Annotated in this window: 55 protein-coding genes, 2 tRNA genes and 1 pseudogene (2 of these 58 running past the window's edge); 33 read left to right on the top strand and 25 right to left on the bottom strand. The window is 59.0% G+C overall.

Going from position 1 to position 56,913, the window contains the following annotated elements; all coding sequences use genetic code 11:
- Positions 1-469: the 3' portion of a formimidoylglutamate deiminase gene (locus ACA052_RS01645; RefSeq protein WP_497648111.1), read on the top strand. It extends 896 nt beyond the left edge of the window; 469 of the gene's 1,365 nt are visible here — the last part of the coding sequence; the start codon falls outside the window, past its left edge; the stop codon is at positions 467-469.
- A 92-nt stretch (positions 470-561) separates the two neighbouring features.
- Here the strand turns inward: ACA052_RS01645 and ACA052_RS01640 are convergent, their stop codons facing one another.
- Complete coding sequence (locus ACA052_RS01640) at positions 562-1,131, bottom strand: lipocalin family protein (RefSeq protein WP_497648110.1); 570 nt, start codon at positions 1,129-1,131, stop codon at positions 562-564.
- 31 nt (positions 1,132-1,162) lie between these two features.
- Entirely contained in the window at positions 1,163-1,417 is a 255-nt protein-coding gene (locus ACA052_RS01635; RefSeq protein ID WP_128872236.1) for a hypothetical protein, read from the bottom strand.
- A 29-nt stretch (positions 1,418-1,446) separates the two neighbouring features.
- On the opposite strand from ACA052_RS01635, the gene ACA052_RS01630 reads away from it, so the two are divergent.
- The 5 genes and pseudogenes from ACA052_RS01630 to ACA052_RS01610 all read left to right on the top strand — a co-directional run bounded on the left by ACA052_RS01630 (position 1,447) and on the right by ACA052_RS01610 (position 4,366).
- Entirely contained in the window at positions 1,447-1,599 is a 153-nt protein-coding gene (locus ACA052_RS01630) for a hypothetical protein (protein ID WP_497648109.1), read from the top strand.
- 77 nt (positions 1,600-1,676) lie between these two features.
- A pseudogene (locus ACA052_RS01625) lies at positions 1,677-2,711 on the top strand (HAMP domain-containing protein); the annotation flags it as partial.
- 93 nt (positions 2,712-2,804) lie between these two features.
- A complete protein-coding gene (locus ACA052_RS01620) occupies positions 2,805-3,569 on the top strand; it encodes a methyl-accepting chemotaxis protein (protein WP_497650252.1) in 765 nt (254 codons plus the stop codon).
- A 195-nt stretch (positions 3,570-3,764) separates the two neighbouring features.
- The gene (locus ACA052_RS01615) at positions 3,765-4,037 is read left to right on the top strand and encodes a type II toxin-antitoxin system Phd/YefM family antitoxin (RefSeq protein ID WP_497648108.1); all 273 of its coding nucleotides are present in this window, start codon (positions 3,765-3,767) and stop codon (positions 4,035-4,037) included.
- On the top strand, positions 4,034-4,366 hold the full coding sequence (locus tag ACA052_RS01610; RefSeq protein ID WP_497648107.1) for a type II toxin-antitoxin system RelE/ParE family toxin: 333 nt from the start codon (positions 4,034-4,036) through the stop codon (positions 4,364-4,366). The genes ACA052_RS01615 and ACA052_RS01610 overlap by 4 nt, the downstream gene beginning before the upstream one ends.
- A 13-nt stretch (positions 4,367-4,379) precedes the next feature.
- On the opposite strand, the gene ACA052_RS01605 is transcribed toward ACA052_RS01610, so the two are convergent.
- The 5 genes from ACA052_RS01605 to ACA052_RS01585 form a co-directional block, all read right to left on the bottom strand.
- A complete protein-coding gene (locus tag ACA052_RS01605; RefSeq protein ID WP_497648106.1) occupies positions 4,380-4,982 on the bottom strand; it encodes a DUF924 family protein in 603 nt (200 codons plus the stop codon).
- A 3-nt stretch (positions 4,983-4,985) separates the two neighbouring features.
- Positions 4,986-5,996: a class 1 fructose-bisphosphatase gene (locus ACA052_RS01600; protein ID WP_497648105.1), complete on the bottom strand. Its 1,011-nt coding sequence runs from the start codon at positions 5,994-5,996 to the stop codon at positions 4,986-4,988.
- Between the two features lie 274 nt (positions 5,997-6,270).
- Positions 6,271-7,644, bottom strand: coding sequence for a DUF3999 domain-containing protein (locus tag ACA052_RS01595; protein WP_497648104.1), 1,374 nt, complete (start codon positions 7,642-7,644; stop codon positions 6,271-6,273).
- Positions 7,641-11,225, bottom strand: a complete 3,585-nt coding sequence (locus ACA052_RS01590; RefSeq protein WP_497648103.1) for a DUF2339 domain-containing protein — start codon at positions 11,223-11,225, stop codon at positions 7,641-7,643. Before ACA052_RS01590 ends, ACA052_RS01595 begins: the two co-directional genes overlap by 4 nt.
- Before the next feature lie 186 nt (positions 11,226-11,411).
- Positions 11,412-13,862, bottom strand: a complete 2,451-nt coding sequence (locus ACA052_RS01585) for a glycogen/starch/alpha-glucan phosphorylase (RefSeq protein WP_497648102.1) — start codon at positions 13,860-13,862, stop codon at positions 11,412-11,414.
- Positions 13,863-14,110: 248 nt separating this feature from the next.
- Between ACA052_RS01585 and ACA052_RS01580 the strand changes: the two genes are divergently transcribed.
- Positions 14,111-14,551 carry a YkgJ family cysteine cluster protein gene (locus ACA052_RS01580; RefSeq protein WP_497650251.1) on the top strand — a complete coding sequence of 147 codons (441 nt, stop codon included), beginning with the start codon at positions 14,111-14,113 and terminating at the stop codon, positions 14,549-14,551.
- Between the two features lie 207 nt (positions 14,552-14,758).
- On the opposite strand, the gene typA is transcribed toward ACA052_RS01580, so the two are convergent.
- A complete protein-coding gene (gene typA / locus ACA052_RS01575) occupies positions 14,759-16,579 on the bottom strand; it encodes a translational GTPase TypA (protein ID WP_461982375.1) in 1,821 nt (606 codons plus the stop codon).
- Positions 16,580-16,718: 139 nt separating this feature from the next.
- The gene (gene thiI, locus ACA052_RS01570) at positions 16,719-18,173 is read right to left on the bottom strand and encodes a tRNA uracil 4-sulfurtransferase ThiI (protein WP_497648101.1); all 1,455 of its coding nucleotides are present in this window, start codon (positions 18,171-18,173) and stop codon (positions 16,719-16,721) included.
- A 330-nt stretch (positions 18,174-18,503) separates the two neighbouring features.
- Here thiI and glnA point away from each other — a divergent pair, with 330 nt between their 5' ends.
- The 5 genes from glnA (at position 18,504) to ntrC (ending at position 24,030) form a co-directional block, all read left to right on the top strand.
- Positions 18,504-19,910, top strand: coding sequence for a glutamate--ammonia ligase (gene glnA / locus ACA052_RS01565; protein ID WP_140668136.1), 1,407 nt, complete (start codon positions 18,504-18,506; stop codon positions 19,908-19,910).
- 244 nt (positions 19,911-20,154) lie between these two features.
- Positions 20,155-20,664, top strand: a complete 510-nt coding sequence (locus ACA052_RS01560; RefSeq protein ID WP_497648100.1) for a DUF4124 domain-containing protein — start codon at positions 20,155-20,157, stop codon at positions 20,662-20,664.
- A complete protein-coding gene (locus ACA052_RS01555; RefSeq protein ID WP_497648099.1) occupies positions 20,661-21,281 on the top strand; it encodes a DUF4124 domain-containing protein in 621 nt (206 codons plus the stop codon). Before ACA052_RS01560 ends, ACA052_RS01555 begins: the two co-directional genes overlap by 4 nt.
- A 230-nt stretch (positions 21,282-21,511) precedes the next feature.
- The gene (glnL, locus tag ACA052_RS01550) at positions 21,512-22,597 is read left to right on the top strand and encodes a nitrogen regulation protein NR(II) (RefSeq protein WP_497648098.1); all 1,086 of its coding nucleotides are present in this window, start codon (positions 21,512-21,514) and stop codon (positions 22,595-22,597) included.
- Positions 22,594-24,030, top strand: a complete 1,437-nt coding sequence (gene ntrC / locus ACA052_RS01545; RefSeq protein WP_497648097.1) for a nitrogen regulation protein NR(I) — start codon at positions 22,594-22,596, stop codon at positions 24,028-24,030. Before glnL ends, ntrC begins: the two co-directional genes overlap by 4 nt.
- 544 nt (positions 24,031-24,574) lie before the next feature.
- Here ntrC and ACA052_RS01540 read toward each other — a convergent pair.
- Positions 24,575-25,015, bottom strand: coding sequence for a hypothetical protein (locus tag ACA052_RS01540; RefSeq protein ID WP_497648096.1), 441 nt, complete (start codon positions 25,013-25,015; stop codon positions 24,575-24,577).
- On the opposite strand from ACA052_RS01540, the gene ACA052_RS01535 reads away from it, so the two are divergent.
- Complete coding sequence (locus ACA052_RS01535; RefSeq protein ID WP_497648095.1) at positions 25,014-25,469, top strand: tRNA (cytidine(34)-2'-O)-methyltransferase; 456 nt, start codon at positions 25,014-25,016, stop codon at positions 25,467-25,469. The two genes, ACA052_RS01540 and ACA052_RS01535, sit on opposite strands and share 2 nt — an antisense overlap.
- A 162-nt stretch (positions 25,470-25,631) precedes the next feature.
- Here the strand turns inward: ACA052_RS01535 and secB are convergent, their stop codons facing one another.
- The 3 genes from secB to ACA052_RS01520 are packed head-to-tail and all read right to left on the bottom strand — an operon-like array spanning position 25,632 to position 26,834.
- A complete protein-coding gene (gene secB, locus ACA052_RS01530) occupies positions 25,632-26,123 on the bottom strand; it encodes a protein-export chaperone SecB (protein ID WP_201115337.1) in 492 nt (163 codons plus the stop codon).
- A gap of 41 nt (positions 26,124-26,164) precedes the next feature.
- Positions 26,165-26,419, bottom strand: a complete 255-nt coding sequence (grxC, locus tag ACA052_RS01525; protein WP_008149430.1) for a glutaredoxin 3 — start codon at positions 26,417-26,419, stop codon at positions 26,165-26,167.
- A 1-nt stretch (position 26,420) separates the two neighbouring features.
- On the bottom strand, positions 26,421-26,834 hold the full coding sequence (locus ACA052_RS01520; protein WP_497648094.1) for a rhodanese-like domain-containing protein: 414 nt from the start codon (positions 26,832-26,834) through the stop codon (positions 26,421-26,423).
- Positions 26,835-26,986: 152 nt separating this feature from the next.
- Between ACA052_RS01520 and gpmI the strand changes: the two genes are divergently transcribed.
- The 4 genes from gpmI (at position 26,987) to ACA052_RS01500 (ending at position 32,180) form a co-directional block, all read left to right on the top strand.
- Positions 26,987-28,516 (top strand): 2,3-bisphosphoglycerate-independent phosphoglycerate mutase, encoded by a 1,530-nt coding sequence (gene gpmI / locus ACA052_RS01515; protein WP_497648093.1) that lies wholly within the window; start codon positions 26,987-26,989, stop codon positions 28,514-28,516.
- Positions 28,517-28,764: 248 nt separating this feature from the next.
- Positions 28,765-30,057 carry a murein hydrolase activator EnvC family protein gene (locus ACA052_RS01510; RefSeq protein WP_497648092.1) on the top strand — a complete coding sequence of 431 codons (1,293 nt, stop codon included), beginning with the start codon at positions 28,765-28,767 and terminating at the stop codon, positions 30,055-30,057.
- Between the two features lie 34 nt (positions 30,058-30,091).
- Entirely contained in the window at positions 30,092-31,411 is a 1,320-nt protein-coding gene (locus tag ACA052_RS01505; RefSeq protein ID WP_497648091.1) for a S41 family peptidase, read from the top strand.
- 1 nt (position 31,412) lies between these two features.
- Positions 31,413-32,180 (top strand): divergent polysaccharide deacetylase family protein, encoded by a 768-nt coding sequence (locus tag ACA052_RS01500; protein ID WP_497648090.1) that lies wholly within the window; start codon positions 31,413-31,415, stop codon positions 32,178-32,180.
- Between the two features lie 80 nt (positions 32,181-32,260).
- Here the strand turns inward: ACA052_RS01500 and ACA052_RS01495 are convergent, their stop codons facing one another.
- The 7 genes from ACA052_RS01495 to ACA052_RS01465 all read right to left on the bottom strand — a co-directional run bounded on the left by ACA052_RS01495 (position 32,261) and on the right by ACA052_RS01465 (position 38,070).
- Positions 32,261-33,016, bottom strand: a complete 756-nt coding sequence (locus ACA052_RS01495) for a substrate-binding periplasmic protein (RefSeq protein ID WP_497648089.1) — start codon at positions 33,014-33,016, stop codon at positions 32,261-32,263.
- 78 nt (positions 33,017-33,094) lie between these two features.
- Entirely contained in the window at positions 33,095-33,865 is a 771-nt protein-coding gene (hisF, locus tag ACA052_RS01490; protein ID WP_007897430.1) for an imidazole glycerol phosphate synthase subunit HisF, read from the bottom strand.
- A 9-nt stretch (positions 33,866-33,874) separates the two neighbouring features.
- Positions 33,875-34,612, bottom strand: coding sequence for a 1-(5-phosphoribosyl)-5-[(5-phosphoribosylamino)methylideneamino]imidazole-4-carboxamide isomerase (hisA, locus tag ACA052_RS01485; RefSeq protein ID WP_010464588.1), 738 nt, complete (start codon positions 34,610-34,612; stop codon positions 33,875-33,877).
- Positions 34,613-34,654: 42 nt separating this feature from the next.
- Positions 34,655-34,912 (bottom strand): DUF2164 domain-containing protein, encoded by a 258-nt coding sequence (locus tag ACA052_RS01480; protein ID WP_095167374.1) that lies wholly within the window; start codon positions 34,910-34,912, stop codon positions 34,655-34,657.
- Positions 34,913-35,551: an imidazole glycerol phosphate synthase subunit HisH gene (gene hisH, locus ACA052_RS01475; protein ID WP_090176778.1), complete on the bottom strand. Its 639-nt coding sequence runs from the start codon at positions 35,549-35,551 to the stop codon at positions 34,913-34,915. It abuts the gene before it with no gap.
- Entirely contained in the window at positions 35,551-36,144 is a 594-nt protein-coding gene (hisB, locus tag ACA052_RS01470) for an imidazoleglycerol-phosphate dehydratase HisB (RefSeq protein WP_003218037.1), read from the bottom strand. Before hisB ends, hisH begins: the two co-directional genes overlap by 1 nt.
- 261 nt (positions 36,145-36,405) lie before the next feature.
- Complete coding sequence (locus ACA052_RS01465; protein ID WP_497648088.1) at positions 36,406-38,070, bottom strand: OFA family MFS transporter; 1,665 nt, start codon at positions 38,068-38,070, stop codon at positions 36,406-36,408.
- A gap of 420 nt (positions 38,071-38,490) precedes the next feature.
- Between ACA052_RS01465 and ACA052_RS01460 the strand changes: the two genes are divergently transcribed.
- From ACA052_RS01460 to ACA052_RS01440, 5 genes are all read left to right on the top strand, one after another.
- Positions 38,491-40,722 carry an AsmA family protein gene (locus ACA052_RS01460; RefSeq protein ID WP_497648087.1) on the top strand — a complete coding sequence of 744 codons (2,232 nt, stop codon included), beginning with the start codon at positions 38,491-38,493 and terminating at the stop codon, positions 40,720-40,722.
- Complete coding sequence (gene mutY, locus ACA052_RS01455) at positions 40,719-41,786, top strand: A/G-specific adenine glycosylase (protein ID WP_497648086.1); 1,068 nt, start codon at positions 40,719-40,721, stop codon at positions 41,784-41,786. The genes ACA052_RS01460 and mutY overlap by 4 nt, the downstream gene beginning before the upstream one ends.
- Complete coding sequence (locus tag ACA052_RS01450; RefSeq protein WP_064675437.1) at positions 41,783-42,055, top strand: oxidative damage protection protein; 273 nt, start codon at positions 41,783-41,785, stop codon at positions 42,053-42,055. Before mutY ends, ACA052_RS01450 begins: the two co-directional genes overlap by 4 nt.
- A gap of 103 nt (positions 42,056-42,158) precedes the next feature.
- Positions 42,159-42,234 (top strand) — tRNA-Phe (locus ACA052_RS01445).
- Positions 42,235-42,439: 205 nt separating this feature from the next.
- A complete protein-coding gene (locus ACA052_RS01440) occupies positions 42,440-43,231 on the top strand; it encodes a TSUP family transporter (protein ID WP_497650250.1) in 792 nt (263 codons plus the stop codon).
- Between the two features lie 10 nt (positions 43,232-43,241).
- Here ACA052_RS01440 and ACA052_RS01435 read toward each other — a convergent pair whose 3' ends face one another.
- Entirely contained in the window at positions 43,242-43,691 is a 450-nt protein-coding gene (locus ACA052_RS01435) for a carboxypeptidase regulatory-like domain-containing protein (RefSeq protein ID WP_497648085.1), read from the bottom strand.
- Between the two features lie 260 nt (positions 43,692-43,951).
- Here ACA052_RS01435 and ACA052_RS01430 point away from each other — a divergent pair, with 260 nt between their 5' ends.
- The 4 genes from ACA052_RS01430 (at position 43,952) to ACA052_RS01415 (ending at position 46,950) form a co-directional block, all read left to right on the top strand.
- Entirely contained in the window at positions 43,952-45,010 is a 1,059-nt protein-coding gene (locus ACA052_RS01430; protein ID WP_497648084.1) for a PDDEXK nuclease domain-containing protein, read from the top strand.
- Positions 45,011-45,079: 69 nt separating this feature from the next.
- The gene (locus tag ACA052_RS01425) at positions 45,080-46,063 is read left to right on the top strand and encodes an alpha/beta hydrolase family protein (RefSeq protein ID WP_497648083.1); all 984 of its coding nucleotides are present in this window, start codon (positions 45,080-45,082) and stop codon (positions 46,061-46,063) included.
- A gap of 20 nt (positions 46,064-46,083) precedes the next feature.
- A complete protein-coding gene (locus tag ACA052_RS01420) occupies positions 46,084-46,500 on the top strand; it encodes a hypothetical protein (protein ID WP_497648082.1) in 417 nt (138 codons plus the stop codon).
- Positions 46,501-46,506: 6 nt separating this feature from the next.
- Positions 46,507-46,950 (top strand): hypothetical protein, encoded by a 444-nt coding sequence (locus ACA052_RS01415; protein WP_497648081.1) that lies wholly within the window; start codon positions 46,507-46,509, stop codon positions 46,948-46,950.
- Positions 46,951-47,032: 82 nt separating this feature from the next.
- Here ACA052_RS01415 and gabP read toward each other — a convergent pair whose 3' ends face one another.
- Complete coding sequence (gene gabP, locus ACA052_RS01410; RefSeq protein ID WP_497648080.1) at positions 47,033-48,424, bottom strand: GABA permease; 1,392 nt, start codon at positions 48,422-48,424, stop codon at positions 47,033-47,035.
- Positions 48,425-48,979: 555 nt separating this feature from the next.
- Here gabP and ACA052_RS01405 point away from each other — a divergent pair.
- From ACA052_RS01405 to ACA052_RS01375, 7 genes are all read left to right on the top strand, one after another.
- Positions 48,980-49,753, top strand: coding sequence for an ABC transporter ATP-binding protein (locus tag ACA052_RS01405; RefSeq protein WP_065257721.1), 774 nt, complete (start codon positions 48,980-48,982; stop codon positions 49,751-49,753).
- A 13-nt stretch (positions 49,754-49,766) separates the two neighbouring features.
- Entirely contained in the window at positions 49,767-50,513 is a 747-nt protein-coding gene (locus ACA052_RS01400; protein ID WP_497648079.1) for an ABC transporter substrate-binding protein, read from the top strand.
- Positions 50,514-50,591: 78 nt separating this feature from the next.
- Positions 50,592-51,287 carry an ABC transporter permease gene (locus ACA052_RS01395; RefSeq protein WP_497648078.1) on the top strand — a complete coding sequence of 232 codons (696 nt, stop codon included), beginning with the start codon at positions 50,592-50,594 and terminating at the stop codon, positions 51,285-51,287.
- Positions 51,284-51,973: an ABC transporter permease gene (locus ACA052_RS01390; protein ID WP_497648077.1), complete on the top strand. Its 690-nt coding sequence runs from the start codon at positions 51,284-51,286 to the stop codon at positions 51,971-51,973. Before ACA052_RS01395 ends, ACA052_RS01390 begins: the two co-directional genes overlap by 4 nt.
- Positions 51,954-53,183, top strand: a complete 1,230-nt coding sequence (locus tag ACA052_RS01385) for a methyltransferase (RefSeq protein ID WP_497648076.1) — start codon at positions 51,954-51,956, stop codon at positions 53,181-53,183. Before ACA052_RS01390 ends, ACA052_RS01385 begins: the two co-directional genes overlap by 20 nt.
- Positions 53,184-53,483: 300 nt before the next feature.
- Positions 53,484-54,725: a nucleoside deaminase gene (locus ACA052_RS01380; protein ID WP_497648075.1), complete on the top strand. Its 1,242-nt coding sequence runs from the start codon at positions 53,484-53,486 to the stop codon at positions 54,723-54,725.
- 130 nt (positions 54,726-54,855) lie between these two features.
- Positions 54,856-54,931 (top strand) — tRNA-Thr (locus ACA052_RS01375).
- A 78-nt stretch (positions 54,932-55,009) separates the two neighbouring features.
- On the opposite strand, the gene ACA052_RS01370 is transcribed toward ACA052_RS01375, so the two are convergent.
- The 3 genes from ACA052_RS01370 to ACA052_RS01360 all read right to left on the bottom strand — a co-directional run.
- Positions 55,010-55,852, bottom strand: coding sequence for an oxidoreductase (locus tag ACA052_RS01370; RefSeq protein ID WP_497648074.1), 843 nt, complete (start codon positions 55,850-55,852; stop codon positions 55,010-55,012).
- 67 nt (positions 55,853-55,919) lie between these two features.
- Positions 55,920-56,630 carry an SDR family NAD(P)-dependent oxidoreductase gene (locus ACA052_RS01365; protein ID WP_497648073.1) on the bottom strand — a complete coding sequence of 237 codons (711 nt, stop codon included), beginning with the start codon at positions 56,628-56,630 and terminating at the stop codon, positions 55,920-55,922.
- A 43-nt stretch (positions 56,631-56,673) separates the two neighbouring features.
- A protein-coding gene (locus ACA052_RS01360; protein ID WP_497648072.1) for a DsbA family oxidoreductase crosses the window boundary here: on the bottom strand, positions 56,674-56,913 show its 3' portion. It continues 417 nt past the right edge of the window; 240 of the gene's 657 nt are visible here — the last part of the coding sequence; the start codon falls outside the window, past its right edge; it ends in the stop codon at positions 56,674-56,676.

The raw sequence follows: 56,913 nt of genomic DNA, 5'->3' as shown, positions 1-56,913 counted from the left end.
CGGCGACGGGATTTTCCCGGCCGTGGATTTCCTCGCTCAGGGTGGACGCATGGGGATCGGTTCCGACAGCCATGTGTCGTTGAGCGTGGTGGAAGAATTGCGTTGGCTGGAATACGGCCAGCGTCTGCGTGATCAGCGGCGTAACCGGTTGTATGGCGCGGACCAGCCGATGGTCGGCCGTACGCTCTATGACGCTGCGCTGGACGGCGGCGCTGAGGCATTGGGTCAACCGATTGGTGCGCTGGAAGTTGGCAAGCGCGCGGATTGGTTGGTGTTGGACGGCAACGATCCGTATCTGGCGACCGCCAGTGGCGACGGGATTTTGAATCGCTGGTTGTTTGCGGGTGGCGATCACCAGGTGCGGGATGTGCTGGTCAATGGCCAATGGGTTGTACGGGATGGGCGGCACGCGGGCGAAGAGGAAAGTAACCGCGCGTTTACCCAAGTCCTGCGCGACCTCCTCGGTTAAAAGCAAAAGATCGCAGCCTGCGGCAGCTCCTACAGAATCACTCGATCCCTGTAGGAGCTGCCGCAGGCTGCGATCTTTTTTCAGTCGCGCCGTTAATTCGAGGTCTTGGCCATCTGCGTATCCGACGCACGCCAGATCAATCGCGTGGTGTCGTAGCCCTGCTGACGCGCCTTGCTCAGCAACTCCTCACGCACTACGCCGTTGACCGTCGGGGTCCGGGACAGCAGCCACAGATACTTGCGGCTCGGGTCGCCGACGATGGCGGTCTTGTAGTCGTCGCTGACAAAAAGCACCCAGTATTCGCCCTTCGCCACACCCGGAATCAAACGAGAAAACCAGGTATCGAACTCGACCCACAATTTGTCGGTCTTGCCCGGTACTTGTGGGTAAGCCGTGCCCTTGGCCTCTTCCCATTGCCAGTCCGCTGTCAGGCAGCGGTTCAGCACCAACACCGTGTCGTCTGGCTTGAGGGTGTAATGGGCTTCGGATTGCGCGCAATTGCGCTGGAAATACATAGGCAGACGAGCCAACTCGTACCAGGTCCCTTGGTAGCGCTTGAGGTTGACGCTGCTGACCGTTTTGGGTGCCAAAGGGTCTGTGCCGGAAGTGGCACAGCCGGCCAGTACCAGGCCGGCAAAAAGAACTATCAAAAACCGCATCATTGTTTTTCTCCCGCGGGCGCATCGCCCCGGTTTACTTCAGGCCTTGGCCGGAAAACATCAGCACTTTGTCACCGGCATACTGCACGCTGATAAAGCTGTTCTTGTCGCCCCAGGTGCAACTGGACATGCCGAGCGCGCCCGAACAGTCCGCCGGTTTGCCCAGCAAGGTTTCAACCTCGGCCTTGGGCATGCCGGCCGACAGTTTTGAATAGTTTTCCTGATTGACCTTGCTGCATGCGGCCAACAACACGCAGAACGAAAGCAGGGCGATAGATCGCAGCGACATTGTGCAACTCCAGGGCGAAGGGGATTGGCATGGCTGCCAAGCAGAAGGTTAGAAGAGAAAACCCCTGTCTGGTTCCCTGGCCGGCTGGCTATTTATTAGGCCGCTCGTCTGCCATTTCTCGAAAAATCAGCCACTTTCTTTCGCTGTTGGGCATTTCGTCGTTTTTCGTCAAAGACGCCTAATCTTTGGCGCCGGCCAGTCGACATAGATGCAGCGCAAGACGCCCCTGTAGATCAGTCCCTCCGCGGTAGTTTATCTAATGACCAGAAACATGAAGTTCAGCCACAAGATCCTGTTGGCTGCTGCCCTCGTGGTGGCCGTTGCATTTGCCTGTTTCATCCTGTTCAACGATTACCGTCAGCGCCAGACCCTGCGCAGCAATACCGAGTCCTCGATGCAGGAACTCGGCAGCCTGACCACCAGCAACATCCAGACCTGGCTGGAAAGCCGCATCCAGTTGCTGCAATCGTTGTCCCAGCAAATTGCGGTTGATGGCAGTGCCCCGGCCAATCTGAAGCGCGCCATAGACCTGCCGGCCTACACCAGCAACTTCCAGCTGAGCTACTTCGGCGGCACGGACGGCGTGATGTTTTCGGTGCCGGCGGGCAATCGTGCCGCCGACTACGACCCCCGCGCACGCGGCTGGTACAAGGCGGCCAACAGTGCGCAACAGACCATCGTGACTGAACCGTACATCGCTGCATCCTCCGGCAAACTGGTGATCACGGTCGCTACGCCGGTACAGCGTCTGGGCCAAATGATCGGCGTCGCCGGGGCAGACATTGACCTGTCCAGCGTCAGCGCGATCATCAACTCGCTGAATTTCGGCGGTCACGGCCATGCGTTCATCGTCAGCGCCGACGGCAAGATCTTGATTCATCCAGACAACAAACTGGTGCTCAAAGGCCTCGCCGATGCTTATCCGAACGGCGCGCCGAACGTCAGCCCGGGCCTGAAAGACGTCGAGATCGACGGCAAGCGCCAGTTCATCTCGTTTACCCACGTCAACGGCGTACCGTCGGCGGACTGGTATGTGGCGCTAGTGCTGGATCAAGACACCGCGTTCTCGATGCTCAGCGAATTCCGCACGTCGGCGATCATCGCCATGGTGATTGCCGTGGTGATCATCATTGCGCTATTGGGCATGTTGATCAGCTTCCTGATGCAGCCGCTGCTGACCATGGGGCGCGCCATGCACGACATTGCCGAAGGCGAAGGCGACCTGACCAAACGCCTGACCATTCATGGCCAGGACGAGTTCGGCGCGCTGGGCACTTCGTTCAACCGGTTTGTGGAACGTATTCATACCTCGATTCGGGAAGTAGCCTCGGCCACCGGCCAAGTCAACGAAGTCGCCTTGCGCGTGGTGGCGGCGTCGAATTCGTCGATGTTCAACTCTGACCAGCAAGCCTCGCGCACCAGCAGTGTCGCCGCGGCGATCAACGAACTGGGCGCCGCCGCCCAGGAAATCGCCCAGAACGCCGCCCTCGCCTCACAGCATTCGAGCGATGCCCGCAGCTTGGCCGAAGAGGGTCAGCAAGTGGTAGATAAAACCATCGCAGCGATGCAGCAGCTCTCGGCGAAAATCAGCGATTCGTGCGGCAATATCGAAACGCTCAACAGCAACACGGTGAACATCGGGCAAATTCTGGAAGTCATCACCAGCATCTCCCAACAAACCAATTTGCTGGCGTTGAACGCGGCCATCGAAGCGGCTCGTGCCGGTGAAGCCGGACGCGGTTTTGCCGTGGTTGCCGACGAAGTGCGCAACCTCGCCCACCGCACTCAGGATTCGGCACAGCAAGTGCAAAAGATGATCGAGGAACTGCAAGTCGGCGCCCGGGAAGCGGTCAGCACCATGACCGACAGCCAGCGCCAGAGCGAAAGCAGCGTCGGCATCGCCAACCAGGCTGGCGAGCGCCTGGGCAGCGTGACCCAACGGATTGGCGAGATCGACGGGATGAACCAGTCCGTGGCGACAGCGACTGAAGAACAGACCGCCGTGGTGGAGTCGATCAACGTCGACATCACCGAGATCAACACGCTGAATCAGGAAGGGGTGGAGAATTTGCAGGCGACGTTGCGGGCTTGTTCGGATCTTGAGCAGCAGGCGGCGCGGTTGAAGCAGTTGGTGGGTAGCTTCAGGATCTAAAGATCAACAGATCGCAGCCTTCGGCAGCTCCTACACGCAATCCCTGTAGGAGCTGCCGCAGGCTGCGATCTTGGCGTCCTGTAAGGCACGGAAAACATCCCGCATCACCCACAACGAATCGCTGGTCGGCGCAATAAGACGCAAGACTGAATTAAGACTAAACTCGGTCCTATTCAATCTGGCGAGGCTCCCTCCATGAAGCTTTCATCTCAAATAAAGCCGATCAGTTACCTGAAAAGCCATACCGCCGAAATCGTCAAAACACTCACAGAAAGCCGTGAACCTTTGGTGATCACCCAAAACGGTGAAGCGAAGCTTGTGGTCATGGACGTGAAAAGTTTTGAAGAGCAGGAAGACACCATGGCCTTGCTCAAGCTCTTGGCTATGGGGAATCGTGAGATAGAAGAAGGCAAATTTCGCGATGCCGAGGATGTCTTTTCAGAGTTGGACGGGGCTGACCACCCATGAGTTTAAAGGTCGTCCTTCTTCAGTCCGCCGAAACAGACCTAAAAGACCTTCGTACCTATCTCATCAAACAGTTCTCTACCCAAATCTGGCAAAGCACTTACGCCAACCTTAAGGTCGCCATCCGTCTTTTGGGGACACAGCCCTATGCAGGGTCGATTCCGGAAGAAATCGAGAAGCTGAATCTCAGCCAATACCGACAGATCCTTTCAGGAATGAACCGGATCATTTATGAGGTTCGTGAACAGACGATCTACATCCACATCATTGCTGACATTCGAAAGAGCCTGCCAGCACTGCTCATGAAGCGGCTGTTTCAGGGAAATCCATGAATGTGGAGCGCGGTTAAAAACGCGAGCCAGGCACGCTTAGAAACGCCAATTCTTCAGACGTAGACGCTCGCCCCAACACCGCATTGCGATGCGGAAACCGCCCAAACTGCGCAATCACCTTCTGGTGCTTCTCGGCATAGTCCAGATAATCGGTAAACAACGCTCGATCGGTCTCCGGCTGTTCTGCAACCAGATCCATAGAACGTGAAACCGCTTCGTTCTGTGTCGCCAGATGCTCGCAATGCTCAAACACCAGGTAGATAAACACCCGCTCAATCGGCCGCAACTGCCGATCGAAATCCGCAGCAATGCCTTGCGTCACTAGAGCCTGAGCCCTGACGTCGCCGGAAAAGGATTTGGGGGTATCGCGAAAGATCATCCGCGGCAGTTGATCGAGTAGCAGCACCAATGCCAGCCAACCTTCGGGGCATTGCGCCCACTCGGTCAATCCGCCGGCCAGTGCCTGCTCGACCCAGTCCCCGAAACGCGTCTGCGCTTCGAGGTCCTGGCTGTCGCGCTTGCCGAACCATAACTTGCCCTTCTCAGCCGCTACTTCGTTCGGTGTCTCGGCTTTACCGAACCACCATTCAAGCAACGGCTGCCAGGGCGCGGTCATGGTTTATTCCTTGTGGTAAGCCGTGACGCGTTCGACTTCTTCTTTCGAACCGAGGAACACCGCGACACGCTGGTGCAAGCCGTCCGGCTTGATGTCGAGAATGCGCTGATGGCCATCGGTGGAAGCGCCGCCAGCCTGTTCAACCAGGAACGACATCGGGTTGGCTTCGTACATCAGACGCAGCTTGCCCGGCTTCGACGGCTCGCGACTGTCGCGTGGGTACATGAACAGACCACCACGGGTCAGGATGCGGTGCACATCCGCAACCATCGCGGCGACCCAGCGCATGTTGTAGTTCTTTTTAAGCGGGCCTTCTTCACCCGCCAGCAGCTCACCGACGTAGCGTTGTACCGGAGCTTCCCAGTGACGCTGGTTGGAGGCGTTGATCGCGAATTCCTGAGTGGAGGTCGGGATCTGGATGTCTTCATGGGTCAGAACGAAGCTGCCCATTTCACGGTCCAGGGTAAAGCCTTTCACGCCATCACCCAGGGTCAGCACCAGCATGGTCTGCGGGCCGTAGATGGCATAACCGGCGGCTACCTGCTGGGTGCCTGGCTGCAGGAAGGCTTTTTCATTCAAGGCTTCGTTCTGGCTCAGGTATTCGCTCGGGCAACGCAACACCGAGAAGATAGTACCGACCGGTGCGTTGATATCGATGTTCGACGAGCCGTCCAGCGGGTCGAAAACCAACAGGTAGGCGCCTTTCGGGTATTTGCCCGGGATCTGGTAGGCGTTGTCCATTTCTTCGGACGCCATGCCGGCCAGGTGACCGCCCCATTCGTTGGCTTCGAGCAGGATCTCGTTGGAGATCACGTCGAGTTTCTTCTGCACTTCGCCTTGGACGTTTTCAGTACCCATGCTGCCCAGTACACCACCCAGGGCGCCTTTGGAGACTGCATGGCTGATTTCTTTACAAGCACGCGCCACCACTTCGATCAGGAAACGCAGATCGGCAGGGGTGTTGTTGCTACGGGTCTGCTCAATCAAATAGCGACTCAGGGTAACGCGGGACATGGAAGGCTCCGGTGGAATGGGGGGCTGGAAACCCGCGCAGTTTAACGCGAGTCGGGGCGCATTTCCTCCTATCAGACGTGATACACCCAATAGAGTTCATGCGCCGGGTTGAGCGTAGTTGCAAACGGGCCGGATGTGGTTTGGGGATCGATGGCAAATTGAACATTATCGCTGACAGATAAAGCGCATTCGCGAGCAAGCCCGCTCCCACAGGAATACTCAGTTCAATGTGGGAGCGGGCTTGCCCGCGAATGGCGCGCAGCGCCAGCCATCCTCAGGATTTGGCAGCAGGCTTGCGCAACAAGCTGAACGCCATCGCCCCCAGGAACAAAACACTCAGCAGCAACACCGCCCACAACCCGAACTTCTTCCAGTTCGTGTCAGTCGTCGCAGGCGTTATCGCTGTCGGCGCCGGTACCACAGCCGTTGCGCCATCAACCGACGCCTTGCCCAACGTCGCCAACTTCGCCGCGCTGTAGTCCGGGATCAGCGTCGCCAGCGGCAAGTTCGCCGCCTTCACTGTCGCGCTCCCCAGCGCCAGCCTATAAGGCCCGGGCCCACGCGCCAGGAACACCAATTGAGTCGAACGAACGGCGAACCGAACCGTCGGCGCTTCGCCACCCAGACCGCCGCCGCGATCGTCCACCGTCAGTTTCAACTGCTGCACGGTTTGCCCCGGCAGCTGCAATTCGTTCTGCACCACATCCTGGCCATTCTGGGTCAGGCGATAGAGTAAACCGCTGCTCAACGGCTGCCACGGCAGGCTGCTTTCGCGACGACCGGACAAGGTCACAGGCGCCAGGCTGTTCGGCTGGCTAAGCTCGACTTGCAAGCGCTCGACGTTCAGTCCCATCGGCAACTGCCAGGTGTACTCACCGGCTTTCACGCTGCTGCCGGCCAACGGTTGCGACCAGACCAACGGCAGCGGCAGGCTGCGGCTGCTGGCGCTTTCGAGTTGCGCCGAGGTCAGCGTCGGCGCCGATTGTGGCGTGTTCCACAGTAAGCGCAGATACCGCGCCGATTGCCCCGGCAGACCGATCTCATGTTGCTCTACCCGTTCGTCGGCGAACGACAACCGCGCCACCTGTCCTTCGCCCCACGATTGCCAATGCTGCAAGTCGTCGCTGGCTTCGATGCTGAATCGCTGGAAGCCCTCACGCTCGCTGGTCCAGTCCAGAACCAGTTGGCGCAATGGCGCCTTGATGCCGCTGGCATCGAGCAACCAGCCACGCAACACTTCTTCACCGGCCTCCAGTTGACTGGCTGGCTGCACCTCGACCAGCGTGCCGTCAGCGCTTGATTGCACACGAACACCTGGCGCGCGCTCGGTGGAATCGGCCGAGGTAAACAACGGAAACCATTTCACATCGGTCAGGGTGCGTGTTTCGCTGGTTTGCGCCGTTTCGCGAGCCAGGGCATAAGCCTGAACCTCACCGGCAGCGTTGAACACGCGCACATCGCTCAGGTCGGTCTGCCGCGCATTCAGTTGCACGTTCAAAGGCAATTCGAGGCGATACCACGGGCCTTCGCCACTCACGGTCAACGGCACTTGCGAGGCGAAGTCCGACGGGTTTTCCTGAGCGCTGGCCGACAGCGCCACGCCCAACGCTACAGCGCCCAACCAGACAAGGTTCAGCTTCTGACTCAAGACGACACTCCTTCGGTTTCCGGTGCCGGTTTTCCTGACTCCGGTGCTGCGTCGGCGCGCTTGGGCGGCAATGGGGCGAAATAGCCCACCACCAACAGCAACACGCCAACGCCGATAAACGACACGATCCGCGCCAATCCGCCGCGGTTACTCAATTCAACAAAGAACAGTTTGGCCACCACGACGCCGATCAACGCCGCGCCGATCAGCCAGACTTCGCGACGATGCCGCAGATGGCCGCCGATCATCAGACCCAGCGCCATCAAGGTCCAGACGATCGAAAGACCGGCCTGCACAAGCATGGATTCGAGCAACGCATCCAGCTCGAACGGCACGCCGCCCCAATGGTGAGCCGTGCGCATGACCAGCGCGGTAAAGAAGGCAAACAGCGAAATGCCAGCGATCAATTGCGTGGCGTGTGCGGCGTAGTCCTTGCGGATCGCCAGTTGCGTCACGGCGCTGCGGGACCAGGCGTAGACGCCGAACAGAGCGAACAGCAGGCCCAATTCCAACGGATTGATCAGCGGTACGTAAGGCAATGGCTCGGCGGTGCCATCGCTGACGATATTCGCCAACCAGAACCAGCCGAGCATCAGCAGCGCCAAGGGCGCTGCGGCGTACACCCGATACTCGCGCGAGAAGGTCGCCACCGGCCATGGCCACTGGCGAGGCGCAGCCATCAGCACCAGATACACACTCGGCAGAATCGCCCAGCCCAACCAGCGCCAGGCATTGTACTGCTCGGACAACAGCAGCAAGCCATAACGCAACTCCAGGGCCAGCACACCGATCAACAGCCAGCAACCGAGCACATGGGCGGTGCTGAGGGCGCGTGTCGGCAGCATCGGCGCCAGACGCCGCAGGGAGATGAAATGCACGCCGAACACTGCCGCCCATGCCAGCCAACCGAAGTTGGCCGCTGGGTGATACCGCGAGTGCCAAGCGCCCAGTAACACAACGCCGGCCGCAGGAATGAGCAAGGTGCAAAGCAAGCCGAGCGCCGACCATGTCAGGCGCAGCGCCAACCCGGTCCACAGCGCCACGCTGACCGCAACAACCGCCAACAACAGCGGCGCTTGCAGATTCACTGGCGCAAAACGCAAGACTTCACTGACCCACGCCAGCGCCCACCATCCCGCGCCCCACACCAGCAGCACTTGTGACAAGCGCTGCAAGCTCAACGCATCGAAGGCCGACGCGTGACTGCCGAGCTGCAAGCGCCAGGCCCCGACCAGTGCGGCAAGACCCAGCACCAGCGGCGTCCAGAACCCGCTGTGCGCCAGTGGTGTCAAACCTTCGCTGGCCAGCGGCCCGAGCAGATCCGGACCGGCGAGCATGAACGCGGCGCCACCGATCACCTGCAACAACAACCCGAAGACAAAACTCACACGCTGCTGCAAATACAGGCTGAGCCAGATGATCAACAGGCCACTGGCCGCCCACACCGCACTCGCGGTTTGCCAAGGCAAGACGAACAACACCGCCAAATTGATCAACACCAGACCGGCGAGCAGCACCACTGACAAACCGCGCAACAGTCGAACGTCACTGCGCACCATGTCGTCGCGGGCCGCCAGCAACATGCCGGCGATCAACGCCAGCCCGATCAGCGATGCGCTCAACAACCCGCTCCAACCGGCGCTGAACACGGCCGAGGAGTCACCGCCAGCCCCTTGCAGCCGCAGCAGGAACAACGCCCCACCTAACAATTGCACGGCAAACGCGGTGAACAGGAAAGTGCGCGATTGCAGTCGCAGGCCGACAAACAACGTCGCCAGGCCGGCCAGCGCCCAGCTGATCGCTGTGCCGTGAGTGAAGAAGAACAACGGCGCCAGCAGATAGAGAAAGGTCAGACCCAGGCACGCCAGCACGGGCAGGCCTCGGCGCTCCCACTCCGACGCCTGCTCGGGCAAGGCGTTGCGCAACTGATAGAAACTGAACAGCAATGCTACGCCGAGCATCAACGCGCCCAGCGGCGCACCGTCGAGCAGGCTGCTGTCGCCGATCCGCAACTCACTGAGAAATGCCAGCGCCGAGCCCAGTTGCAACAGCAAGGCGAACGCACGGGCCAGCGGTCGTTGTTGACGCAGGCCGAGCCAGAAAATCCCCGCGCCTTCCACGGCCCAGGCCGCGGCGGTCCAGCGTGCATCGAGCCCCAGCGGAATTGCCAGGCTGGCGAAGATTACGCCCAACGCCAGGCACGTCTCCGCCAGCAGCAACGCTCGACCGCCCATCAACAGACGCGCCAGCCCCATGTAGATCATGCCCAGCGCCAGCGCGCTGAAGGCGGCGGCGAACTCCAGATGCTGGACCAGCGCAAACTGCAAACCGAAGCCCACCAGCGGCGGACCAAACAGCATAGTACCGTCGACGTAATCGCCCTTGCGCACCGACCAGCGCAGTAGCGCATCGCGGCTGTCGTCCTCGGGCGCGTCGCTCATTTCCATCAACTTGCGTCGGGCAAACAGCAGGCCGATGGCCAGGTACATCACGAAAAACAGGATCAGAAACGGCTCGGTGCTCCACAACAGTTCCGGCGTATAGGAACGCAAGCCCCAGGCGAAGCCGATGCCGAAGGTGCCGACAAAACCGATCAGGTTGAGCAGACGCCAGGCCTTGAACCAGGCAATCGCGAGAATGCCCGCATTGAGCAAGCCGAAGTAGCTGAACAGGGCGACGTGATTGCCAGCACCTGTGGAGGTGAGGATGGGCGCGGCGAAACCGCCCAACGCGGCGGCGCACGCCAGGGCCAGGGAGTCCTGGGTAATTGCCAGAATGGCGGAAAACACGGTCACGGCTACCAACAAGCCAAGGGCAGCGGTCGGGTCGAGCAACGGATGTAAGCGCATCGCTGCAAACACCGTCAGGTACAACACGGCGATCCCGGTGCCTTGCAGCATCAACGCATAACTATTATTGCGATGACGCAGCCACCAGCCCAGTCCCAACAAACCCAACGCAGCCGCCGCCACCCCGGCGTAACGCAACTCGATGGGCACCACCATGCCTTCGGTGGCGTAACGCAGCAGGAACGCCAGACCGAGAAACAACAGCACCACGCCGACCCGCAGCACGGTGTTACCGCCGAACAGCCAGGCACGAGCACCGCTGATGGCGCGCTCGATGAAATTGGGGCCACGCGGGGCGGCGGGCTGTTGCGGCTCACGGGCGACCGGTTCCGGCTTCCAGGCATCGACCGTTGGACGACTGGGTTGGGTGGCCGCTGTGGTGATCGGTTCGAACTCAGGGGGGAGTTCCCAGACGAGTTCCGGCGCTTGGGCAGGGATGTCGTCGAGGATAAATTCAGGGGTTATGAAGGTGTCGCTGACATCAGGTTGACTGGCGGCTGGCATTTTAAAGCCGCTCACCTCCAACAACGTCAGGCGTTGCTGCACTGCATTCAGCGCAGTCTGCGCCTGCTCAAGCAGAAGGCGCTGCTCGGCCGATTGCGAACTCAAGCGGCCAATGCGAACAGCCTGGCCGATGCCCAATCCGAACAGGGCGCCCAACAGCGCATCGCTGAACGACTCATCGAGTATCCAGCCCAGCACCCCGCCAATCAGCATGAAAATCCATTGCATGGTCGATATCCCTAAGCGCATTGGCCAACCGGAACGGGTCGGCGCAGCCCGTATCGAAAAGATCGCAGCCTTCGGCAGCACCTACAAGTGCCGGGGCCACCAAGATATTAGGTGAACACCGACTGTAGGAGCTGCCGAAGGCTGCGATCTTTTCCGGCGCGCCAGTATATCGAGCCGACCGAAGACTTACTCCAAAGCCTTCCAGATATCCGTAGCGTACTCACGAATCGTCCGGTCCGAGGAGAACCAGCCCATCCGCGCGGTGCTCAACACTGCCGAACGCCACCACGCCTGAGCGTCATGCCAATGCGCTTCAACGCGCATCTGTGCGTCCCAGTAAGAATCGAAATCGGCGCAGACCAGGAAGCGGTCGTAGTCGATCAGCGAATCGATCAAACCCACGTAGCGGGACGGATCATCCGGCGAGAACACCCCGCCACGAATCGCTTGCAGCACGTCGTTGAGGCGATGGGACGCGGCAATGTCCGGCGTCGCATTGAACTCGTGGTTCTGCTTGCGCGCTTCGACCTGCTGCGCGCTCAGGCCGAAGATAAACATGTGCTCGACACCGATACGTTCACTCATTTCCACGTTGGCACCGTCCATAGTGCCGATGGTCAGTGCGCCATTGAGGCCGAATTTCATGTTGCTGGTGCCCGACGCTTCGAAGCCTGCGGTGGAAATCTGCTCCGATAAATCCGCCGCCGGAATAATGCTCTCCGCCAGGCTCACGTTGTAGTTGGGCAGGAACACCACTTTCAGCAAACCGCGCACCGTCGGGTCGTTGTTCACCACCCGGGCAATATCGTTGGTCAGTTTGATGATCAGTTTGGCCTGGTGATAACTGGCCGCCGCCTTGCCGGCGAAGATCTTCACCCGCGGCACCCAGTCGATTTCCGGCTCGGCACGGATCGCCTGGTACAGCGCCACCGTGTGCATCAGGTTAAGCAGCTGGCGTTTGTATTCGTGGATCCGCTTGACCTGCACGTCGAACATCGCCGCCGGGTTGACTGCCACCCCCAGTCGCTCGTGAATGATGTACGCGAGCGCCTTTTTGCTGTGCAGGCGCTGCTCGGCGAATGCCTTGCGGAATGCGGGTTTCTCGGCGAACGGTTCCAGTTCGAGCAAGCGCGTTTCCGCGCTGTCGAGCAGTTCAGGCCCGAGGGCATCGACCATCATCGACGTCAGTTCGGGGTTGGCCTGGTAGAGCCAGCGGCGGAAGGTGATGCCGTTGGTCTTGTTGTTGATCCGCTCCGGGTAGAGTTTGTGCAGCTCGGAGAATACGGTTTTGCGCATCAGTTGCGTGTGCAGCCCGGACACGCCGTTGACGCTATGCGACCCCAGGAACGCCAGGTTGCCCATACGGACGCGACGGCCGTTGTCTTCCTCGATCAGCGACACCGCGCGCAGTACGTCGAAATCGTGAATGCCCTTGGCGCGCAAGGAATCGATGTGCTGGGCGTTGATCAGGTAAATGATCTGCATGTGCCGCGGCAGCATCCGCTCCATCAAGCCGACCGGCCAGGTTTCCAGCGCTTCCGGCAACAACGTGTGGTTGGTGTACGACAGCGTGTCGACGGTGACCTGCCACGCCGCATCCCACGCCACGTCATAGACGTCGACCAATTGACGCATCAGCTCGGCCACCGCAATTGACGGGTGGGTGTCATTGAGCTGGATTGCCGCATGATCGCCCAGGGTCAGCACCGAGGTGTGCATGTTGCGATGGCGGCGCAGCAAATCCTGCAGGGACGCGGCGACGAAGAAGTATTCCTGACGCAGGCGCAGTTCCTGGCCGGCTTCGGTGCTGTCCGCCGGGTACAACACGCGGGAAATACTTTCGGCGCGGGCCACTTCTGCCACGGCGCCCAAGTGGTCGCCGGCGTTGAAGCGCTCCAGGTGTAAATCTTCCATGGCCCGGGCGCGCCACAGGCGCAGCGTGTTGACGCTCGCCCCACGCCAACCGACCACCGGCGTGTCGTAAGCAATTGCCCGCACGGTTTCTACAGGGGTCCAGACCTGCTTGGACTTGCCGGTCTCATCGGTCACGGTTTCGACACTGCCGCCGAAGCCAATCGGGTAAACGACCTCTGGTCGTTCAAATTCCCAAGGGTTACCGAAATCCAGCCAGTGTTCGGTTTGTTCCTGCTGCCAGCCGTCGACGATGGCCTGTCGGAACAAGCCATGTTCGTAACGAATGCCGTAACCGTGACCCGCAATGCCGAGGGTGGACATGCTTTCCATGAAACACGCGGCCAGGCGACCGAGGCCGCCGTTGCCCAGCGCCGCATCGGGCTCCAGCAGACGGATGCGTTCCAGGTCGACACCGAGTTCGGTCAGGGCCTCGCGGGCCACGTCGAGCAAGCCGAGGTTGCTCAGGCTGTCGTAGAGCAACCGGCCGATCAGGAATTCCAGCGAAAGGTAGTAAACCCGCTTCTGCCCTTTGCGGTAGATCTGCCGGGTGTGATCCATCCAGTGTTCGACCATGTGGTCGCGCGCTGCCAAGGCAATGGCTTCGAACCAGTCATGGTCGAAGGCGTGATCCGGGTCTTTGCCCACCGCGTAGGTGAGTTTGGTCAGGACGGCGTCGCGAAATGCGGCCACCTCTGCTTCGCGAACAAGTGGTTCTTGAGTCATCGATAGGACCTCGAGCGAGCTTGGAATTGTCTGAGCCTAGACGGTCTGACAGGCGGTCGGGGCTCTGGTTCGGCAGTATTTCCTGTTTGGCCGGCATTACCTTGTCGTATGGATGATTCAATGCAGGTGCCGTGCCGAAACCCGAGTGTTATTTGGCGATTTACGAAAAAATCTGGCGAAAGGTTGTTCAAAAATCCACCAGTCCCGGTATGATCGCGCGCCCTGATGCACGCTGGTAACAACCGATGATGAAGTCCAACCTGATCGCCGCCGCAGAGATCGACCGCCTCGACACTTGGGCCAAGTACTCTGCCCCGATGTGCGGCTCCTGCGTGTCCAGCTGCTGCACTTTGCCGGTCGAGGTCAAGCTCAAGGATCTGATCCGTATCGGCATCGTCGATGAATTCGAGCGCGGCGAGCCAGCGAAGAACATCGCCAAGCGCCTGCAGAAGGAAGGGATCGTCGAGCGCTACAATCAGAAGTCCGAGATTTTCACCCTCCAGCGCATGAGCAACAACGATTGCCTGTACCTGGATCGTAAGAGCCGTCTGTGCACTATTTATGATAAGCGCCCGGATACTTGCCGTAATCACCCGAAGATCGGGCCGCGGCCGGGGTATTGCGCTTACAAGCCTAAAGAAGTGGCGCGTGAGACCAGCAGCAGCCGTCGCACCCTCGAGAAGTTCTGATCGGGAATCTCGCTGCAAGATAGATTGCCTTCGCGGGCAAGCCTCGCTCCTACAAGGAATGCGCCGTTCTCACCGCGTGTGCATGACCTGTAGGGGCGAGGCTTGCCCGCGAAGAGGCCAGAACAAACACCGCAAAAACTCCAGACAAACAAAAACGCCCCCGACCTTGCGGTCGGGGGCGTTTTTTTTGCCAGCTAACTAAATGACTTAGTTACCGGACTTCTTGGCAGCGCGGGTACGCTCGCTTTCGCCCAGGATCTTCTTGCGAAGACGGATGGACTTAGGAGTAACTTCGCACAGTTCGTCTTCTTGCACGAACTCAAGAGCTTGTTCCAGGGTGAAACGGATAGGCGGAACCAGAGCGATGGTTTCGTCTTTACCCGAAGCACGCATGTTGTCGAGCTTCTTGCCTTTGGTTGGGTTGACGCCCAGGTCGTTGTCGCGGCTGTTGATGCCGACGATTTGACCTTCGTACACGTCTTCACCGTGACCGAGGAACAGTTTGCCGCGAGCTTGCAGGGTTTCCAGCGAGTAAGTCAGTGCCTTACCGGTAGCTACCGAAACCAGCACGCCGTTCTGACGGCCGGACATGTCGCCGGACTTCATCACGTCGTAACGGTCGAAGATCGAGGTCAGGATGCCTGCACCGGAGGTCAGGGTCAGGAACTCGTTACGGAAACCGATCAGGCCACGAGCCGGGATGTTGTACTCAAGGCGCACACGGCCCTTGCCATCCGGAACCATGTTGGTCAGGTCGCCCTTACGGATACCGATCTGTTCCATGATCGAACCTTGCGATTCTTCTGGCAGGTCGATGGTCACGTTTTCGTACGGTTCGTGCTTCACGCCGTCAACCATGCGGATGATCACTTCCGGACGACCAACACCCATTTCGAAGCCTTCGCGACGCATGGTTTCGATCAGTACCGAGAGGTGCAGCTCACCACGGCCGGAGACTTTGAACTTGTCGGCGGTGTCGCCTTCTTCAACGCGCAGGGCAACGTTGTAGAGCAGTTCTTTGTCCAGACGCTCTTTGATGTTACGGCTGGTGACGAACTTGCCTTCACGGCCGCAGAACGGCGAGTCGTTAACCTGGAAGGTCATCGAAACGGTTGGTTCGTCAACGGTCAGCGGCTTCATCGCTTCAACGTTCTGTGGGTCGCACAGAGTGTCGGAGATGAACAGCGACTCGAAGCCGCTGATGCAGACGATGTCGCCGGCAGCTGCTTCTTCAACGTCGATACGGTGCAGGCCGTGGTGACCCATCAGCTTGAGGATACGGCCGTTGCGGCGCTTGCCGTCGGCATCGATCGCCACAACCTGGGTGTTCGGCTTGACGCGACCACGAGCGATACGGCCAACGCCGATGATGCCCAGGAAGCTGTTGTAGTCCAGTGCCGAGATTTGCATCTGGAACGGACCGTCACGGTCGACTTTCGGTGCTGGTACGTTGTCGACGATCGACTGGTACAGCGGGGTCATGTCTTCAGCCATGTCGGTGTGTTCCAGACCGGCAATGCCGTTCAGGGCCGAGGCGTAGACGACTTTGAAGTCCAGCTGTTCTTCGGTAGCACCGAGGTTGTCGAACAGGTCGAAGATCTGGTCCAGAACCCAGTCCGGACGTGCGCCTGGACGGTCAACCTTGTTGATGACCACGATTGGACGCAGGCCGGCTTCGAAAGCCTTCTTGGTCACGAAACGGGTTTGCGGCATAGGGCCGTCTTGAGCGTCAACCAGCAGCAGAACGGAGTCAACCATCGACATTACGCGTTCAACTTCGCCGCCGAAGTCGGCGTGGCCCGGGGTGTCCACGATGTTGATGTGGTAGCCGTTCCAGTTGATGGCGGTGTTTTTCGCCAGAATGGTAATACCGCGCTCTTTCTCCTGGTCGTTGGAGTCCATCACGCGCTCGTCGTTGAGCTCGTTGCGCTCCAGGGTGCCGGATTGACGCAAGAGTTTGTCTACCAGGGTGGTTTTACCATGGTCAACGTGAGCAATGATGGCGATGTTGCGTAGATTTTCGATCACTTGTGTATCTCGATCAGAGGATTCGGTGTGCTGACAAGTCTTGGCAGCGATTTACAGTAGAGTCAGGCCTTGCCGTTACAGCTTGACGGCAGAGTCGGGGGGCCGGTGACGCAGGCCACAGGCATACAGCCCCGGGCTCTTAGCTCGGTCGATAAACGCGCACATTGGCATGCCCCTCACTGAGCAAATGGTGGGCATGCAGGCGACTCATCACGCCTTTGTCGCAATACAGCAGGTACTGGCGAGTAGGGTCCAGTTCCTTGAAACGAGCGTTCAATGCATAAAACGGCATCGTCTGTACCTCAATGCCAGCGAGCGCCATCGGGTCATCTTCAGCGGCATCCGGGTGACGGATATCGATGATGATCTGGCCCGCCAGCGCTTCGCTGACTTCTTCAATCTGCAAGTCCTGGCCCAATTCGTCGATTACGCGATCGATTGGCACCAGCTTGGCGTTCTCGAGCGCACGCTCAAGCACCGCCATGTCGAATTCTTTCTCTTCATGCTCCACGCGCGGACGCTTGGCGTGGGTCTTGGGGTTCACCGAGATGACCCCACAGTACTCCGGCATGTGCTTGGCGAAGTCGGCGGTGCCGATTTCGTTGGCCAGGTCGATGATGTCCTGCTTGTGACTGGCGATCAGCGGGCGCAAGACCAACTTGTCGGTCACACAGTCGATCACGGACAGGTTCGGCAGCGTCTGGCTGGAAACCTGGGAAATCGCTTCACCGGTGACCAGCGCTTCGATGTCGAGGCGATCGGCAATACGGGAAGCAGCGCGCAACATCATACGCTTCAAAACTACGCCCATATGACTGTTATCGACTTTCCCGAGAATTTCTCCCAGAACTTCCTCGAACGGCACACTGACAAATAACACGCGTTGCGAGCTGCCGTACTTCTTCCAGATGAAATGCGCGACTTCCATGACGCCCAGTTCATGGGCCCGTCCGCCCAGATTAAAGAAGCAGAAATGGCTCATCAGGCCGCGGCGCATGATCTGGTAGGCGGCCACGGTGGAATCGAAGCCGCCGGACATCAGCACAAGGGTCTGTTCCAGGGCACCCAGCGGATAACCGCCGATGCTGTTGTGCTGGTTGTGGATCACGAACAACCGTTTGTCGCGAATTTCGATACGAACTTCGATTTCCGGCTCTTTCAACGAGATTCCGGCAGCGCCGCACTGACGACGCAGTTGGCTGCCGACGTATTTCTCGACGTCCATCGAACTGAATTCATGCTTGCCGGCACGCTTGCAGCGCACCGAAAAAATCTTCCCTGCCAGCGCATCACCGAAGTGCTGCTTGCACTTGTCGACGATGTCGTCGAAATCACCCAGCGGGTATTCATCGACCTGCAGGAAATGCGCGATGCCCGGCATGCAGCTCAGGCGCTCGGTCATCTCCTTCAGGGCTTTGGGCTCGCTGACGCGGGTTTCCAGCTCGAGATTGTCCCACACACCGTTCACCACCACGGCCGGGTCCAGATCGCGGAGCACGGTGCGGATGTTCTTGGCCAATTGGCGGATGAAACGCATCCGTACCGGGCGGCTCTTGATGGTGATCTCGGGGAAGACTTTTACGATTAGTTTCATGAAAACAGCGCGCGCTGGGCCAGCCGAAAAAGGGGGGCGCGGATTATAGCGGAAATTGCTCAAGGTTTAACCAGTTAATGTGCAGAAGGTTTTGCGCGCACCAAAACAGGTCGTTTGGCGATTTCAACGCCACATTGTAGGGCGGGATTTTCTGTTTAAAGCCTCTTAGCTGCTTTATAAGGGTGATATTGGGGCAAAAAACCCATGGTGGGGCACTGGCATGCAATTTGCTCCCTTGTGAGGCAGGTTGCCATGGCAGAGTATTCGCGCCGGCATCACCCACATTCTAAGGGCATCCACTACTAAGCCCGAAGCCACCCGGAGGACACTATGTCGAAGTCGGTTCAACTCATCAAAGATCATGACGTCAAGTGGATTGATCTGCGCTTCACGGACACCAAAGGCACTCAGCACCACGTGACCATGCCGGCTCGCGACGCGCTGGATGACGCTTTCTTCGAAGAAGGCAAAATGTTCGACGGTTCCTCCATCGCTGGCTGGAAAGGCATCGAAGCTTCCGACATGATCCTGCTGCCGGACGACAGCACTGCCGTTCTCGACCCGTTCACCGAAGACCCAACGCTGATCATCGTTTGCGACGTCATCGAGCCTTCGACCATGCAAGGCTACGATCGCGACCCACGTGCGATCGCCAAGCGTGCCGAGGAATACCTGAAGTCGACCGGTATCGGCGACACCGTTTTCGTTGGCCCGGAGCCTGAGTTCTTCATCTTCGACCAAGTGAAATTCAAGTCCGACATCTCCGGCTCGATGTTCAAGATCTTCTCCGAACAAGGTTCCTGGATGTCCGACCAGGACATCGAAGGCGGCAACCATGGCCACCGTCCAGGTATCAAAGGCGGTTACTTCCCGGTTCCACCGTTTGACCACGACCACGAAATCCGTACCTCCATGTGCAACGCCATGGAAGAAATGGGCCTGGTCATCGAAGTCCACCACCACGAAGTGGCGACTGCCGGTCAGAACGAAATCGGCGTGAAGTTCAACACCCTGGTAGCCAAGGCTGACGAAGTTCAGACCCTGAAGTACTGCGTGCACAACGTAGCTGTCGCTTATGGCCGCACCGCGACCTTCATGCCTAAACCTCTGTACGGCGACAACGGTTCGGGCATGCACGTCCACCTGTCCATCGCCAAAGATGGCAAGAACACCTTCGCTGGCGAAGGCTATGCCGGCCTGTCCGACACCGCCCTGTACTTCATCGGCGGCATCATCAAGCACGGTAAGGCGCTGAACGGCTTCACCAACCCGTCGACCAACTCCTACAAGCGTCTGGTCCCAGGTTTCGAAGCTCCGGTCATGCTGGCCTACTCGGCTCGCAACCGCTCCGCTTCGATCCGTATTCCTTACGTGTCCAGCCCTCGCGCTCGCCGTATCGAAGCCCGCTTCCCGGATCCGGCAGCTAACCCGTACCTGGCCTTCGCAGCCTTGGTAATGGCTGGCCTGGACGGCATCCAGAACAAGATCCACCCTGGCGACGCCGCTGACAAAAACCTGTACGACCTGCCGCCTGAAGAGGCGAAAGAGATCCCACAAGTTTGCGGCAGCCTGAAAGAAGCCCTGGAAGAGCTGGACAAAGGTCGTGCGTTCCTGACCAAAGGCGGCGTTTTCAGCGACGACTTCATCGACGCTTACATCGCCCTGAAAAGCGAAGAAGAAATCAAGGTTCGTACCTTCGTACACCCACTGGAATACGAGCTGTACTACAGCTGCTGATCCGGTAGCGCCTGCGCAAGCGGCGTGACAAAAAAGAGGCTTCCTTCGGGAAGCCTTTTTTGTTGGCAAAATCAAGAGATCGCAGCCTTCGGCAGCTCCTACATTGGATCGCATACCTCTGTAGGAGCTGCCGAAGGCTGCGATCTTTTGATCTTGATTTTCTATGCCCAAATGTTAACGGCTTGGGCCAACCGTCTTCCCTGACCTATGCTGCACCCCAACGCTTTCGCTTCCGGTCGATTTTATGGGTCGTGGTTTTCTATTGATGTTGCTGCTGATCGCGCTGCCCACCGCAGCGCAGATCTATAAGTACACCGACGCCTCTGGCAACACCGCCTACAGCAATCAACCCCCTGACGGCGTAGAGGCCCAACCGGTCGAATTGCCACCCCTTAATAGCGTTGAGCCCCAGGCGCCTGTAGCTTCGCCTGCTGAAGCTTCCAGCCGCGAGCAGCCACACACCGCCTACGAGGTGCTGCAACTGACCAACGTGCCCACCACCGAAGCGCTGCGCGCCAACAATGGCACCTTCACCGTCAATGTGCTGATCAAACCGCGCCTGCAAGGCCCGCATCTATTCAGGCTGCTGTTGGACGACCAGCCTTACGGCCAACCGAGCAACGTGCCGATCCTGCAACTGGTGAACATCGATCGAGGTTTACACAGCCTCGCCGTTCAAGTGATCGACGGGGAAAACATCGTCCAACAAAGCCCGACGGTAACCTTCACTGTGCAACGGGTACATAAGCCGTGAGGTTGTGGCTGCTGCTCGCGTGCTTCATCGTCCTGCCGGTGACGGCCGAGGTCTTCACCTACGTCGACGCTCAGGGCAATCGCGTATTTACCGATCAGCCCGGGTCGGGCAACGCCAAGCGTGTACCGATCGCGACAGGCAATCGAATGTCCGCCAACCCGACCGGCGCAGCCCCGGTGGCCGCCGCTAAAAAAACGCAAGCCAAACCGCTCTTCCACTACGACATGCTCAGAGTGCTGGTGCCAGAGCCGGACGCCACAGTCCGCAGCAGCGCCGGCGACCTTATCGTCAGCATCACCAGCGAGCCCGGCCTGCAACACGGTCACCGATACCGCCTGCTGCTCGACGGCCAGCCCACTGCCGAACCCGGCCCAAGCCCGGTGTTCGCCCTGAGCAACATCGACCGAGGCAGCCATAACCTGTCCGTGGAGATCCTCGACGAACAGGGCCTCACTATAGAACGCACCGCCAATCAGCCGTTTCATATGCTGCGTATTTCTCTCGCGCAAAAGCGCCAGGTCACACCCTGCACCCTCGCCGACTACGGTCAACGGCCGGAATGCCCACTGAAAGACAAACCCGAAGAAGAAAAAAATCCCTTCCTGCGTTTCTTCTGACGCCGTTCAGGTTTGAGCACTATATTGGTGCAATACACTGCACCGTTCCCACATCCCATCCCATTTTGGTTCGAAAGTACCCGTGCAAGGAGGCAGAGCGCCACGCAAACGAGCGTCAAACGCCTGTTTCAGGCCTTAAACGCTTCTTTTCGGAGCCTTGGTTTGGTTTTTGCATTTTCCCTGTATCAGCGCTTTTTTCTTGCGCACGCTCCGCTCCAAAAGAGGTCCTGATGACCATTAGCGACGCACTGCACCGTTTGCTACTCGACAACCTGACCACGGCAACCATTCTGCTCGATGCCGAACTGCGCCTCGAGTACATGAACCCGGCGGCGGAGATGCTCCTGGCCATCAGCGGCCAGCGCAGCCATGGGCAATTCATCAGCGAGTTGTTCACAGAATCCACCGAGGCGCTCAATTCCCTGCGCCAGGCAGTTGAGCAGGCACACCCATTCACCAAGCGCGAAGCCATGCTCACCGCCCTCACCGGCCAGACCCTGACCGTTGACTATGCGGTAACGCCCATCCTGGCCAACGGCGCCACTATGCTGCTGCTGGAAGTCCATCCCCGTGACCGCCTGCTGCGGATCACCAAGGAAGAGGCGCAACTGTCGAAGCAAGAAACCAGCAAGATGCTGGTGCGCGGCCTCGCTCACGAAATCAAGAACCCATTGGGCGGGATTCGCGGCGCGGCCCAACTGCTCGCTCGCCAACTGCCCGAAGAAAGCCTGCGCGACTACACCAACGTCATCATTGAAGAAGCCGATCGCCTGCGAAATCTGGTGGATCGCATGCTCGGTTCCAACAAGTTGCCGTCGCTGGCCATGTGCAACGTCCACGAAGTGCTGGAACGCGTCTGCCATCTGGTGGAAGCTGAAAGCCAGGGCTGCATCACATTGGTGCGTGACTACGACCCGAGCATTCCCGACGTCCTGATTGACCGCGAGCAAATGATTCAGGCCGTCCTGAACATCGTTCGCAACGCAATGCAGGCCATCAGCAGCCAGAACGAGCTGCGCCTTGGCCGCATCAGCCTGCGCACCCGCGCCATGCGCCAGTTCACCATCGGCCATGTGCGCCATCGCCTGGTGACCAAGATCGAAATCATCGACAACGGCCCCGGCATTCCTGCAGAACTCCAGGAAACCATTTTCTTTCCCATGGTCAGCGGTCGTCCGGACGGTACCGGACTGGGCCTGGCCATTACCCAGAACATCATCAGCCAGCACCAGGGCCTGATCGAGTGTGACAGCCACCCAGGCCACACCACTTTCTCGATCTTTCTGCCACTGGAACAAGGAGCCACATCGACATGAGCCGTAGTGAAACCGTGTGGATCGTCGATGACGACCGTTCTATCCGTTGGGTCCTGGAAAAAGCCTTGCAACAAGAAGGCATGACCACGCAAAGCTTCGACAGCGCCGATGGCGTGATGAGCCGCCTGGCGCGCCAGCAGCCGGACGTGATCATCTCCGACATCCGCATGCCGGGTGCCAGCGGCCTGGACCTTCTGGCGCGGATTCGCGAACAACACCCACGGCTACCGGTCATCATCATGACCGCTCACTCCGATCTGGACAGCGCTGTCGCGTCCTATCAGGGCGGCGCATTTGAATACCTGCCCAAGCCTTTTGATGTCGATGAAGCGGTGTCCCTGGTCAAGCGCGCCAACCAGCACGCCCAGGAACAGCAAGGCCTGGAAGTCCCGGCCGCCCTGACCCGTACGCCAGAAATCATCGGCGAAGCGCCGGCGATGCAGGAAGTGTTTCGCGCCATCGGGCGCTTGAGCCACTCCAACATCACCGTGCTGATCAACGGCGAATCCGGTACCGGTAAAGAGCTGGTGGCCCACGCGCTGCACCGTCACAGCCCACGGGCGGCCTCGCCCTTCATTGCGCTGAACATGGCCGCGATCCCGAAAGACCTGATGGAATCCGAGCTGTTCGGCCACGAAAAAGGCGCGTTCACCGGCGCGGCCAACCTGCGTCGAGGTCGCTTTGAACAGGCGGACGGCGGAACGTTGTTCCTCGACGAGATCGGCGACATGCCGGCGGACACCCAGACCCGTTTGTTGCGAGTGTTGGCGGACGGCGAGTTCTACCGCGTCGGCGGTCATGTGCCAGTCAAGGTTGATGTCCGAATCATCGCCGCGACGCACCAGAACCTGGAAACCCTGGTGCATGCCGGGAAATTCCGTGAAGACTTGTTCCACCGTCTCAACGTGATTCGCATCCACATCCCACGACTGTCGGACCGTCGCGAAGACATCCCGACCCTCGCCAAGCACTTCCTCAGCCGCGCCGCGCAAGAACTGGCGGTCGAGCCAAAGCTGTTGAAAAGCGAGACCGAGGAATACCTGAAAAACCTGCCGTGGGGCGGCAACGTCCGCCAGCTGGAGAACACCTGCCGCTGGATCACGGTAATGGCTTCGGGTCGCGAAGTGCACATCAGCGACTTGCCGCCAGAGCTGCTGAACCTGCCGCAGGACGCGGCGCCCGTGACCAACTGGGAACAAGCGCTGCGCCAATGGGCCGACCAGGCACTCGCGCGCGGTCAATCGAGCCTGCTCGACAGCGCGGTGCCGGCGTTTGAACGCATCATGATTGAAACGGCTCTGAAACATACCGCAGGCCGCCGCCGTGATGCCGCGGTTTTGCTGGGTTGGGGGCGTAATACCCTGACGCGCAAGATCAAGGAATTGGGGATGAAGGTTGATGGCGGGGATGATGATGAGGGGGAAGAAGGCTAAGTTCGGCTTTAGAATCTAGGCGTTAGCGAAAAGATCGCAGCCTTCGGCAGCTCCTACAGGGTTTCGTGTACACCTGTAGGAGCTGCCGAAGGCTGCGATCTTTTTTTGTGGCAGCAAACATAAATGTGCACCGCCGCAATGCACCGTGAACCGCAATCGCGCACAAACGCTGATTCATAACCTCGCCTGCTTTCGCAATCGAACCTCGATCGAAAAAACTTGAAAGCCCCGAGTTACGGGGCTTTCAGCGTTTAAAAGCGGGTTTCTGTTTCAACTTGTTAAAACCTGGCACGCCCCCTGCAATAGTCCAATCAGTGAATCAGTGAATCAGTTCACTACCCAGTTTCGGGGACCTTGGTACAGGCAGGCCGGGGATTCCCCTCTTTACACCGGGCTCACACCGCATAAGCGACGAGCCCACCCCGTTTTGGGGTCCTTGGTACAGGCAGGCCGGGGATTCCCTCTTTACACCGGGCTCACCGCGCAATGCGCGAGCCCTCCCGTTTCGGGAACCTTGGTACAGGCAGGCCGGGGATTCCCTCTTTTATTGCTCCCGGAGATGGATCTCCAACCGCCAGCGGCGATCGACCTCGCTACCGGCCCATTCGCCTTGTAGCGGCCGGGCCGCCACCACCGACAGCAATAATCCCCCATCACTCAAACGCACCCGCCAGTTCACGCTCTTGTCGTTCAGCTTGAACTGACCTTTTTGCGCTTTGCCTTCAGCCTCGAACAGCAACGCGAGACTACCGTCGACGATCTCACCGTGGGTCTTGGGTTCGTTGTTGAACCACACCACCAGTCCATCGTTCGTGACCTCGACCTGCTGCAATTCACTGGGGTCTGGTGTGGTCAGGCGACCGATCATCAACCCCACCATTAACCCGACAATCGCCAGCGAACCCATCACCCGCGGGAATAGTTTCGAACGAGGATCCTTTGGCGGCGTAGAATGCCCGTCATCTTTGCCTTCGGAGCCGTGCATGTTTCACGTCATCCTTTTTCAACCAGAAATTCCGCCGAATACCGGCAACGTTATCAGGCTGTGCGCCAACAGTGGCTGCCACCTGCATTTGATCGAACCACTGGGCTTCGAGATGGACGACAAGCGCTTGCGCCGGGCGGGTCTCGACTACCACGAGTATGCCACGCTGCAGCGCCACCCCGACCTCGCCAGCTGCCTGGAAAGCCTCGGTCATCCTCGGGTGTTCGCCTTCACCACCAAGGGCTCGCGACCGTTTCACGATGCGAGTTTCGCCGAGGGCGATGCCTTCCTGTTCGGCCCGGAAAGCCGTGGCTTGCCGGCCGATGTGCTGGATGCCCTGCCCGGCGAACAACGCCTGCGCCTGCCGATGCGTGAAGGCTGCCGCAGCCTGAACCTGTCCAACACCGTGGCCGTCGCCGTGTACGAAGCATGGCGTCAAAACGGCTTTAAATAACACCACAATCCCTGTAGGAGCTGCCGCAGGCTGCGATCTTTCGATCTTGATTTTTTAAGATCAAAAGATCGCAGCCTGCGGCAGCTCCTACAGGGGCTGTTTGTATTCCAATCCCATGAAAAAAGCGCCTGTGACGGCGCTTTTTTCGTTACTGCACAACGCTTACTGGACGGTTGGAGTCTCGCCAGCCGCCTGCATGCGTTGCAGTTCTTGTGCGTACAGCGCGTCGAAGTTCACCGGAGCCAGCATCAGTGCCGGGAACGAACCACGGGTCACCAGGCTGTCCAGGGTTTCGCGAGCGTACGGGAACAGGATGTTCGGGCAGAACGCGCCGAGGGTGTGGCTCATCGAAGCGTCGTCCAGGTTCTTGATCAGGAAGATCCCGGCCTGTTGCACTTCAGCGATGAACGCCACTTCTCCGTTGTCACCGTTCTTGACGGTCACGGACAAGGTCAGCACGACTTCATGGAAGTCGCCTTCCAGGGCCTTTTGACGGGTGTTCAGATCCAGACCGACGCTCGGTTCCCACTGCTGGCGGAAGATCGCCGGGCTTTTCGGGGCTTCAAAGGACAAGTCACGTACGTAGATGCGCTGCAAGGAGAATTGCGGTGCGGTTTCTTCTTCGCTAGCTGCAGTGTTCTGTTGGTCAGTCATCACAGATCCTTTCTGATCTTGGGGTCTTATAGGGAAGGCATTCAGGCCTTGAGCATGGCGTCGAGCTTGCCAGCGCGCTCAAGGGCAAACAAATCATCACAACCGCCCACATGGGTGCTGCCGATCCAGATCTGCGGCACGGACGTACGTCCGGCTTTCTGAGCCATGGCGGCTCGCACCTGCGGCTTGCCATCGACCTTGATCTCTTCGAAGGCCACGCCTTTGTTCTCGAGCAGGTACTTGGCTCGCGAGCAGTAAGGGCAGTAATCGCTGGAATAGACGACGACGTTGCTCATATCACTTCACCAGCGGCAGGTTGTCGCCTTTCCAGCTGGAGATCCCGCCGGACAGCTTGGCGGCGGTGAAGCCGGACTTCATCAGTTCGCGGGCATGGGTGCCAGCGGTCTGGCCCATGGCGTCGACCAGAATAATGGTCTTGGCTTTGTGTTTTTCCAATTCGCCGACGCGAGCGATGAGTTTGTCTTGAGGAATGTTCAACGCGCCAACAATGTGACCGGCGGCAAAATCCTTGGTCGGACGAATGTCGATCACCACGCCTGCGTCCTTGTTGACCAGCCCGGTCAGCTCGCTGGTGCTCAGGCTACGGCCGCCGCCTTTCATCTCGTGGGCGATCAGCAAAGCCAGCAGAACAACGAAAATACCGGCCAGCAGATAGTGGGTGGTGGCAAATGCAATCAGGTGATCAAGCATTTAAGGTGGTTCCAGGGCGTTAAAAGTGGGCCAGTATACACAGCCCATATGGTGGGCCAAACCCCGTCCAGCGGTGACGCCGTCGGAACTTAGCTTTAAACTGCCACTCCCTTTTCCATTGCCCTCTTTTAACTCAGCCACGAGTGGAATCCATGACTACCATGCCTAAACCTTTGGTCCTGATTATTCTCGACGGCTTCGGTCACAGTGAGAGCACTGAGTCCAACGCCGTGTTTGCGGCCAAGAAGCCCGTACTGGACCGCCTAGGGGCCACCGTGCCGAACGGCCTGATCTCGGGCAGCGGCATGGACGTTGGTCTGCCAGATGGCCAAATGGGCAACTCCGAAGTCGGGCACATGAACCTTGGCGCCGGCCGCGTGGTGTATCAAGACTTTACTCGCGTGACCAAATCGATCCGCGACGGCGAGTTTTTCGAGAACCCGACCCTCTGCGCCGCTGTGGATAAAGCCGTTGCTGCCGGCAAAGCCGTGCACTTCATGGGCCTGCTGTCCGATGGCGGCGTTCACAGCCACCAGGACCATTTGGTTGCCATGGCCGAACTGGCCTACAAGCGCGGCGCTGAAAAAATCTACCTGCACGCCTTCCTCGATGGCCGCGACACGCCACCGAAAAGCGCTCAATCGTCCATCGAACTGCTCGACGCGACCTTCCAGGCCCTCGGCAAAGGCCGGATTGCCAGCATTGTCGGCCGTTATTTCGCCATGGACCGTGACAACCGTTGGGACCGCGTATCCCAAGCCTATAACCTGATTGTCGATGGCAACGGCGAATTCAACGCCGCCACCGCACAGGAAGGCCTGCAAGCCGCGTACGAACGTGGCGAAAGCGACGAATTCGTCAAAGCCACGTCGATTGGCGAGCCCGTTAAAGTCGAAGACGGCGACGCGGTGGTGTTCATGAACTTCCGCGCCGACCGCGCCCGTGAACTGACTCGTGTCTTCGTCGAAGACGGCTTCAAGGAATTCGAGCGCGCGCGCCAGCCAAAACTGGCCGGTTTCGTCATGCTGACCCAATACGCCGCCAGCATTCCCGCGCCATCCGCTTTCGCCGCCGGCAGCCTGGACAACGTGCTGGGCGACTACCTGGCGAAAAACGGCAAGACCCAACTGCGCATCGCCGAAACCGAGAAATACGCCCATGTGACCTTCTTCTTCTCCGGCGGCCGTGAAGAACCGTTCCCGGGCGAAGAGCGCATCCTGATCCCGTCGCCAAAAGTCGCCACTTATGACTTGCAGCCCGAGATGAGCGCACCGGAAGTCACCGACCGCATCGTCGACGCCATCGACAACCAGCGCTACGACGTGATCATCGTCAACTACGCCAATGGCGACATGGTTGGTCACAGCGGCGTGTTCGACGCCGCCGTCAAAGCCGTGGAATGCCTGGACCTTTGCGTCGGCCGTATCGTCGAAGCGCTGGAAAAAGTCGGTGGCGAAGCGCTGATCACCGCCGACCACGGCAACGTCGAGAAAATGTCCGACGAAGAAACCCACCAGGCGCACACCGCCCACACCACCGAGCCGGTGCCGTTCATTTATGTCGGCAAGCGTGACCTGAAGGTGCGTGATGGCGGCGTGTTGGCGGATGTGGCGCCCACCATGTTGATGCTGCTAGGTCTGGAAAAACCGGCGGAGATGACCGGGACTTCAATTCTGGTGTAAATCTCGCCGAAACCACAAAACCTCGTGGGAGCGAGCCTGCTCGCGAATGCAATCTGACAGCCAACATTGATGTTGAATGTTAAGTCGCTTTCGCGAGCAGGCTCGCTCCCACAGTGGTTTGTGGTGGTTTTGAATATTAAATACTCCCGCATCCCACTCCAGTTATCACACCGCCCCAATTGGGCGTTTTTTTTGCGGCGCATGGCGGGCATACTAGGCCGTCCCTTTCCCTGGTGTCGCCCGCCTCTATGCTTCGCGTTCTGATAGCCCTTGCCCTGACTTGCCTGCTCCAACCGGCCTTTGCCGATGAGCGCGCGCAAACCCAACAACAGTTGGACGCCACGCGTCAGGACATCGCCGAGCTGAAAAAACTGCTGGGCAAGCTCCAGGAAGAAAAATCCGGTGTGCAGAAAGACCTCAAGGGCACCGAGACCGAGATGGGCAAGCTTGAGAAGCAGGTCGAAGCCCTGCAAAAAGAGCTGAAGAAAAGCGAATCCGAGCTGCAGCGACTCGATGGTGAGAAAAAAAAACTCCAGAGCGCGCGCATTGAACAGCAACGACTGATCGCCATTCAGGCCCGTGCGGCCTATCAGAACGGCCGTCAGGAGTACTTGAAGCTGCTGCTCAACCAGCAAAACCCGGAAAAATTCGCCCGCACACTCACCTATTACGACTATCTGAGCCAGGCCCGCCTGGAGCAGTTGAAGAACTTCAACGAAACCCTGCGCCAACTGGCCAATGTCGAAAAGGACATCGCCCTGCAGCAGGCGCAACTGCTGGTGCAGAAAAGCAGCCTCGACAGCCAGCGTGACGAACTCGACAAAGTCCGCCAGGAGCGCCAGCAAGTCCTGGCCAAGCTGAGCGATGACGTGAAGGCGCGAGATCAGAAACTCGCCGCCCGCGAGCAGGATCAGGCGGACCTGTCTAAAGTCCTTAAAACCATCGAGGAAACCTTGGCCCGTCAGGCCCGTGAGGCAGAAGAAGCGCGACAAAAAGCGCTGATTGCCCAGCAGGAAGCCGAAAAAAAGCGTTTACGTGAGGCTCAGGCTGAAGCAGATGCCACTGACGCCCCACGCAAACCCGTTAAATCGACCCCTGGCGCGCTGGTATCAAGTGCAGGCGAGACCTTTGGTGGCCCTTTTGCTTCAACCCGGGGAAAACTTCCTTGGCCTGTTGATGGTCGACTGCTGGCACGCTTTGGCGAAACCCGTGGCGACGACGCCCGCACCAAGTGGGACGGCGTGATGATCAGCGCTGCCGCGGGCAGTCAGGTGCATGCCGTTCATGGCGGTCGCGTGGTGTTCGCCGACTGGTTGCGCGGCGCCGGGCTGCTGGTGATTCTCGACCACGGCAACGGTTTTTTGAGTCTTTATGGTCACAACCAGACGCTGCTCAAGTCTGCGGGTGACGTGGTAAAAGCCGGTGAGTCCATCTCCACTGTCGGTAACAGTGGCGGTCAGGACACACCAGCGCTGTATTTCGCTATTCGTCAGCAGGGTCACCCGAGTGATCCGGCGCAATGGTGCCACGCGCAAGGATAGGCGTTGAGTCACCTACATTAGGAGTTCGTTCGACATGCTGCATTTGTCCCGCCTTACCTCGCTGGCCCTGACGATCGCCCTGGTGATCGGCGCGCCTCTGGCGTTTGCCGCTCAACCGGCTCCGGCTGTCGCGCCTGCGGGCACTGCTGCGACCACCAAGGCGCCATTGCCGCTGGATGAATTGCGCACCTTTGCCGAGGTCATGGACCGGATCAAGGCCGCCTATGTCGAACCGGTGGACGACAAGACCCTGCTGGAAAATGCCATCAAGGGCATGCTCAGCAACCTCGACCCGCACTCCGCCTACCTGGGCCCGGAAGATTTCGCCGAGTTGCAGGAAAGCACCAGCGGTGAGTTCGGCGGCCTGGGCATTGAAGTCGGCGCCGAAGACGGTTTCATCAAGGTGGTTTCGCCGATCGATGACACCCCGGCCTCCAAGGCTGGCATCCAGGCAGGCGACTTCATCGTCAAAATCAACGGCGCGCCTACGCGCGGCCAGACCATGACCGAAGCCGTCGACAAAATGCGCGGCAAGATTGGCCAGAAAATCACCCTGACCCTGGTGCGCGATGGCGGTACGCCGTTCGACGTCACGCTGGCCCGCGCCGTCATTCAAGTGAAGAGCGTGAAGAGCCAGTTGCTGGAATCCGGCTACGGCTACATCCGCATTACCCAGTTCCAGGTCAAGACCGGCGAAGAAGTCTCCAAGGCCCTGGCCAAACTGCGCAAGGACAACGGCAAGAAGCTCAACGGCATCATACTCGACCTGCGCAACAACCCGGGCGGCGTGCTGCAAGCGGCGGTGGAAGTGGTCGACCATTTCGTCACCAAAGGCCTGATCGTCTACACCAAGGGCCGCATCGCCAACTCCGAACTGCGCTTCTCCGCCACCGGCAAAGACGAAAGCGAAGCCGTGCCAATGGTCGTGCTGATCAACGGCGGCAGCGCCTCGGCGTCGGAAATTGTCGCAGGCGCCTTGCAGGACCTGAAACGCGCTGTGGTCATGGGCACCACCAGTTTCGGTAAAGGCTCGGTGCAAACCGTGCTGCCGCTGAACAACGACCGCGCACTGAAGATCACTACGGCGCTGTATTACACGCCGAATGGCCGCTCGATCCAGGCACAGGGCATCGTCCCGGACATCGAAGTGCGCAAGGCCAAGATCACCAGCGAGCAGGACGGCGAGTACTTCAAGGAAGCGGATCTGCAAGGTCACCTGGGCAATGGCAACGGCGGCGCCGACAAACCAACCGGTTCCAGCGGCAAAGCCAAACCAATGCCGCAGGATGACGATTACCAGTTGGCTCAGGCCCTGAGCCTGCTCAAAGGGTTGAGCATCACGTCCGGTCGCTGAGATGCGCCTGCGGTTAATCCTCGGCTTGCTCTGCTGTCTGGCGGGTGCTGCTCACGCAGCGCCTGCCCCTCAAAAGGCCTACATCAGTTTGATCATCGATGACCTGGGGCAGAACTTGCCCCGGGATCGTCGCGTGCTGGCCTTGCCCGGCCCCGTGACCACGGCAATCACGCCCGACACGCCCCATGCCACCGAGTTTGCCCGTGAAGCCCATCGCGCCGGCAAGATCGTCATCCTGCACATGCCCATGGACCCGGCCACCGGCCCGTTCGCCTGGCATCCCGACTTGCCCATCGACGAACTCGAAAAACGCCTGAACGCCGCGTTCAAGGTCGTGCCATACACCGCTGGCATCAACAACCACATGGGCAGTCGCATGACCGCTCAGCCGGCCGCCATGGCCTGGCTGATGGCGGACTTGCAGCAGCGGCACAAGTTCTTCGTCGATAGCCGCACCAGTGCCCAGACCGTGGGAGCGGCCGAGGCGCAGAAAATTGGCTTGGCGAGTGTTTCGCGGGATGTATTCCTGGATGACGAGCGGACTGAGGCGGCGATCCTTACCCAGTTGCAGACGGCGATCAGCCTGGCGCATAAACAGGGCTCGGCGGTGATGATCGGGCATCCGTATCCGCAGACACTGGCGGTGCTGGAGCGCGAATTGCCGAAGCTGAAGGCTCAGGGAATTGTATGGATTGATATCAAGCAGATGATCAGCGTGCGCAGCAATCGCGCGACGGCTGCGCACGGAAAGGATGGGGTGTACCGCTGAAAAGATCGCAGCCTGCGGCAGCTCCTACAGGGCGCATACCCATGTAGGAGCTGCCGAAGGCTGCAATCTTTTGATTCACCCTAGAGATACCGCGCCATGATCTCGTCTACCTTGCCTTCCTTGCGCAGTTGGTCCAGCGCCGCTTGAAGCTTGGCAACCATCTCGTCCGACACATCTTTGTTCAATGCCAGGTACAACTCGGCGCTGTTGAAGCGCAGCACGGTCTTGAGCCCGGTGACACCGTCCTGGCGCGCCAGATAACGCCCGGCAGGGTCGCCGGTCGCCCACAGATCAATCTGGCCGTTGACCAGTTTCTTCGCATTGTCCTGATCGCGCAGTACAACCAATGGTTTCAAGCCTTGCTTGGCCAACGTCATGGCAATGGCATCGCCCTTGTACGCGCCAATTTTGTACTTTCGCGCGTCATCCAGTGTTTCGAGGGTGATTTTGCTGTCAGCCTTGGCCAGCATGATCCAGTCGTCCGGACCGATCGGCCCGACCCACTTGAAGAGCTTCTCGCGGTCCGGCAAACGTGCCATCACGAACGCACCGTAACCGGGGTTTTCCAGGGCAAGTTTGTAGACCCGCTCCCAGGGAAAGCGCAGCGTCAGGCTGTAGGTAACGTCGGCGCGCTTGAACATCTCTCGGACGATGTCGACGGCAATGCCGTTGATATTCTCGTCCTGAGCGAAGTTCTTGCCGTTTTTCGCCATGTTGTATGGCGGGAAGTTTTCTGTCAGCAACACCAGGTCGGCGTCGGGATTTTCTGCAGCGTGCACCCCATTGATGAGGAATAGAGAAGCACTGGCGAGGGCGAGAAGGAGGCGTTTGAGCATGTCTGGCTACCGAAATCCATGGCGTACCCAAGAGTGCCTTGAGCCCGCCATGATGTCCACTGGCCTGTATCGGTTTGTTTAGCGCATCACGATGCCGCGATGAGCCATGTAGGCCTTGGCTTCCTGCACCGTGTATTCGCCAAAGTGGAAAATACTCGCCGCCAATACCGCGCTGGCGTGGCCTTCGAGAATGCCATCGGCCAGGTGTTGCAGGTTGCCAACGCCACCGGAGGCGATGACCGGAATACCGAGCGCATCGCTGATGGCGCGGGTGACGCCCAGGTCGAAGCCGTTTTTCATGCCGTCCTGGTCCATGCTGGTCAACAGTATTTCACCTGCCCCCAGGCCTTCCATTTTTTTCGCCCATTCCACGGCGTCGAGTCCGGTAGGCTTGCGGCCACCGTGAGTGAAGATTTCCCAGCGCGGGGTTTCGCCCGGGCCGGAGACCTTCTTGGCGTCGATGGCGACGACGATGCACTGCGAGCCGAAATGCTGTGCCGCTTCGCCAACGAATTCTGGATTGAACACGGCCGCGGTGTTGATCGAAACCTTGTCCGCGCCAGCATTCAGCAGGTTGCGAATGTCCTGCACGGTGCGCACGCCACCGCCGACGGTCAGCGGGATGAACACCTGGCTGGCCATGCGCTCGACGGTATGCAGCGTGGTATCGCGACCGTCGACGCTGGCGGTGATGTCGAGAAAGGTAATCTCGTCGGCGCCCTGCTCGTCATAACGACGGGCGATTTCCACCGGGTCGCCGGCGTCACGAATATTCTCGAATTTCACACCTTTGACGACCCGGCCGTTATCCACGTCCAGGCAAGGGATGATGCGTTTGGCCAGCGCCATGGTCAGTCCTCAGCCTTTGTACGAATCGCAGAAAGCTTGCGCTTCGGCGACGTCGAGGGTGCCTTCGTAGATCGCCCGGCCGGTAATCGCGCCGATGATGCCTGGCGCCTTGGCGTCGAGCAGCGACTTGATATCACCGAGGTTGTGGATACCGCCGGAAGCGATCACCGGAATGCGCGTGGCAGCAGCCAGCGCAGCGGTGAACGGAACGTTGCAGCCCTGCATCATGCCGTCTTTGGCGATGTCCGTATAAACGATCGCGGACACGCCGTCGGCCTCGAATTGCTTGGCCAGGTCGATCACCTGAATGGTGCTGATTTCAGCCCAACCGTCGGTGGCGACGAAGCCATCCTTGGCATCCAGACCAACGATCACTTTGCCCGGGAACGCGCGGCAGGCTTCGGCGACGAAGGCTGGATCTTTCACGGCCTTGGTGCCGATGATCACGTAGCTCACGCCCGCTTTCACGTAGTGCTCGATGGTTTCCAGGGAACGGATACCGCCGCCGATCTGGATCGGCAGGTTCGGGTAGCGCTTGGCGATGGCGGTGACCACTTCGCCGTTGACCGGCTGGCCTTCGAAGGCGCCGTTCAGGTCGACCAGATGCAGACGGCGGCAACCGCCCTCCACCCACTTGGCAGCCATGCTCACCGGATCATCGGAGAACACTGTGGAATCTTCCATGCGGCCCTGGCGCAGACGAACACAGGCGCCGTCTTTAAGATCGATAGCGGGAATAATCAGCATCTGGCAAACCTTCAAATTCGATTGTTCAGCTTCGCTCGAAAATCAGTTTTTCTCGAGCGCCCACAGGTCGCTTTCGATGCTTTCGAACCTTTCTTTAAGGTGCGTCTGCACATCGAAAATCGCCCTGTTGTAATAGTGCGGCGCAATTTCGCGGGTAAACAGCTCAAGGATTTCGCCCGCTTCGAATGAACCCAGGTCCAGTTCGAAACGGTCTTCCATGAAGCGCTTGATCTTGTGATTGGCCTCGTTCTCCTGCTCGGGAGTGAGGGTCAGGATCGGCGGCTTTTTCTTGACGGCCATTTACCAGCGACCATCCCACGCAGCGAAGTTCTGCAGCAATTGCAGGCCATGGGTATGGCTCTTCTCCGGGTGGAACTGCACGGCAAAACGCGAGCCATCGGCCAACGCCGCTGCGAAGTCGACGCCGTAGTGACCGCCACCCACCACCTGCCGCGCATTGCCGGCCGCGATGTAGTAGCTGTGCACGAAATAGAAACGCGCCAGGTCCGGAATGTTGTGCCACAGCGGATGACTTACCGTCTGCTTCACTTCGTTCCAGCCCATGTGCGGGACTTTCAGGTGTTCGCCGTCTTCATGCAGGTCTTTGCCAAAGAACTTCACCGCGCCTGGGAACAGGCCGATGCAGTCGACGCCGTCGTTCTCTTCACTGCTGTCGAGCAAGGCTTGCATGCCGACGCAGATGCCGAGGAACGGACGGTCCTGGCTGACTTCACGCACCAGCGAGTCGAAACCCAGGCGACGGATCTCCGCCATGCAATCGCGAATCGCACCGACGCCGGGGAAAACTACCCGGTCGGCTTCGCGAATCACGTCCGCATCGCTGGTGATCAGGACCTTGCCGGCACCGACGTGCTCGAGGGCCTTGGCCACCGAGTGCAGGTTGCCCATGCCGTAATCGATAACCGCGACCGTCTGCATTACAGAACGCCTTTGGTCGACGGCATCTGACCGGCCATGCGGTCATCGAGCTCTACGGCCATGCGCAGGGCGCGGCCGAATGCCTTGAACACGGTTTCGATCTGGTGGTGAGTGTTGGTGCCACGCAGGTTGTCGATGTGCAGGCTGACGAGGGCGTGGTTGACGAAGCCCTGGAAGAATTCCTGGAACAGGTCAACGTCGAAGCCGCCGACGGTGGCGCGGGTATAAGGAACGTGCATCTGCAGGCCAGGACGGCCAGAGAAGTCGATCACCACGCGCGACAGCGCTTCATCGAGCGGCACATAGGCGTGGCCGTAGCGACGGATGCCTTTCTTGTCGCCGATGGCTTTGGCGAAGGCCTGACCCAAAGTGATACCAACGTCTTCCACGGTGTGGTGGTCGTCGATATGCAGGTCGCCCTTGCTGACAATATCCAGGTCGATCAGCCCGTGACGGGCGATCTGGTCCAGCATGTGCTCAAGAAAAGGAACACCGATATCAAATCGGGCCTTTCCGGTGCCATCCAGGTTGATCGAGGCTTTGATCTGGGTTTCCAGAGTATCGCGCTCGACTGACGCCTTACGTTCGGCCATCACCAGCTCCGCAAAATCATTGGGCGAAAAAGGTAACCATTATAGGGGCGCGGGCGGGAAACAGAAACACGAGAGGTGATATCGCTGACGGAGTGAATTCATCGCTGTTGGGGATAGACATGTCCATACAAGCAAAAGATCGCAGCCTTCGGCAGCTCCTACAGGGTTATGTGCACTCCTGTAGGAGCTGCCGAAGGCTGCGATCTTTTCAGGCATAAGCCAATGTGCCTGACACAACACATGTCAGGCACTCTGCATCTCTTAGTGGAACAGGACTGCCGTTTTCTGCAGGGTCACCCAAACACCCCACGCCAACGGAATGCCCACCACCAGCCATGCGGTAATCGCCAACGGCTTGCTGCCCGGCGCCGCTTTCCACTCCAGCACGGTGCTGCTGTCAGCCCCTTTGTCGTGGCCCAGCGCCTGCTCGGCAGCCAGCTCAGCGTCAGTCATGAAGTACTTGTCGGCTACCGGACGCACCAGCAGGTTGCAGAGGAAACCCAGCACCAGCAAGCCCGCGAGGATGTACAGCGTGATGTCGTAAGCCGCCGCGCGTTCAACGCCGATGCTCAACTGATACTCACGCAGGTAGTTCACCAACACCGGACCCAACACACCCGCCGCTGCCCACGCCGTCAACAGACGACCATGGATCGCACCGACCATTTGCGTGCCGAACAAGTCCGCAAGGTAAGCAGGAACGGTCGCAAAACCACCGCCGTACATCGACAGGATGATGCAGAACGCCGCCACGAACAGTGCAACGTTGCCCAGGTGACCGAGGTTTGGAATCAACGCGTACAGGGCAAAACCCAGTGCGAAGAACACGAAGTAGGTGTTTTTCCGGCCCAGGTAATCCGAGAACGAAGCCCAGAAGAACCGGCCACCGATATTGAACAAGCTCAGCAAACCAGTGAAACCGGCAGCAATCGCCGCGATCGAGGCCAGTTGCGCAGCGTCCAACTGGCCAAATGGCACGTCAACACCAATCAACTTGCCGCCGAACACTTCCTGCAACAGTGGCGAAGCCATGCCGAGGATGCCGATACCGGCAGATACGTTCAGGCACAGCACCAGCCATACCAGACGGAACTGCGGAGTCTTCCACGCCACGTTCACGTGGACGTGACGGTGAGTGATCATCGCGTTCGAGGCTTTTTTCGCCGAGGCGGTCCAGCCTTCAGGCTTCCAGCCCGTTGGCGGAACGCGGTAGGACAGTGCGCCACCGATCATGAACACGAAATAGATCGCGGCCATCACCAGAAAGCTCTGCCATACACCGACACTGTCTGGCGAAGCGAAGTGGCCCATCAGGGCTGCGGCCAGCGGAGCACCCACCATCGCGCCACCACCGAAACCCATGATCGCCATGCCGGTCGCCATACCGCGCTTGTCCGGGAACCACTTGATCAGGGTCGAGACCGGCGAGATGTAACCCAGGCCCAGGCCGATACCGCCAATGACCCCGGAGCCGACCCACATCAGCCAGATCTGGTGGGTATAAATCCCCAGCGCTGAAATCAGCAGGCCACCACACCAGCACAGTGCCGATACAACGCCAGCCTTGCGTGGCCCGGCGTGTTCCAGCCAGCCACCCCAGATCGCTGCCGAGCAGCCGAGGAAGATGAAGAACAGGGTGTAGATCCAGCCGAGCATCGAGATCGGCCAGTCGCATTGCGACGAGAAAACCTGCGAAATGAAGCTCATGTCCGGCGCGCAGGCCACTGACTTGGTCACACCCAAGGCTTTGGACAGCGGCAGCCAGAACACCGAGAAGCCGTAGGCCATGCCGATGCAAAGGTGGATGGCCAACGCGGCCGGTGGAACCAGCCAACGGTTGAAACCGGGCTTGGCGATGATGCGTTCCTTGGACAGGAACGCGGGCTGGCCGGCTATCAGGCCGTCCGCCGTGGTGCTCGTGGTCATTGTGTATCCCCCAATTATTAGTATGGTCCGCCAGCCACTCCTCACCTCCAGCCTTTATGCACACGCATGACTGTTTTTTCAGGCTGAAGCTCCGCTTGGTGCGACATCACGCCGCAGAAGGACGGACGAACCGGCAGAGGTTACCATTTGCAGGTGACAGAAAAACCAAACTGATATCACCTTTCGTACGTTATCCGATCTCCACACCTGTAGGAGCTGCCGAAGGCTACGATCTTTTGATCTTTGCTTCTGGTTACAACAATCAAAAGATCGCAGCCTTCGGCAGCGCCTACAGGGGGCCAACCGCGATACCCTCACGGGAAGGATATGCTGCTGGCGTGATCGCTGACCGGTCGTCCGTTTTGGAGCGCTATACTCCCCGGCTAAATTTCGAATTCGACTAACTACAAGGACTCGCCCATGAAAGCGTTCGGCAAAATCCTGGGTCTGGTGCTTCTCGGGCTGTTGCTGATCATTGTGGCGCTGGGCTTTGCCCTGACCCACCTCTTCGATCCCAACGACTATAAAGACGAGATTCGCCAGATTGCCCGCGACAAGGCCCACATCCAGCTGACGCTCAATGGCGACATTGGCTGGAGCCTGTTCCCGTGGCTGGGCCTGGAGTTGCACGAAGCCAGCGTCGCGACCCTGGTCAAACCCACCGAGCCGTTTGCCGATTTGCAGATGCTGGGCCTTTCGGTCCGGGTACTGCCGCTGCTGCGCCGTGAAGTGCAAATGAGTGACGTGCGCGTCGAAGGCTTGAACCTGCGCCTGAACCGCGACAAGGACGGCCACGGCAACTGGCAAGACATCGGCAAGGTGCCGGCGCCTGCCACCCCGGCCACGCCACCCGCCACCAATGGCGAACCTGCGCCAGTCCCGGAAACCACTGCCCAGGCAGAAAAACCGGCACAGCCCATCCGCCTGGACATCGACAGCCTGACCGTCAACAACGCCCGCGTCGAATACAGCGACGAGAAGACCGGCAAGCAGTTCAGCGCCGAAAGCATCCAGCTGAGTACCGGCCCGGTGCATGACTCAACCAACATTCCGGTCAAGCTCACGGCGTTCCTGGGCACCAATCAACCGGTTCTGCGAGTGCGCACCGAGCTCAATGGCGAGCTGCGTTTCGAACGCGCCTTGCAGCGCTACAAGCTTGAAGACATGAAATTGTCCGGTGAGGTCGCTGGCGATCCGCTGCAAGGCAAGACCATGACCTTTGCCGCTCAGGGGCAGTTGTTACTGGATAAAGCGGCGAACGTCGCCGAATGGACCGGCATCAAGATTTCCGCCAACCAACTGCGCGCGCTGGGCGAACTGAAGGTCAACGACCTCGACAAGACCCCGCAAATCAACGGCGGTATATCGATTGCCCAGTTCGACCTGGCGAAATTCGTCGACAGCATCGGCCAGAAACTTCCGGCCATGGCTGAAGGCAGCCTGAGCAAAGTCGAGTTGGTCAGCCGGGTGGCCGGCACGCCGACCAGTATCTCGTTCGACAACATCAACCTGAAAGTGGATGACAGCACCTTCAGCGGCCGAATCGCCGTCGAGGACTTCGCCAAACAGTCATTGCGCGCGGCCCTCAAGGCCGACACCTTCAACGCCGACCGTTACCTGCCCCCCAAATCCGCCGAAGCCAACAGTGCCACCCAGGTGCGTCAGGCCGAGGTCGCGAGTACCGAAGCCGATGCCATGGCGGGTGCGGGGAGCACCCCGCTGCCGGAAAAACCGACCAAAGACGCATGGAGTACCGAGCGCCTGTTGCCGGTGGAGCGCCTGAGCACTCTCGACCTGGACGCCGACCTGACCTTTGGCCAGTTGACCCTCGACAAATTGCCGATCCAGAACGCCGCGCTAAAAGCCACTGGCCAAGGCGGCCTGCTGACCCTGGAGAACCTGCGCGGCGACTTGTACGACGGCAACTTCGAATCCAAGGGCACCCTCGACGTGCGCCAGCAGGTGCCAGCGCTGAACATGCAGACGCGCATCAGCAAAGTGCCGGTGGAAAAGATCCTCGAAAGCCAAGGTAAAAATCCGCCGGTCAAAGGCCTGGTCACACTCAACAGTAACCTGACCGGCAGCGGCAACAGCCAGAAAGCACTGATCGAGAGCCTCAACGGCAACGCCAGTTTCGTCATCAACAACGGCGTGCTGCTCAATGCCAACCTCGAACAGCAACTGTGCAAAGGTATCGCGACACTCAATCGCAAAACCCTCAGCGGCGAGCCGCGCGGCAAAGACACGCCGTTCCAGGAACTCAAGGGTAACCTGACCTTTCGCAACGGCGTGGCCAGCAACCCGGACCTGAAAGTGCGCATCCCCGGCATGACCATCAATGGCGATGGCGACGTCGACCTGCGGGTGCTGGGCATGGATTACCGCGTCGGCATCATTGTCGAAGGCGATACCAGCGCCATGCCGGACCCGGCTTGCCAGGTCGGCGACAAGTTTGTCGGCGTCGAGTGGCCGCTGCGCTGCCGTGGCCCTCTGGAACTCGGCGCCAAGGCTTGCCGCATCGACAACGAGCGCATGGGCCAGGTCGCCACCAAAATGGCCGGCGACAAAATCAGCGAAAAAATCGACGAGAAGCTTGGCGACAAGGTCAGTCCGGAATTGAAAAACGCATTGAAGGGGCTGTTCAAGCGATGAGAGCCGAGCAGTTTTCATCGGCGGTGCTGGATTGGTACGACCGCCACGGCCGCCACGACCTGCCTTGGCAACAAGGCATCACCCCGTATCGGGTGTGGGTCTCGGAAATCATGTTGCAGCAAACCCAGGTCAGCACGGTGCTGAATTACTTCGACCGGTTCATGGCTTCATTGCCAACGGTCGAGGCACTGGCCGCCGCGCCGGAAGACGAAGTGCTGCACCTGTGGACCGGCCTCGGCTACTACACCCGCGCGCGCAATTTGCAGAAGACCGCGAAGATCATCGTTGCCGAGTACGGCGGCGAGTTTCCGCGAGACGTGGAAAAGCTTGTCGACCTGCCGGGCATTGGCCTGTCCACGGCCGGCGCCATCGCGAGCCTGAGCATGGGCCTGCGGGCGCCGATTCTCGATGGCAACGTCAAACGCGTCCTGGCGCGGTTTACAGCGCAAGAGGGGTATCCGGGCGAGCCGAAGGTCGCCAAACAGCTGTGGGCCAACGCTGAGCGTTTCACGCCGGATGATCGGGTCAACGCCTACACCCAGGCGATGATGGATCTGGGCGCCACGCTTTGTACTCGCAGCAAACCGAGTTGCCTGCTCTGTCCGCTGGAAAAAGGCTGCGAAGCGCACATGCTCGGCCTGGAAACCCGTTACCCGATCCCCAAACCGCGTAAAACCGTGCCACAGAAACGCACACTCATGCCGATGCTCGCCAACGGCGAAGGCGCGATTCTGCTTTACCGCCGGCCTTCCACGGGCTTGTGGGGCGGTCTCTGGAGCCTGCCGGAACTCGACGACCTCGACGACCTGCAACATCTGGCGTCGCAGCACTCGCTGGAACTGGGCAGCCAACAAGCGCTGCCAAGCCTGGTGCACACGTTCAGCCACTTCCAGTTATCCATCGAACCCTGGCTGGTCCAGGTCCAGGAGGCTGGCCATCACGTGGCCGAGGCCGACTGGCTCTGGTATAACCTCGCCACCCCGCCGCGCCTGGGCCTTGCCGCCCCGGTCAAAACCTTGCTCGAACGCGCGGCCGCCGTATTGAACGCAGGAGAGTCGTCATGACCCGCACCATCATGTGCCGCAAGTACAAAGAAGAATTACCCGCCCTGGAGCGCGCTCCGTTCCCGGGCGCTAAAGGCCAGGACATTTTTGACCACGTCTCGGCTAAGGCCTGGGCTGACTGGCAGAAGCACCAGACCCTACTGATCAACGAAAAACGCCTGAACATGATGAACGCCGAAGACCGCAAATATCTTCAGGGCGAGATGGACAAGTTCTTTTCCGGCGAGGATTACGCCAAAGCGGACGGCTACGTTCCGCCGGCTGAATAATCGCGCTTTTTCGAGGGTCGGAACGTAAGCGACGGTAATAATTAAAATTTTTTTGAAAACTTTCTTGACGACCCCCTGAAAAACCAGTTTAATGCGCCCCGTTGCCCAGATAGCTCAGTCGGTAGAGCAGGGGATTGAAAATCCCCGTGTCGGCGGTTCGATTCCGTCTCTGGGCACCAAATACCGAAAACCCTGAATCGCAAGATTCAGGGTTTTTTTATGCCTGGGATTTGATGAGACCCTCCTGGTACCCCTCGGGCCTGTCGGAACGCTCCGTATGCTTTAAGGGAAATGGACGACATACGCTGATCATCGGATTGGTCAGAATTGGAAGAGGAGCTGCCGCATTTCACGGGAGCAGATCCAACACAGGGATGTAGAAAAATGTCATGGGATGTCATTGGGATGTTGGCGCTTGTCGCCTTTTGCGCCGGCTTTTTTGATGCGATTGCCGGTGGTGGCGGCTTGATCACCTTGCCTGCGTTGTTTCTGGCAGGTGTAGATCCGATCAGTGCAATTGCAACGAACAAGTTCCAGGCCGCCTCAGCAACTATTTCGGCAACTGCAACCTTTGCTCGCAAGGGCATGATCGAGTGGCGCGAAGGCCGTTTCCTGGTGATCTGCGGATTTATTGGCGGTGCCAGTGGAGCCTTGCTGGTCAGCTCTATTGATAAGCGCTATCTGGAAGTGTGCGTGCCTATCATGCTGATTCTGGTGGCCATCTATTTTGCGTTGTCCCCAAAGCTGGCCAATGAAGATCGACGCAAGAGAATCGGTATTCTGCTTTTCTCGTTTACCGTGGCGCCGATCCTGGGCTTTTACGACGGTATATTTGGCCCCGGCGTGGGCTCTTTCTTTATCGTCGGTTTTGTACTTCTCTGCGGCTTGGGCATGATGCGGGCCATGAGTTTTACCAAGCTTGCCAACGCTTCATGCAACCTGGGCTCCCTGTCGGTCTTCATTACCAAAGGTGTGATTATCTGGCCGATAGCGATAGCCATGGCTTTGGCGGCTTTCATCGGCGCTCAATTGGGTGCACGAGCCGCTGTCCGGGTCGGCCCAAGGTTGATTAAACCTATGTTGATCGTGGTCTGCTGCGCCTTGGCGATCAAGCTGCTGAGCGTAGAAACCAATCCCCTACGCGTTGCGATCATCGATTCATTGGCGTCGTTATAATCACCAATGCTCACTCATCACCATTCCAGTGGAAAACCAGATTGCGAGGCGTACCGCTTCCAACGTCTGTCGTGTCACGTCGCTCCTCACCATTGCGCGTCGCGACTACGACGTACTTGCCCGGCGGTAGCTGAACGTAAACCAACGGGCCTGCCTGACTCAGTGTCAGTACGGTTGGCCCTGGCGACTTTTGAATGACGACATCCACATCGGGAATGTATTTGTTCTCCACTCCGACAGAGAAGCTCATGTGCAGGTTGTAGCCGGTGGTTTGCTGAATCGCCTTGGACTCATCCTCGCCGATACCGCCGGACAGGTAGGTGACGCCGTTTTGTTCTTGCCGCTGGACTTGCACGCCTGAATTATCGATGGGGTCAAGACTGGCGGCCTGCAGCATCACCGGGAACATCAACAGGCTGACCGCGGCGAGCGGCAGGATGAATGCATGGACGTGTTTCATGATGGGTACTCCGGGGCTCCGCAGAACCCATTCGTTACCCTATTTTTGATTGCCCTGCGTACGGCCAGTTTTAGATTGATTCGACGTTGGCGTCACTGCGAATTGGACTACGCGCTGTATTCCTCAAACCTGGATTGCTGTCGGAACGATCCTGCGAGACCCATCGGACTCTCCTTCCAATTTCCCAGACGCGCCCGGCATCGCGAACCCACCCACCCCTGCAATCCTCTTCGGCCTATTCTCCAGCCGCGGAAAATTTCATGAGCGCACTCAAACCCGGAAATACACAAGAGCCGCAGCTCGCCTCATTGCTTGGCAATCTTGGTGAGCTGATACGTGAGGCGCGGCAGAAGGTGTTGCGAGCGGTCGATACGGTCCAGGTGCAAACCTGTTGGCAGATTGGACGGCATATCGTGGAGTTCGAGCAGGAAGGGGCTCGGCGAGCGGGTTATGGCAAGCAGTTGTTGGCAACCCTTGCTCAGAGTCTGACAGCGGAATTCGGAAAAGGCTTTGACAGCTCCAACCTTCGCTACATGCGCTTGTTCTATCAAGCATTCCCAATTCGTGACGCACTGCGTCACGAATTGAGCTGGACCCACTACCGCAGGCTTTTGCGAGTCGACAGTGACATGGCACGCAAGTGGTACATGGACGAAGCCGCCAATCAAAACTGGTCAAGCCGCGCACTGGAACGCCAGATCAACACCCTCTACTACGAGCGCCTGCTGATGAGTCGGGACAAGTCACCCGTCATGACGGAAGCCGCCACCAACATCCACGCGATGAACGACAGCCCTCGGGAATTCATCCGGGATCCGGTGATGCTGGAGTTTCTCGGCCTGCCTAGTGCAGGAATCGTTCTGGAAACCGAACTTGAACAAGCCCTCATCGAGCAGCTTCAGGGCTTCCTGCTTGAATTGGGCAAAGGCTTCGCTTTCATCGCCCGCCAGCAACGCATAAGCACCGAAGGCAGAGACTTCTACATCGATCTGGTGTTCTACAACTACCTGCTCAAATGCTTCGTCATCTTCGATCTCAAGCGCGGCGAACTAACTCATCAGGATGTCGGGCAGATGGATATGTATGTGCGCATGTATGACGACCTCAAACGCAACGAGGAAGACGGACCGACCGTCGGCATCATTCTTTGCGCACAAAAAAACGAGTCAGTGGTGCGCTACTCGGTGCTGCAAGGCAACGAACAGCTGTTCGCCAGCAAGTACAAGCTGGTGCTCCCGAGTGAAGAAGAGCTGCGCACAGAACTGGATCGGGAACGGGCGGCAATTGAACAGCGACTGCTCGATCAGTTACCCGGATGACCACGGCTGGATTGTTCATATGCGAGGTGAAGACTATCGTTGGCAGCTACTCGCAAAGGTTCGAAGCCGATGAATCTGCAGGACATGCCTTCACTGGCACCGGCCCAGGCAGCATTACCGCTGCCAACCTCCACGCCCGGCGAACCGTTCGACGAACCCGCCGCAGACGGCTTTATCCTCGGCGGTTTCAGCTGGCAACATGCCCATCCAGACGCGACCCGGCCAGTCGTGATCATCAACGCCGCCACCTCCGTGCGCTGCCGCCACTATTCACGCTTCGCCGATTATCTGTTTGCCAATGGTTTCGACGTGATCATCTACGACTACCGTGGCATCGGCGAATCTCGCCCCGCATCGCTGAAAAAACTCGACGCCTCATGGACCGATTGGGGTGCGCAGGACTTTGAAGCGATGCTCAAGCGCGCTCAGCGCGAATTCCCCGGCCAACCTGTCGATGTCGTCGGCCACAGCTTTGGAGGCTGCGCAGCGGGCCTGGGAGCGTCTGGGCACTTAATCCGGCGCTTGGTGACAGTCGGCGCGCAATTCGCTTACTGGCGCGACTATACGCCCGCCCGTCGCTGGCGGATGTTCGGCAAATGGCACTTGGTGATGCCATTGATGACGATGTTCTACGGCTATTTCCCCGGCAAACGCCTCGGCTGGCTGGAAGACACGCCCGCCGGCGTGGTGCGCGACTGGTGCACACCGACGTCTCGCTACGAAAAACGTCCCAGTGGTCGCGCTCTACATGCAAAAACCGGCAGCCTGCCCTTCGCCAACGTCACCGCGAAGACCCTGGCCATCAGCATCAGCGACGATCCTTATGGCACGATTCCAGCCATCGAGCGCCTGCTTGGCTACTTCACCGCCAGCACAAACACCCACCTGCGAATCGCCCCCGAAGACATAGGCGAGGAAGAAGTCGGACATTTCGCCTTTTTTCGCAGCGCATACCAAGCCACACTATGGCCCATTGCATTGTCCTGGCTGCGAAGCGGCGAACTGGCCCCCGATACCCCCGGGCGGACAGTACCGCGCAGCGAGTCCTTTTAACGCACGACGGATCAAAAACCATGGCCTCCGCCAACAAACAGCAAAAACGCGCTACCCGCGCTAAAGCCAAGGCTAAACAGAACCGCACACAACGCGCCGCCGCGCCGGTCGAGCTGGACCCGAACGATGATCGGATCGACTTCGAATCGGTGGACCTGACCGAACTGTTCAAGAAAATGATCGACGCTGAAAAAACCAGTCAGCAAGCCATGTGCATCGCTTTCCTCGAAGACCCGCTGCTGGAGCTGGTGTACGAGCAGGAAGGAGAAGAAGGCGCGATGGATTTCATCCTCGCGGCGCTGATCGAGTATCGCCAATGGTCCGCTGAAGTCGACGAAGCCAGCGCCCTGGCGTGGATCGAATCCCCGACCTTCCAGGCTGACTACGTGGCAGCGTCCGACGTGATTGCAGCCCAAACCCAACAGAAAGCAAACTGAGTTCCCATGGCCTCCCTGAACAAGCAACAGAAACGCGCCAAACGCGCCAAGATCAAAGCCAAGCAAATCAACATCCACGGCAGGAAACCCGCCGCACTGGACGATGACCTGGGCGAAATCGGCGAACCGATCCCGGAATACACCCTGTCGATGTTCAGCAAAATGCGCGACGCGGAAGCTGTCAGCCGCAACGACATGCTGCTGACCCTGCTATCTAACCTCGCCGGGATCATCAGCGACCATCCAGAATTGCTGGACATGGAAAACGCCGACAATGAAGCCATGGCCGCCACTCACCTGGCCGCCGACATGCTGATCGACTACCGCATGTGGGCCGACGGCATGGACCGCGAAACAGCGCAGGCCTGGCTGACCGACGCGCAGTTCATCACTGACTTCGGCGATGCGCTGGACAGCTATCGCCAGACGTTGGACGCGCAGGAAAAATAGGGCGAGTAAACACTGCCCTAAGAAACAAAAAACGGCCGCTTGTCATCACTGACAGCGGCCGTTTTGCGTTACGCGATGCGAATCAGTTCAGTACCACCGCGCCACGTTTTTCCAGTTTGCGACGGCGAGCCACGAACAAGCCGGCAGCCACTACGCACAGACTCAGCAGGCCGGTCGCAAGGATCTCCACGCGATGGGCTTCCTGGAACAGCATGATGGTCAGGGCGCCGACGATGAACACGATCACCGCATAGGTCAGGCCAGGGAATAGCCACATGCTGAAAGCGATTTTCTCGCCACGCGCCATGCGCTGCTTACGCATGCGCAATTGCGAAAACGCGATCACCAGGTACACCAGCAGCGCGATGGCGCCGGAACTGGCCAGCAGAAAGTCGAACACGGCGGCCGGGGCCACATAGTTGGCGAACACCGCAAGGAACGCTGCGCCGGTCGACAACATCACGGCCCAGTAAGGCGTGCCGCTCTTATTGGTGCGTTGGGAAATGGCCGGCGCATCACCGCGCTTGCCCAGGGAGAACATCATGCGCGAAGCCGTGTAGAGCGCCGAGTTCAGGCAGCTTGTTACCGCAACCAGAACAACGATGTCGACGATCAGCTTGGCATTCGGGATGCCCATGCGCTCAAGCACAGTCTGGTAAGAGCCGACGCTGGCCAGAATCGGGTCGTTCCAAGGGACCAGGGCCACAACGATGAAGATCGACACGAGGTAGAACAAGCCAATCCGCCAGATCACCGAGTTGGTGGCCTTGGAGATTTGCTGGCCAGGGTTCTTCGATTCCGCGGCCGCGATGGTCACGATCTCGGTACCCATGAAGGAAAACATGGTCGTCAGAATGGCGCCGAGGACCGCGCCCATGCCGTTTGGCAGGAAGCCTTGGGTGTCAAACAGGTGCGATACGCCGCTAACCTGGCTGGTCGGCAGGAAGCCGAAAATCGCCAGAATGCCAAGGCCAATGAACCCGATGATCGCTATGACTTTGACCAGGGCGAACCAGAATTCGAACTCACCGTAGTTCTTCACACTGAACAGGTTAGTGATGGTCAGCAGCAACGTGATGATCAACGTAAAGGCCCAGATCGCCACGTTCGGAAACCAGGCGTGCAGGATGGTCGCGGCGGCGTTGGCCTCCAGCGGGATAACCAGCACCCAGAACCACCAGTACAACCAGCCGATGGTGAAACCTGCCCAGTGACCGATCGCGCGATCGGCATACGTCGAAAATGAACCGGTGTCTGGCGATGCAACAGCCATCTCGCCCAGCATGCGCATTACCAATACCACCAGAGCACCGGCGGCGGCGTAGGCCAACAGCACGGCTGGGCCGGCGGCGGCGATTGCGTGCCCCGAGCCGACGAACAGGCCGGCACCGATAACCCCGGCAATCGACAGCATCGTCACATGACGCGGTTTGAGCCCCTGTTCGAGGCCGTTAGAGCTTTGGGTACTGCTCATTGAAACTACCTTTGTAAGGAAAAGCGAATGCGTGCATCCCGCTTGGTGTTCCTTCTCGTAAAAAGAAACCAACGGGGCGTTCTGGATTCTGTACGCAAGATTTGCGCCAAAATGTTTCAAACCCTTCTAACCCGGCGATCTCGTCTTGACCGGACAGTCATCGCAAGTCATTGAGATTAATGGCAATTAGCCAGAGCGTTACCCTGTTACCCACTTTTATAACGAAGCAGCGCACCAGAAACACACCCGAAAAAACACTCGACGCACAATAAAAGCGCAGATCAGGAACGTTTGTCCGGATAGCGCTTCCAACACCCCGCCAAAGCTGGCAACATCGCGCCCTTTTTTACGCGACAGCCCAGCTGGCTCTGGTTAAAACGGCTGTTCGGTTGTTGATTGAGCGACAGTGTGCTGTACCGATGCGACAACCTGCCACACGCCACCCGTTTACCGCCCGTAGCGCTGTAGGCTGCCATTCCGGCGTTATGCTAGGTTGGCCGCCTTGCCAGGAAGGCCCGCCAACAGCAGGAGCGCAATACACAATGAGGAACGCACATGGCTGAGGCCACGCCCGCGCTTGAAATCCGCAACTTGCACAAACGCTACGGACAGCTGGAGGTGCTTAAAGGCATCTCGCTGACCGCCCGCGACGGCGATGTGATCTCGATCCTGGGTTCCTCCGGTTCCGGCAAGTCCACGTTCCTTCGTTGCATCAACCTGCTGGAAAACCCGCACCAGGGCCAAATCCTGGTGGCGGGCGAAGAACTCAAACTCAAAGCCGCCAAGAACGGCGAACTGGTTGCCGCCGACGGCAAACAGATCAACCGCCTGCGCAGCGAGATCGGTTTTGTGTTTCAAAACTTTAATCTCTGGCCGCACATGAGCGTGCTCGACAACATCATCGAGGCCCCTCGTCGCGTACTCGGCCAAAGCAAAGCCGAAGCCATCGAAGTCGCCGAAGCCTTGCTGGCCAAGGTCGGCATCGCCGACAAACGCCACGCGTATCCGGCTGAACTCTCTGGCGGCCAGCAACAACGCGCGGCCATCGCCCGCACGCTGGCGATGCAGCCCAAGGTGATCCTGTTCGACGAGCCCACCTCCGCTCTTGACCCGGAAATGGTCCAGGAAGTACTTAATGTCATCCGCGCATTGGCCGAAGAAGGCCGCACCATGCTGCTGGTCACCCACGAAATGGGCTTCGCCCGTCAGGTGTCCAGTGAAGTGGTCTTCCTCCACCAGGGCCTGGTAGAAGAGCAAGGATCGCCACAGCAGGTGTTCGAAAACCCGCTTTCGGCGCGCTGCAAACAATTCATGTCCAGCAACCGCTAACGGAGCTACCCGCATGCAGAACTACAAGAAGGTCTTCCTGGCCGCCGCCGTCACCCTGGCCTTCAGCGCCGGCGCCATGGCCGAAACCTTGAAGATGGGCATCGAAGCGGCCTACCCGCCGTTCAACAACAAAGATGCCAGTGGCAATGTCGTCGGCTTCGACAAGGAAATCGGTGACGCCCTGTGCGCCAAGATGAAAGTCGAGTGCACCGTGGTCACCTCCGACTGGGACGGCATCATCCCGGCCCTGAACGCCAAGAAGTTCGATTTCCTGATCTCCTCGATGTCGATCACCGAGGAGCGCAAGCAAGCGGTGGACTTCACCGACCCGTACTACTCCAACAAGCTGCAATTCATCGCCAAGAAGGACGTCGACTTCAAAACCGACAGGGCCTCCCTGCAAGGCAAAGTGATCGGCGCACAACGTGCGACCCTCGCTGGCACCTGGATGGAAGACAACATGGAAGGCGTTGAAGTCAAACTCTACGACACCCAGGAAAACGCTTACCTGGACCTGACTTCCGGTCGCCTGGACGGCATCCTGGCGGACAAGTACGTCAACTATGAGTGGCTGAAAAGCGACGCCGGCCGCCCTTACGAATTCAAGGGTGACCCTGTGGAAGAAAGCGACAAGATCGGTATCGCTGTACGTAAAGGCGACACGATCCGCGCGAAGCTGAACCTCGCGCTGAAAGAAATCGTCGCTGACGGCACCTACAAGAAGATCAACGACAAGTACTTCCCGTTCAGCATCTATTGATTCTGACCTGCCGAACTGGCGCCGTACTTTAACGGCGCCAGTCCCCGGCATCGCCTGCCGCGATTTGAAAAGAAATCCATGACTATCGATCTCTACGGATTCGGTCCGGCGCTCGCCGCTGGTGCACTGATGACTGTGAAACTGGCACTGTCGGCCTTGTGCCTTGGGCTGGTGCTCGGTCTGCTCGGCGCCTTGGCCAAGACGTCCCCGTACAAGCCGCTGCAATGGCTTGGCGGCACTTATTCGACGCTGGTTCGCGGTATTCCGGAATTGCTCTGGGTGCTGTTGATCTATTTCGGCACGGTCAACCTGATGCGTGCCCTGGGTGAGTTTTTCGGCAAACCTGATCTTGAACTCAATGCCTTCGCCGCTGGCGTGATTGCGCTGGGGCTGTGCTTCGGCGCCTATGCCACCGAAGTGTTTCGGGGTGCGATTCTGGCGATCCCCAAAGGTCACCGTGAAGCCGGCGTGGCGTTGGGCCTGTCGAAATGGCGCATCTTCACCCGGCTGATCATGCCGCAGATGTGGCGCATCGCCTTGCCCGGCCTGGGCAACCTGTTCATGATCCTGATGAAGGACACTGCCTTGGTGTCGGTCATCGGCCTGGAAGAAATCATGCGCCACGCGCAAATCGGTGTGACCGTGTCCAAACAACCGTTCACCTTTTATATGGTGGCCGCGTTCATGTACCTGGGCCTGACGATTCTCGCCATGACCGGCATGCATTTCATGGAAAAACGCGCCGGCCGCGGTTTCGCAAGGAGCACCCAATGAACTGGGAAGTCATTATCAAGTGGCTGCCGAAACTGGCTCAGGGCGCGACGCTGACCCTGGAACTGGTGGCCATTGCTGTGATTGCCGGTCTGTTGCTGGCGATTCCGCTGGGCATCGCGCGCTCGTCGCGACTCTGGTATGTACGGGCAATTCCCTACGGCTACATCTTCTTTTTCCGTGGCACGCCGTTGCTGGTTCAACTGTTCCTGGTCTACTACGGGCTGGCGCAATTCGATGCAGTCCGTAACAGCGCGATGTGGCCGTACCTGCGCGATCCTTTCTGGTGCGCCACCGCGACCATGACCCTGCACACGGCGGCGTACATCGCCGAGATCCTGCGCGGCTCGATTCAGGCGATTCCAAAGGGCGAGATCGAAGCCGCCCGGGCGCTGGGCATGTCCCGCGCCAAAGCGATGTTCTACATCATGCTGCCGCGCGCTGCGCGCATCGGCCTGCCGGCCTACAGCAATGAAGTGATTCTGATGCTCAAGGCCAGTGCCCTGGCCAGTACCGTGACCTTGCTGGAACTCACCGGCATGGCTCGCACCATCATTGCCCGGACTTATCTGCCGGTGGAGATCTTCTTTGCGGCGGGCATGTTCTACCTGGTGATGGCTTACGTGCTGGTCCGCGGCTTCAAGCTGCTGGAGCGCTGGCTGCGCGTCGATGCCTGCCAAGGGCGTTGATTCCCGCGTGTTGACGGGCGAGGCCCTGCTCGCTCGTTTCACGGCGCTGGATGCTTTTCTGATTGAGCATCAGGCGTTGTGGAAACCTCGGCCGTTTACTCAACTTCGGCTGCCTTGGGAAGCGTCCTACCCGGAGCTGGCTTTATGGCTACGCGGGCGTTCGCTGGCAGAGGCAGAAAGCGCTCACAACCAACCTGCTCTTTTGGAGGCGCCCGAGCCGTTTGTTTCACTGGCGGCACTGTCCGCTGGGCTAAGCGCGGTGGGTGAGTTGCCAGCTCATGGGCTTGCACCAGCCGGGCATCGACTGAATGTCGATGTGCCGGGACGCAAGTGGCAACAGATCGAAGCGTTCGCCAGTCGCTTGTCGTTTGCTGCATCGCCGAAGCATTGGCTGGATTGGTGTTCTGGTAAAGGCCACTTGGGTCGGCGCCTGCTGCAACCCGGTCAGCAGCTCACGTGTCTTGAGCATGATCCGGCGCTGGTGCTTAGCGGCCAGGCGCTCAGCCTGCGTCATCATTTGCATGCGCTGCATATCGAGCAGGATGTGTTGGCGGCGGACGCACCTGCGCTGTTGAATGCCGATCACACGCCAGTAGCGCTGCACGCCTGTGGCGACCTGCATGTGCGACTGATCCAGCTCGCCACGGCTGCAGGCTGTAAACAGATAGCCATCGCGCCCTGCTGCTATAACCGGATCAATCTGACCGGGTATCAGCCAGTTTCCTCGGTTGCCCATCACTCCAACCTGAAGCTGTCACTGGATGATCTCTCACTCCCGATGAGCGAAACCGTCACCGCCGGTGCCCGCGTCCGACGGCAGCGCGATACGTCGATGGCCCGGCGCCTGGCGTTCGACTTGCTGCAACGGCAACTGCGCGGCGTTGATGAATACCTGCCGACCCCTTCCCTGCCAAGTGCCTGGCTGGACAAATCTTTCGCCGATTACTGCCATCATTTGGCCGCACTCAAAGAGTTATCCACAATGGGCCCGCAAGATTGGTCTGCAGTCGAAGCGGCCGGTTGGCGGCGATTAGCTGAAGTGCGCAACCTGGAGCTGCTGCGCGGACTTTTCCGACGCCCGCTGGAGCTTTGGCTGGTGCTTGATCGGGCGCTTTTTCTCACCGAACAGGGATACACCGTTCGCCTCGGAACCTTCTGCGAAACGCCGCTCACGCCGCGTAATTTCCTACTGTTGGCCGAGCGCGTCTAAACCAACGCAGCCTGTGGATAACTCTGTTGATGGAATTATTGTGGATCCAATATCTACGCCTGTTTCAGGACTGAAACTAATCTGTTCAGTTTTCGTACACCTGCAGAAAAAAGCGGAAAAACAGGCATTTGCGAACAAATGAGAACGCCTCCACATTTTCGCCCATGACCGCATGTAACGCAGGTCCCCGTTGTGCATAAGCGTTAAGCCAAAACAACATAAACGACGTCGCAAACCTCAACTATCTTTGCCAAGCGCCAGAATTCTCTGACGTCAGGGACAGCAAGGAGCTGGGAAAACATGAGCACATTGAACAGTGCGCAGGAAGCCGTCGATACCGTCGCCAACCAAGCCATTGAAGCTGCGCAGCAGCAAACCTTCGCGGTGGGTGGCGCCATCATCAACAACGCAACGGGCGAGGTCATCGCCGCAATGCACAACAACGTGCTGATGCCTTTTCCCGGCAGCGGCACCCCCTACTTTCTACCCCATGACCCGACCGCCCACGGCGAGCGGCAACTGGTGGACTGGTACTACGAAAACGTCGCACCACTGAACCTGCCACCGCCCAATCAACTGACCGTCGTCACCACACTGGACCCCTGCGCCATGTGCGCCGGTTCGCTGCTGACTGCAGGATTTAACGTCGCCGTCAGTGCGATCGATGATTACGCAGGCATCAACTACAACAACCAGTTCACTTTTCCTTCATTGCCGCCGAAAATTCGCCAGCAAGCGCAGAACACCTGGGGTTATTACGCGATTGCGGCGCCAGTCAGCCGGGCTTATCAGGGCTCGACCAGCCCGGTGTTCGGTGGACAAACCATCGATTCGGCGGCGTACTTCCTCTGCAGTTCGATCTTCTCCGCCAGCGTCAACACAGTGCGCGAGGCCAGTAACAACAGCGGCCTGCCGCCAGATCAGTTGCAAAACCCGGCAACGCTGCCGGCCAACAGCAAAGTGCGCCAGGCACTCACTGCACTCAGCCCGTTCGCGCTGACCGTGCAATCGGCGAATCCGCGAGATCCTGGAGCTGAACTCGCCCCGCCGCTACTGAAGACCGCGCAGCAAAGCACCGTATTCAATTCGGTGGCACTGATCGATCCGTTCGGCAATTTGCTGGTATGTCTGGGAGGCGTCGAGAACCAGTCGCCGATTCGTACAGCGTTCATGGAAACAACCCGCAACTACGCGGTCATGCGCTGGACCCTGATGAACGACCCCGACCCGGCGGTCCGCGCCCAAGCCGAGCAATACCTGACGCACCCGAAGTACGGCACCTTCGTCTTCCTCTACGCCCCCGACCCCACCACCCCGCAGGCCGTGATGACCTTCGGCGCGTACGGCTCGACCATGGAAGGCCCCGTGCCGCAGAGCTATCCCTCCAACCTGCAATACGTGCTCTTGCCGGGCAACACCACCGCCCAGGCATTATCGACACTGGCCCAGAACCTGCCGCCGTTCTACACCCAAAACGTGCAAGTAGCGCCCGCGCAGGTGCTGAGTCAGGACTTGATCAACGCGGTCAAAAACGGCGTGTAGGCCTTTAAAACAAACGCATAAACCAGCCCCGTGGAAGGGTCCGCGAGGCTGGTCTGACGCTTGTGCAAAAATAGTCTGAATTCAGGGGTTTACAGAACCAATCCAATCGCTATAATCGTCGCCCTAACACGCCGGTATAGCTCAGTTGGTAGAGCAACTGACTTGTAATCAGTAGGTCCCGGGTTCGACTCCTGGTGCCGGCACCATACAAAACGAAGCCCTCGTAGAAATACGAGGGCTTTGTTGTTTCCGGGGTTTGAGTTTCTATACGGCGAGCGTTTCGATCAGTCGAACTCCGTCGACTCCGAAAGATGCTCCCAGGCATCGATTTCCGCCTGAAGATACGCGATCTTTTCGCGCACCAGCCTCACCGCATCCTTGCCAAGCAACAGATGAACCGGCGGCTTTTCTGCAGCGACCAACGTCAACAAGGCCTGCGCCGCCTTGTGCGGATCACCAGCCTGCTTGCCACTCTTTCCTTCACGCGCTTTGCGAACCGGATCGAACACCGCGTCGTACTCACCCAACGTGCGACCCGAACGGATCATCGAGCGCCCCGCCCATTCAGTACGAAACGAGCCGGGCGCCATGGCGGTCACGTGAATGCCCAGACTTTCAACTTCTTTGGCCAGCGCCTCACTGACGCCTTCCAGGGCGAATTTGCTGCCGCTGTAGTAGGCGATGCCCGGCAAGGTGATGAAGCCGGCCATCGAGGTGATGTTGACGATATGCCCGCTGCGGCGCTCACGCATGCCCGGCAGAACCGCCTTGATCATCGCCACCGCGCCAAACACATTGACATCGAACTGGCGCTGCATTTCCGTCAGTGGTGACTCTTCGAGAATGCCTTCATGACCATAACCGGCGTTGTTCACCAACACATCGATCTGGCCCACCTCGCCCAGGATGTCGGCCACCAGCGGATCGATCGCCGGAAAATCGGTGACATCGAGCACGAACGCTTTGGCGCGGTGAGCGTCCAGCGCTTCGAACGCAGCACGCTCTGATTCGCGCCGCACCGTGCCCACCACCGTGTGCCCCGCCGCCAGCGCTGCTTGCGAAAATGCCAGGCCGAAGCCTGAGCTGACCCCGGTAATCAGGAAAACCTTGTGAACGTGGATGTCCATGCTGCGCTCTCCAAATGAAAACGCCGTCGATAGTGATCGACGGCGTTGCGGACAGTCAGGTCAGATCTCAGTGACCGGCGCTCTGACCACCATCGACGTGCAGAATCTCACCAGTTACAAAGTTGGCGCTGTCCAGATACACAACCGCCTGTGCAATGTCGCTGATCTCGCCCATGTGTCCGACCGGGTGCAAATTCCCCAGTGCTTCATGAGTTTCTTCACCGTGCATCGGCGTCTTGATGATGCCTGGGGAAACCGCGTTCACCCGAATCCCGCGCTTGGCGTATTCGATGGCCAGGGATTTGGTTGCCGCGTTCAGGCCACCTTTGGTCAGCGAAGCCAGTACGGACGGCACACCGTCGATGGCGTGGTCCACCAGGCTGGTGGTGATGTTGACGACGTGGCCTTTGCCTTGTTTTTCCATCTCGGCGATGGCGAGCTGGGTGATGTAGAAGAAGCCATTGACGTTCACCGACAGCACATTGGCGTAGTCTTCAGCGGTGTAGGCGGTGAACGGCTTGGCGATGAAGATCCCGGCATTGTTCACCAGCGTATCGATGCGGCCAAAACGTGCGATGGCTTCACGGATGACTTGCTGGGCGACTGCCGGGTCGCCGATGTCGCCGGCCACGGTGAGGATGTCCGGGTCGGTGGAAGGCTTGATCGAACGCGAAGTGGCGACAACTTTGTAATCCAGATCACGGAAAGCCTTGACCATGCCTGCGCCGAGACCTTGGGAGGCGCCAGTAATAACGATGACTTTTTTCGAATTGCTCATGATGAACCTCTACTAATAAATGATGGTTTAAAAAAGTAATGAATCAGGCTTCGGCGGTTTCCTTCGCCATTTGTCTCAACATCTGTTCGTAGTACTCGACCGACTGCGAACCGGACACCAGGTGACGACCGTTAAGGATCATGGCCGGAACTGAATTGATGCCGTGCTGGCGGTAAAACGCCTCAAGCTCACGCACTTCTTTGGCGAACGCTCCGGACGCCAACACCTCTTTTGCCGCCACCGCATCCAGTCCTGCTTCCTGCGCCAAACTCACCAACGTCTC

This window comes from Pseudomonas sp. LBUM1644 (genome assembly GCF_059716195.1).
Note: the sequence above shows the minus strand (reverse complement) of the source record. Positions and strands in the feature narration are given on the sequence as shown.

Bases quoted from the DNA above. Each gene is read 5' to 3' on its own strand.
- gpmI (WP_497648093.1), top strand. From the start codon at position 26,987: ATGACTACCATGCCTAAACCTTTGGTCCTGATTATTCTCGACGGCTTC.
- ACA052_RS01610 (WP_497648107.1), top strand. From the start codon at position 4,034: ATGAGTTTAAAGGTCGTCCTTCTTCAGTCCGCCGAAACAGACCTAAAA.
- hisB (WP_003218037.1), bottom strand. From the start codon at position 36,144: ATGGCCGAACGTAAGGCGTCAGTCGAGCGCGATACTCTGGAAACCCAG.
- ACA052_RS01520 (WP_497648094.1), bottom strand. From the start codon at position 26,834: ATGCTTGATCACCTGATTGCATTTGCCACCACCCACTATCTGCTGGCC.
- ACA052_RS01585 (WP_497648102.1), bottom strand. From the start codon at position 13,862: ATGACTCAAGAACCACTTGTTCGCGAAGCAGAGGTGGCCGCATTTCGC.
- ACA052_RS01535 (WP_497648095.1), top strand. From the start codon at position 25,014: ATGTTTCACGTCATCCTTTTTCAACCAGAAATTCCGCCGAATACCGGC.
- ACA052_RS01460 (WP_497648087.1), top strand. From the start codon at position 38,491: ATGAAAGCGTTCGGCAAAATCCTGGGTCTGGTGCTTCTCGGGCTGTTG.
- gabP (WP_497648080.1), bottom strand. From the start codon at position 48,424: ATGAGCAGTACCCAAAGCTCTAACGGCCTCGAACAGGGGCTCAAACCG.
- grxC (WP_008149430.1), bottom strand. From the start codon at position 26,419: ATGAGCAACGTCGTCGTCTATTCCAGCGATTACTGCCCTTACTGCTCG.
- ACA052_RS01425 (WP_497648083.1), top strand. From the start codon at position 45,080: ATGAATCTGCAGGACATGCCTTCACTGGCACCGGCCCAGGCAGCATTA.
- ACA052_RS01615 (WP_497648108.1), top strand. From the start codon at position 3,765: ATGAAGCTTTCATCTCAAATAAAGCCGATCAGTTACCTGAAAAGCCAT.
- thiI (WP_497648101.1), bottom strand. From the start codon at position 18,173: ATGAAACTAATCGTAAAAGTCTTCCCCGAGATCACCATCAAGAGCCGC.
- hisH (WP_090176778.1), bottom strand. From the start codon at position 35,551: ATGCAGACGGTCGCGGTTATCGATTACGGCATGGGCAACCTGCACTCG.
- ACA052_RS01600 (WP_497648105.1), bottom strand. From the start codon at position 5,996: ATGTCCCGCGTTACCCTGAGTCGCTATTTGATTGAGCAGACCCGTAGC.
- hisF (WP_007897430.1), bottom strand. From the start codon at position 33,865: ATGGCGCTGGCCAAACGCATCATCCCTTGCCTGGACGTGGATAACGGC.
- ACA052_RS01365 (WP_497648073.1), bottom strand. From the start codon at position 56,630: ATGAGCAATTCGAAAAAAGTCATCGTTATTACTGGCGCCTCCCAAGGT.
- ACA052_RS01370 (WP_497648074.1), bottom strand. From the start codon at position 55,852: ATGGACATCCACGTTCACAAGGTTTTCCTGATTACCGGGGTCAGCTCA.
- ACA052_RS01430 (WP_497648084.1), top strand. From the start codon at position 43,952: ATGAGCGCACTCAAACCCGGAAATACACAAGAGCCGCAGCTCGCCTCA.
- ACA052_RS01385 (WP_497648076.1), top strand. From the start codon at position 51,954: ATGCCTGCCAAGGGCGTTGATTCCCGCGTGTTGACGGGCGAGGCCCTG.
- hisA (WP_010464588.1), bottom strand. From the start codon at position 34,612: ATGCTGATTATTCCCGCTATCGATCTTAAAGACGGCGCCTGTGTTCGT.
- ACA052_RS01630 (WP_497648109.1), top strand. From the start codon at position 1,447: ATGGCTGCCAAGCAGAAGGTTAGAAGAGAAAACCCCTGTCTGGTTCCC.
- ACA052_RS01560 (WP_497648100.1), top strand. From the start codon at position 20,155: ATGGGTCGTGGTTTTCTATTGATGTTGCTGCTGATCGCGCTGCCCACC.
- ACA052_RS01395 (WP_497648078.1), top strand. From the start codon at position 50,592: ATGACTATCGATCTCTACGGATTCGGTCCGGCGCTCGCCGCTGGTGCA.
- glnL (WP_497648098.1), top strand. From the start codon at position 21,512: ATGACCATTAGCGACGCACTGCACCGTTTGCTACTCGACAACCTGACC.
- ACA052_RS01435 (WP_497648085.1), bottom strand. From the start codon at position 43,691: ATGAAACACGTCCATGCATTCATCCTGCCGCTCGCCGCGGTCAGCCTG.
- ACA052_RS01440 (WP_497650250.1), top strand. From the start codon at position 42,440: ATGTCATGGGATGTCATTGGGATGTTGGCGCTTGTCGCCTTTTGCGCC.
- ACA052_RS01420 (WP_497648082.1), top strand. From the start codon at position 46,084: ATGGCCTCCGCCAACAAACAGCAAAAACGCGCTACCCGCGCTAAAGCC.
- ACA052_RS01450 (WP_064675437.1), top strand. From the start codon at position 41,783: ATGACCCGCACCATCATGTGCCGCAAGTACAAAGAAGAATTACCCGCC.
- ACA052_RS01480 (WP_095167374.1), bottom strand. From the start codon at position 34,912: ATGGCCGTCAAGAAAAAGCCGCCGATCCTGACCCTCACTCCCGAGCAG.
- ACA052_RS01465 (WP_497648088.1), bottom strand. From the start codon at position 38,070: ATGACCACGAGCACCACGGCGGACGGCCTGATAGCCGGCCAGCCCGCG.
- glnA (WP_140668136.1), top strand. From the start codon at position 18,504: ATGTCGAAGTCGGTTCAACTCATCAAAGATCATGACGTCAAGTGGATT.
- ACA052_RS01415 (WP_497648081.1), top strand. From the start codon at position 46,507: ATGGCCTCCCTGAACAAGCAACAGAAACGCGCCAAACGCGCCAAGATC.
- ntrC (WP_497648097.1), top strand. From the start codon at position 22,594: ATGAGCCGTAGTGAAACCGTGTGGATCGTCGATGACGACCGTTCTATC.
- ACA052_RS01400 (WP_497648079.1), top strand. From the start codon at position 49,767: ATGCAGAACTACAAGAAGGTCTTCCTGGCCGCCGCCGTCACCCTGGCC.
- ACA052_RS01640 (WP_497648110.1), bottom strand. From the start codon at position 1,131: ATGATGCGGTTTTTGATAGTTCTTTTTGCCGGCCTGGTACTGGCCGGC.
- ACA052_RS01380 (WP_497648075.1), top strand. From the start codon at position 53,484: ATGAGCACATTGAACAGTGCGCAGGAAGCCGTCGATACCGTCGCCAAC.
- secB (WP_201115337.1), bottom strand. From the start codon at position 26,123: ATGACTGACCAACAGAACACTGCAGCTAGCGAAGAAGAAACCGCACCG.
- ACA052_RS01405 (WP_065257721.1), top strand. From the start codon at position 48,980: ATGGCTGAGGCCACGCCCGCGCTTGAAATCCGCAACTTGCACAAACGC.
- ACA052_RS01510 (WP_497648092.1), top strand. From the start codon at position 28,765: ATGCTTCGCGTTCTGATAGCCCTTGCCCTGACTTGCCTGCTCCAACCG.
- mutY (WP_497648086.1), top strand. From the start codon at position 40,719: ATGAGAGCCGAGCAGTTTTCATCGGCGGTGCTGGATTGGTACGACCGC.
- ACA052_RS01505 (WP_497648091.1), top strand. From the start codon at position 30,092: ATGCTGCATTTGTCCCGCCTTACCTCGCTGGCCCTGACGATCGCCCTG.
- ACA052_RS01635 (WP_128872236.1), bottom strand. From the start codon at position 1,417: ATGTCGCTGCGATCTATCGCCCTGCTTTCGTTCTGCGTGTTGTTGGCC.
- ACA052_RS01580 (WP_497650251.1), top strand. From the start codon at position 14,111: ATGAAGTCCAACCTGATCGCCGCCGCAGAGATCGACCGCCTCGACACT.
- ACA052_RS01540 (WP_497648096.1), bottom strand. From the start codon at position 25,015: ATGCACGGCTCCGAAGGCAAAGATGACGGGCATTCTACGCCGCCAAAG.
- ACA052_RS01605 (WP_497648106.1), bottom strand. From the start codon at position 4,982: ATGACCGCGCCCTGGCAGCCGTTGCTTGAATGGTGGTTCGGTAAAGCC.
- ACA052_RS01390 (WP_497648077.1), top strand. From the start codon at position 51,284: ATGAACTGGGAAGTCATTATCAAGTGGCTGCCGAAACTGGCTCAGGGC.
- ACA052_RS01620 (WP_497650252.1), top strand. From the start codon at position 2,805: ATGTTCAACTCTGACCAGCAAGCCTCGCGCACCAGCAGTGTCGCCGCG.
- ACA052_RS01495 (WP_497648089.1), bottom strand. From the start codon at position 33,016: ATGCTCAAACGCCTCCTTCTCGCCCTCGCCAGTGCTTCTCTATTCCTC.
- ACA052_RS01500 (WP_497648090.1), top strand. From the start codon at position 31,413: ATGCGCCTGCGGTTAATCCTCGGCTTGCTCTGCTGTCTGGCGGGTGCT.
- ACA052_RS01590 (WP_497648103.1), bottom strand. From the start codon at position 11,225: ATGCAATGGATTTTCATGCTGATTGGCGGGGTGCTGGGCTGGATACTC.